A 57,671-nucleotide genomic window follows, 5' to 3' on the forward strand; every position below is an offset into this window, starting at 1 on the left:
CGGCTGCAGCTGGCGCATGTACAGCGCCTGCAGGCGCTGCGGTTCGGCGGCGCTGCCCGCCGCGCCGAGGCGCCGGCTCAGCTCGCCGGTCAGCCACAGGTGCAGCGCCACCACCGTCAGCACGAGCAGCAGCAAAGTGAGCGCGCGCCGCAGGCGGCGAGGCCGCGGCGCCGGGAAGGGCCTCAGCGTCGGCCCAGCCATGCCTCGCGCAGGGCGAGCGCCTCGGGCGCGGCCTGGGCCGCGGGTCCGAGCATCACGGGCCCCTGGACCGACTCGGCATCGGGCAGCCGGGCGCGCAGTCGCAGCAGGCGCTGGTCGCGCGCGACCAGCAGTTCCAGCGGGCCACCGGGAGCGGCCAGCAAGGGCAGGTCCTCGAGCTTGCGCAGGCGCCAGTCGTTCACGGCCAGCAGCTCGTCGCCGGCCGCCAGCCCGGCCTGCTCGGCTGCGCCGCCGCGCACCACCGCCTTGACCTGCACGACGCCGCCGGCGCCGTCGGCCGACCTCAGGCCCAGGCGCTGGGCCAGCGGCGCGGGCTGGTCCTTCCAGGCAATGGCCGCTGCTTGCAGCAGGGCGGGCAGCGGCAGGTCGGCGGTGCCGTGCACCCAACGCGCCAGCTCGTCCTCATAAGACCGACCCGACACCTGCTCCAGCGCCGCCGAGATGTCGGCCTCGCTGACCGGCCCGCCGGAGGATCGCCGCCACAGCTCCAGCATCACTTCGTCGAGCGAGCCGCGGCCCTCGCTGCGCAGTTGCAGGTCCAGCGCCAGCGCGACCAGCGACCCTTTGGTGTAGTAGCTGACGGTGGAATTGACGCTGTTCTCGTCCTGCCGGTAGTAGCGGATCCAGGCGTCGTAGCTGGCCTGCGCGACGCTCTGCAGCTGCCGCCCGGGGGTGGCCAGCACGCCGCCTATCGTCTTGCCCAGCAGCTTCATGTAGCGCGCCTCGTCGATCAGTCCCGTGCGCACCAGGAACAGGTCGTCGTAATAGGACGTGAAACCCTCGAAGAACCACAGCAGGCGTGTGTAGTTCTCCTGCGTGTAGTCGTAGCGGGCGAACTCGACCGGGCGCAGTCGCTTGACGTTCCAGGTGTGGAAGTACTCGTGGCTGATCAGGCCCAGCAGCGTGACGTAGCCGTCGCTCTGGCCGCTGTCGCCCTCGCGCGGCAGGTCGCGCCGAGAGCAGATCAGTGCGGTGCTCGCACGGTGCTCGAGCCCGCCGTAGTTGTCCTCCGCCGCGTTGAGCAGGAACACGTAACGCTTGAAGGGCGGGCGCTTGCGGCCATGCCAGAAGGCGATCTGGGCCTCGCAGATGCGCCGCGTGTCCTTGAGCAGGCGCTCGCCGTCGAAGCCCGGCAGTGCGCCGGCGACGACCAGCTCGTGCACCACGCCGCCGGCCCGGAATTCGGCGCGCCAGAAGTCGCCCAGCTCGACCGGCTGGTCGACCAGCTCGTCGTAGTCGGCCGCCTCGTAGGCCCCCTGCCCACGGGCGTCGACCTGCACGGCCGGCAGTGCCGTCGCCACCTTCCAGCCGCGCGGCAGGCCGCGAATTTCGAGGCGCTGCGGTTCCTGCTCGCGCCCCTCGACACGCAGGAAGACGCCGGTCCCGTTGAAGAAGCCGCGGGTCGCATCGAGAAAGGCGGCCCGCACCGAGGTGTCGAAGGCATACACCTCATAGCTCAGCTCCAAGGCCGCCCGGCCCTGGCAGCGCAGCAGCCAGCTGGCCTTGTCGAGCTGCTCGACGTTCAGCGCCCGGCTGCCCTGGCGCGCCGACAGCCGCTGCAGATGGCGCTGGAACTCGCGCACCAGGTAGCTGCCGGGGATCCAGACCGGCAGCGACACGCGCTGCTCCGCCGCAGGCTCGGTGATGCGCACGCTGACGCGAAACAGGTGAGCGTGCAGGTCCAGGGGTTCGATGCGGTAGGAAATCATCGGCAAGACTCGTTCAGGGCCGCCCGGCTCAAGTGCCGGCGGCCGCGAGGAAACAACTCAGGCTGCCCACCGCGGTGAGGCGGAAACGCAGCACCAGCCAGGCGCCGGCGCCCTGGCGCGGGTAGACGCGCCGGTCGACCGCATAACAGACCACCAGCATCGCGCCCAGCACCACCAGCCCGGCATAGGGTGGCATCACGACACCGACCCAGGCCACCAGCGAGGGCATCACACCCCAGGCATACAGGCGGGGCGAAGGCACGCTCTGGCGCATCGCCAGGCCCCAGTGGATGCCGCCCAGGAAAGACAGCACCAGGGCCGCGTAGCCGGCCAGCGGGTAGGCGACGTGGTGCAGCACCTCGGGATGCACCAGCCACACCAGGGCCGCGCCCAGCACGAAGGGGATCAGGCCCGCATAGCCCAGTTTCAGGGCGATGGGGTTCGGGCCCGCCGGGCTCGGGGCCCGGCTCGCAGCACCAGTCAACTTGTTTCTCCGAGACAAACAGGAAGCGCCGATTGTCGCCGCAGCAAGGTCGGGCTGCCAGGCGCGGGCCCGGGCGATTCTTCTCTCTGGAGCAACAGTTCATTTCCAGGCGACTGATTTATCGAACAGCGGGAAAACCCGAAGATTGAGCCATCGGAGACGCGCAACACCACAGCGAGACGCCAGCTCCGAACTCATTCACATATCTTGAAGAAGGAACTGTCATGAACAAGCTGATCGCCGCCGCCCTGCTGTCCACCTCCGCCCTGCTGTCCTTCGGCGCCCAGGCCCAGGAAGCCGTCCAAGACCCGGCGCCCAATGGCAAGTCGCAGCTGACCCGTGCCGAAGTGATCGCCGAACTGCGCCGCGCCCAGGCCAACGGCGAGTACGCCCTGCTGAACCAGCCGGTCTTCGACCCGGTCGCCTACCAGGAGCTGGTCGCGAAAAACCAGGCCGCCACCCGCCTGGCCGCCCAACCCGCTCCCGCGCAGGTGCGCTGAGACACCCTGGCCCTTGGCCCCTTGGAGCGCCGGGAACGTCGGCCCCAAACGACAACGCCGCGCTGTTCCAGCGCGGCGTTTTGTCGCGTCGGCCACCGCTCGGGCGACCGCCGGCCCCGTTCAGCGGGGCACGGCGCCGGCCACCTGGGCCAGGTGCTGTTCGATCTGTTGGGTATTCAGCGCGCCCGGGATGCGGGTGCCGTCCTCGAACACCAGGGCCGGCGTCCCGGTGATGCGGTGCTTGCGGCCCAGCTCGGTGTTGCGCGCCACCGGCGTCGAGCAGCCGGCCGGCGCGGCGGCCGGTGCGATACCGCGGATCATCCAGTCCTGCCAGGCCTTGGTGCGGTCCTTGGCACACCAGATCGCGTTGGACTTGGTGGTCGAATCCGGCGCCAGGATAGGGAAGAGGAAGGTGTAGACCGTCACGTCCTTGACGTCGAGGAGGTCGCGTTCGAAACGCTTGCAGTAGCCGCAGTTGGGATCGGCGAAGACCGCGATCTTGCGCTTGCCGGTGCCGCTTTTCCAGACGATCGCGTCCTTCAGCGGCAGGCTGGCGAAGTCGATCGCCGTGAGCTTGCCGATGCGCTCCTGGGTCAGGTTCTTGCGAACCCGGGTGTCGATGATGTCGCCCTGGATCAGGTAGTTGCCCTCGGCATCGGTATAGACCACGTCGGTGCCGATGCGCACCTCGTAGATCCCCTCGATCGGGGTCTTCGAGATCTCGTCGATCTTCGGCACGTTGGGCAGGCGCTCGGCGAGGTTCTTGCGGATGGTCGCTTCCTGCGCGAAGCTGCTCGCCGCGGCCAGGGACAAAAAGGCGGTGGCGACCGCTCGGCGCATCGTCATGGACATCGGGATGTGTTCCTCAGGAATCGAGTGCGCGGCCGGTCAGCCAGCGCTTCAAGGGGGAAAGCTGGTTCACTAGACTCAGCCCGCGGTTGCGAAGTTCCCGCAACGGCGCGGCATCGGCCGCGAAGAGGTGCAGAAGCCCGTCGGTGACCCGGCCCATGGCCCAGGTCGGTACGGTACGCGCCCGCTCATATCGGCGCAGCAGCTTGTCGTCGCCGGGGGAGCGCCACGACTCGCGCTCGCGCATCACCCGCGTCAACACCTCGACATCGGCCAGCCCCAGGTTGAGGCCCTGGCCCGCCAGGGGATGCACCACGTGGGCCGCGTCGCCGAGCAGCACCCAGCCCGGGCCGCTCCAGCGGCTCGCCTGGGCCAGCGACAGCGGCCAGCTGGCGCGCGCCGACTGCAGCTGCAGCACGCCGGCACCGCCCTGCGTGCCGGTGGCTTCCTCCAGGGCTGTGTTGAAGGCGACATCGTCGAGCGCCATCAGCTCGGCCGCACGCGATTCCGGCAGCGACCACACCAGGCCGTAGCTGCGGCCGGCCTCGGGCAGGTCGAAGGGCAGCAGCGCCAGCACATCGGGCGAGCGGAACCACTGGCGCGCGATGCCGCGGTGCGGCCGGTCGGCCACCAGGCGGGCGGCGATCGCGGTCTGGCCGTAGCCGTGGCGCTGCCATTCGACACCGCGTGCCTCGCGCTCGGCCGAGGCCTTGCCTTCGCAGATCGCGACCAGCGCGGCCCGCGCGACCGTCTCGGTCTCGGTGACATGGGCCTGGAAACGCACCGCCTGCGACAGCGAGGCTTCGAGCGCCGCGGCGTCGACGATCCAGGCCAGCTCGCCGACCCCCTGTTCCCAGGCGCTGAACTCCAGCGCAGCAGCCGGGCCGGCGTCGCCTTCGACACGCATCTCGTAGACCGGCGTCGCGGCTCGCGCCGGCAGGCCGCTCCAGACCTTGAGATCGCGCAGCAGGTTCACCGACTTGGCGCTCAGCGCATAAGCCCGCACGTCTTCCGCCGGGGCTGCGGGCGCGCGAGCCAGCGCCACCTGCAGCCCGAGCCGGGCCAGGCTCAGCGCCAGGGTCTTGGCGACGATGCCGCTGCCCTGTATCGAAACGTCAAAGGCCTTCATGCCGAGGCATTGTAGGCGGGCGGTCGCTGCCGCGGGATGCGCAGCCTGGCCGGGCCCGCCTGCCTCTCGGCACAATAGGAACGATGCAAGCGACACGGACACTCTCGATCAAACCCTGGATGAAACGGCTGGCACTGGCCTTCGGCGTCCTGCTGCTCGTGCTGGCGGCGGCGGCCGCCTGGCTGGTCGCCAGTTTCGACGCGAACCGCTACCGGGGCCTCCTGGTCGAGTGGATGCGCGATCACAAGCAGCGCACGCTCGTGATCGACGGCCCGGTCGGTCTGAGCGTCTTCCCCCGGCTGGAGGTGACGCTGCGCGAGGTGACACTCAGCGAACACCAGCGTTCCGACGAGTTCCTGCACCTGGAGGAAGCGGCGCTCGCCGTCCGCGTGATGCCCCTGCTGCGCAAGCAGCTGGTGGTGGACCGTCTCAGCGCCCGCGGTGTGCGGCTCAACTACACCCGCGACGCGCAGGGCCGCCGCAACATCGACGACCTGCTGAAGCCCGCGGACGACAAGGCGCCGCAGGACCCGCCGGACGCTGGCCCGCCGCCGCAGTTCGACGTCCAGGCGGTCGAGCTGAGCGACGTGCGGGTGCGCCTGGCCGACGTGCCGGCCCGGCTGCGCGGCGAGGTCGAGCTGGGCTCGCTCTCGCTGGGCCGGCTGGCCGACCGCACCGAGTCGCCGCTCAAGCTGGAGGCGCGGCTGGCGCTGCAGGAACCGGCGCTCGAAGGCCAGCTGCAGGCGGAGAGCCTGCTCAAGCTGGACCTCGCCAGCGGCTCGGTGGACCTGCGCGAAGCCCGGCTCGGTTTCCAGGGCCACGCCTTCGGCCTGCGCGAACTCGACACCCGCCTGAGCGGCAGCCTGGCCTACCAGGGCGGCCACGGCGCGCTGCGCGCCGAGGGCCTGACGCTCGAGGCCCGCGCGATGCTGGGCGCGCTCAAGCTCGAGCCTTCGACACTCAGTGTGGGGCGTTTCGCCTACGAACCACAGGCCCGCTCGCTGAGCATCGAGCAGCTCGCGCTGCAGGCTCGCGCGGTGCGCGACAAGCAGCCCATCGCCGCGGCCCTGCAATGGCCGCAGCTGCAGGTGCAAGGCCAGGCGCTGCAGGGCAGCGCCCTCACCGGAGAACTCTCGCTCGGCGGCGCCCAGCCCTGGAAGGCGAACTTCCGTTCGGCGGCCCCCAGCGGCAACTTTGACCGGGTGCGGTTGCCCGGCTTCGAGGCGGTGCTCAGCAGCAGCGGCACGCGCCAGGTCTCGGGCACGGTGCGGGCCGACCTCGCGATCGAGCCGGCCAAGGCCGCTCTCACGCTGGACGCGCTGAAGGTGCAGGCGCGCCTGCAGGACCCGGCGCTCAAGCCGCTGGCGGTCGACCTGGAGGGCCGCGCCGCCGGCTCGACGCAGGCGGCATCGTGGCAGCTCGGCGGCGCCCTCAACGACAACCGCTTCAACACCGAGGGCCAGGCCCTGTTCGCCGGCACCGTGACCACGCTCAAGGCGCGCGGCGAATTCAACTCGCTGGACCTCAACACCCTGCTGGCCGAGCCGCCACCGGCGCCGGCCGGCCGCGGCAGCACCTCCGGCCCGGCCTCCCATCCGGTTCCGACCGACACGCCGGTCGACCTGTCGCCGCTGCGCCGGCTGCAAGGCAGCCTCTCGCTCAAGGCCGGCCGGCTCGCCTGGCGGCCCTACCAGCTTCACGATGCGCGCGTCGAGGCCACGCTCGACGGCGGCATGCTGAGGGTCTCCACCCTCGCCGGCCGCATCTGGGGCGGCAGCATCGACGCCAGTGCCTTTGCCGATGCACGGGCCCAGCGCGTGCTGCTCAAGGGCAGCGGCGAGAACATCGACATCCAGGCCGCGCTGCGCGACGTGGCGCAAAAGGACCTGCTGGAGGGCAAGGGCCGCATCAGCCTCGACCTCGAGGCCACCGGCAAGAGCGTCAACGAGATGAAGTCGCGCCTGGCGGGGCAGGCGGCGCTGCAGCTGCGCGACGGCGCGCTCAAGGGCATCAACCTGGCCCGCACACTGCGCGAGGCCAAGGCCGCGCTGGCGATGCGCCAGGACCGCATGCAGCAGGCGCGCGAGACCGAGAAGACCGACTTCTCGGAGCTGAACGCGAGTTTCCGCATTGCCGACGGCGTGGCCCGCAACGAGGACCTTGACCTCAAAAGCCCCTTCCTACGCTTGGGCGGCGAAGGCGATATCGACATCGGCCGCAGCCGCATCGACTATCTGGCCCGGGCCAGTATCGCCAACACCAGCAAGGGCCAGGGCGGCGACGAGCTGGCCGCGCTGCGCGGGCTGACGGTGCCGGTGCACCTCAGCGGGGCGCTGGAAAGCCCCGGCTGGCAAGTGCAATGGTCCGCCGTGGCAGCCCAGGCGGCCGAAACCGCGGTAAAAGACAGGCTGGAAGAGAAGCTGAAGGACAAGCTCGGCATCAAGACCCCCGCCTCCGCCACCGCTCCCGGCGCCGCGGCCTCCGCGCCCGGCCCATCCCGTGAAACGCGGGAGGCCGCCCGGGAGAAGCTGAAAGAACAACTTCTCAAGGGAATACTCAAGTGAGCGATCCGACCTTTGTCGTCACGGGGCTGTACGTCTACCCGATCAAGTCCTGCGCGGGCGTCTCGCTGCCCGAGTCCCTGATCATCGAAACCGGGCTGGAGTTCGACCGCGCCTGGATGGTGGTCGATGAGGAAGGCAGCTTCGTCACCCAGCGTGAGTTGCCGCGCATGGCGCTGATCCGCCCCACCCTGCGGCATACCGACATGGTGCTGCGCGCGCCCGGCATGCTGGCGTTGCACGTGGCCTACGACAGCGTCGAGGAAGCGGTGCGCGTGCGGCTGTGGAACGAGGTGGTGCGCGCCTACGACATGGGCGACCTGGCCGCCCAGTGGTTCAGCGACTTCCTGGGCCGCCGGCTGCGCCTGGTGCGTTTCGATCCGGAGTTCAAGCGCCTGTCCGACCCCAAGTGGACCGACGGCCGCGAGGCCGAGAACCAGTTCAGCGACGGCTATCCCTACATGGTGGTGTCGCAGTCCTCGCTCGACGCACTCAACGACCGGCTGCTGATCCGCGGCCGTCGGCCGGTGGCAGTGGAGCGTTTCCGTCCCAACATCGTGATCGCCGGTGACCTCGACCCGCATGCCGAGGACTACTTCGACGAACTCCAGATCGAAACCGGCCAGGGCCTGGTGCGGCTGCAGCTGGTCAAGCCCTGCACGCGCTGCACCATCCCCAATGTCGACCCGCTGACCGGCGAGACCGGCCACGAACCCGGCGACACCCTGGCCACCTACCGCAGCGACGCCCGCCTGGACGGCGCCGTCACCTTCGGCATGAACGCCATCATGCTGCAGGGGCTGGAGCACCTGCTGACGGTGGGCGGCAAAGGTCGCGCCAGCCTCAACTTCTGAGACGGGCCGGCATTCGCCGCGCCGCTCACGGCCGCGTGAGCCGGCCCGCGAAGCCCGGGCCGGCGCTGCGGCCAAGGCTGGCGTGCGGCCGGGGGCAGGCCGCCGCCCCGTAAAATCGCTCCTTTCCCTCCTACCCCGGAACGCCCGCCATGAGCCTCAAATGCGGCATCGTCGGCCTGCCCAACGTCGGCAAGTCCACGCTTTTCAACGCCCTGACCAAAGCCGGCATCGCCGCCGAGAACTACCCGTTCTGCACCATCGAGCCCAATGTGGGTGTGGTGGAGCTGCCCGACCCGCGGCTGCAGGCACTGGCCGAGATCGTCAAGCCCGAGCGGGTGGTGCCGGCCATCGTCGAATTCGTCGACATCGCCGGCCTGGTGGCGGGCGCCTCCAAGGGCGAGGGCCTGGGCAACCAGTTCCTGGCCCACATCCGCGAGACCGACGCCATCGTCAACGTGGTGCGCTGCTTCGACGACCCCAATGTGATCCACGTGGCCGGCAAGGTCGACCCGATTTCCGACATCGAGGTGATCCAGACCGAGCTCTGCCTGGCCGACCTGGCGACTGTCGAGAAAAGCCTGCAGCGCTACACCAAGGTCGCGCGCGCCGGCGGCGACAAGGAAGCTCAGCGGCTGGTCGACGTGCTCAAGCAGTGCGAGGCCTCGCTCAACGAAGGCAAGCCGGTGCGCAGCATCCCCTTCAGCAAGGAGGAGCAGGCGGTGCTCAAGCCGCTGTGCCTGATCACCGCCAAGCCGGCGATGTTCGTCGGCAACGTCGATGAAAACGGCTTCGAGAACAACCCCTTCCTCGATCGGCTGCGCGAGTATGCGGCGGCCCAGAACGCCCCGGTGGTCGCCATCTGCGCGAAGACCGAGGCCGAGCTGGCCGACATGGAGGAAGACGACCGCCTGATGTTCCTGCAGGAGATGGGCCAGGACGAGCCGGGCCTGAACCGCCTGATCCGCGCCGCCTTCAAGCTCCTGGGCCTGCAGACCTACTTCACTGCGGGCGTCAAGGAAGTGCGAGCCTGGACCGTGCCCATCGGCGCCACCGCGCCGCAGGCCGCAGGCGTGATCCACACCGACTTCGAACGCGGTTTCATCCGCTCGCAGACCATCGCCTACGACGACTTCATTGCCTACAAGGGCGAACAGGGCGCGAAGGACGCGGGCAAGATGCGCGCGGAAGGCAAGGAGTACATCGTCAAGGACGGCGACGTGCTGCACTTCCTGTTCAACGTCTGAGCCGGAAAGGCGCTTGCCGCGCTTGAGAAGCCGACGCCGTTGCGTCCGCGAGTCCAGCCCTCGAATGCGAGGGCTTTTTTTATGGCTGACGCAAGACGCCGGGACCCGTGCGCCTTCGGTGCGTGAGGAAGAAGCTCCGCCTCCTTCGCTACGCGCGCTCACCGCGCCGTGAACACAGACCGTTTCAGTTTTCTTCCTGCTCGAGCCTAAACCGCCGCGCCAAACGCCGGATATCCAGGGCAGCGGCGGACGCTTCTGTGCCGCCAACCAATCCGTGGCGGTCGGCGCGCAGCGCCTGCTGCTCGCGACAACAAAAAACAGCTGCCGGGCCGCGCCCTGTCTCTCTCGCGCGAACGCGGTGCTCAAGGGAAGAAAAACATGACGGCAATCGTGGCAGGCCAGGGCCTGGGTTGGATCAACTCCTCCTTGGGCCTCCTGGGCGCGGGCGGGCAACTGGGGCTCGCCGGGCAGGGCCGCTCCGGCGAGCGGGTGTACGTCAATGCCAGTACCGGCAACCTGGTGGTCCAGCAGCAGGATGAATGGCTGGTCGGCACGGGACCGGACGCGGCGCTGCTGCGCACCTACAACAGCCAGGGCGGCAGCGACGCCGACAACGGCGACAACTGGCGACTCGGCCTGAGCCGTCGGATCACCGGCTACAACGCCACCGACAACACGGTGCGCCGCATCGCCGAGGACGGCAGCGAGGCGCTCTACCACTGGGACGCGACGCGCAATGCCTATGTGAGCAAGCAAGGCGCGGGAGCCTTCGACACACTGAGCTGGAACGGCACCGCCTGGACCTTCACCGACGGCGATACGCAGGTGCGGGAAGTTTACGAAGTGACGAACACGGCCAGCCGCGAGGCGCGGCTGAAGAGCGTGACCGACCTCGACGGCAAGAGCCTGACGGTCGGCTACAACAGCGCAGGCCTGGTGAACGCCGTGAAGACGGCCAACGGCGAGACGGTGTTTATCGACTACGACAGCGCCGCGGGCAAGACCAGCAACATCACGCAACTTCGCACCGTCAAAGGCGACGGCACCCACACCCGGGTGCGGTATGCCTACGACAGCGCGAACCGGTTGAGCACGGTCACGGTGGACCTGAGTCCGACCGACAACGAGATCGTCGACGGCAAGACCTACGTCACCATCTACACCTATGTCGATGCCACCTCCCGGCGGCTCGACACACTCACGCAGAGCGACGGCAGCAAGCTCGATTTCGACTACGACGACAGCGGGAGACTGAAAACCGTCAAGGAACACACCGGGGGACAGGTGCTCAGCACCAGCTTCGACTATTCCGCGCCGGGCACGACCCGCATCACCGACGCGCTGGGCCAGCGCACGGAGCTGGTCTACGACAAGCTGACGGGCCGCCTGCAAAGCCTCAGGTCGCCCGCGGTGGGCGTTGTGCATCAGTCGCCCGGCTATCGGTACAACGCGGACGGCAAGCCCACCCAGGCGATCGACGGGCAGGGCAAGGTCACCACGTATGGCTACGACAGCAACGGCAACCGCAACTACGAGCGCGATGCAGCCGGCAACGTCATCGAGCGTGTGTACGGCAGCCGCAACGAGCTGCTGACGGAGACCCGCTACCGAGCGCCCGACCCGGACGGTGACGGCCCTCAGTTGCCCCAGCAGCCCGCCCGCACCCGATATGTCTACGATGCGCAACTGCGTCTGCGTTTCGTGGTCGATCCCGACGGCCGGGTCAGCGAACACCGCTACAACGGCAACGGTCAGCGCAGCAGCACCTTGCAGCACGGCGGCGGCCTCTACAGTGCCGCGCCGAGCGACCTGGCGGCGCTGGAGGCCTGGGCCGCCGGCGTCGGCAAGGCCGGCAGCCAGCGCACCGACTACAGCTATGACTTCCGAGGACAGCTCGCCAGCACGGTGACCTACAGCCAGCTCGACGCCGCAGGCGTCGGCCTGCTCAACGGCGAGCAGAGCGTGACCCGCTATGTTTACGATCCGGCCGGCCTGCTGCTGCAGTCCATCGAGGCGCGCGGGGACGAGCTGGCCCACCGCGACACCGCCTGGGCGCTGGCTCAGCGCAAGCAGCTCGGGCTGGTCGACAGCAACCAGAACGGGCTGCTGGCGAGCGCGCTGACGGCGCAGCAGAAGAAGGACCTGCAGCAGCGCCATGTCACCACCTACCAGTACGACGGACTGAACCGCCTGGTGCGACAGACCGACGCCCAGGGCCAGGTCACACTGACGGTCTACAACGACCAGCTTCGGCAAACCCGTGTCACGCTGGCCAACGGGCTGGTGCAGCTGAGCGTGTTCGACGAGGCAGGACGCCTGCTCAAGCAGGAGCAGCAGGACTCGACACTGGCGATGCCCGCCTTGGGCGCGACCACTTATCAGTACGACAAGCTCGGCCGTCTGGTGAAGTCGATCGACGCCACCGGTGCGAGCCGTTATACGCTGTACGACGCGGCCAGCCGCAAGGTCGGCGAGGTCGATGCGGAAGGCGCGCTGACGGAGTACCTCTACGACCGCAACAACCGCGTCACCGGCGTCAAGCGTTACGCCAACCCGGTGTCTCCAGCGATGCTGGAGGCCTTGAAGGCCGACCCCACCGGCGTGTCGCTGCCGCCCGAGCGGCTCGAGCCCGGCATGAGCGGCTGGTTTCCAGGCAGCGACGGACCGGCGACCGGCCTGGCCTTCGGCGAGAACTTCCGGCCCGAATGGACGCTGGCAGGCGAGAAGACCTTGTGGATGAGCCAGACCGGCACCGCCGCGGTCTCGGCCCTGATCAGCTCGCCGCGCTTGAGCGTGAGTGCCGGCAAGCGCTACGAGGTGTCGGCCTATACGGGTGCGCACCGCGCCTCGGTCTCGCTGGAAGTGGTTTTCTACAACACTGGGGGCCAGCGCATCGGCTCGGCCGCGGTACCCACTGGCGGCACCGCCGTCAACAACGCCGAGAAAAGCGGCGGCACCCAGCTGTCGGGCTACAAGCGGCTGTGGGGTTTCGTCACAGCGCCGGTCGACGCCTCAAGCGCCGAGGTCGTGGTGCGCAAGGCCCCCACGCTGGCGGGGCAGGCCGATTCCTACGTGTTCCTCGCCCGGCCCCACTTCAACGAAGTGCCGGCCGCCAGAACGACGGCCAGCCAGCTCAACCTGCGTCCGCCGGCGTCCAGTGGCGACCGCATGAGCTTCAACCTCTATGACCGGTCCGGCCGGCTCGCGCGCACGTTGGAAGCGGACGGCACCGGCGCCGCGACGGTGGACTACCGCTACGACGGCGCCGGCCGGCTCATCGAAACCGCCGCGCGCGCCGGCCGGGTGGCCTCGGACGTGTTCGCCCACGTCGTGGTGGAAGCCAATGGCGGCATGCTGGACCTGGAACTGGAGAACCACGGCTCGACGACCGTCGAGGGCCACATCGACGATCGCGTGACCCGCCACTTTTACAGCGATGCCGGTCTGCTGCTGGGCACGCTGGACGGCGACGGCTACCTGACGGAGCACAGCTACGACGCCGCCGGCCGGCTGGCCCGCACACGCCGCTACGCCGCGGCCAGCGCCATCGACCTGCGGGCCAGCGGCACCCTCGAAGAACTGCGCCCGGCGGCCAACCATGCCAACGACACGCTGACCGCCTATTTCTACGACGCCAAGGGCCAGCTCGTCAGCCGCTTCGACGCGCAGAGCTACGCCAAGACGGCGGCGGTGCACCAGGGCTATCTGGTCACCTACCGCTACGACGGGGACGGCCGCAAGACCGGCGAGACCCGCTACGCCCGGCTCGCCGCCTATGGCGTGAACCACCCCGCGGCCGCTCCGACGGTGGCCGACCATGCCCAGGACCAGCTCACCGCCTACGAATACGACCCACTCGGCCGACTGGTAAGGGAAGACCGACGCGATCGGGCCGAGCCCGCAGCCCTGGTCACGGAACTGAAGTACGACGAGCTGGGCCGGCTGCGCCAGACCACCCGGGGTCTCGGGCTGGCCGATGCGCGCGTCACCGGCAAGCGCTACGACAAGCAAGGCCGACTTACCGCCGAACTCGGCGGCGAAGGCCACAAGGCCCTGGCCGCGCTGGGCGCCGCCACCGACGCGCAGATCGAGGCGGTGTGGCAGAAATGGGCGACCTTCCACAGCTACGACAAGGCGGGCCGCCGAGTCGCCACGGTGACCCCGAACGCCGCCGGCACAGGGGACAAGACCCTCTACTACTACGACGGCGAGAGCCGCCTCACGCACAGCATCAACGCGCTCGGCGAAATGACGCAGTACAGCTACGACGCCTTCGGCCAGCAGGTGCGCGAAACCCGCTTCAGCGCGCGGGTCGACCCGGCAGCGGCAGGCCCCGGCGGCCTCCGGTCGACCATCCCGGCCGCCGTCGCCGGCCTGACCGGAGGCCAGGACACGGCACGACGGGTGTACGACCGACGCGGCCGGCTGACCGAGTGGTACGACGGCAGCCAGCGCCGCCTCGGGAGCCAGAGCTACAACATGTTCGGAGAGGTCGCGTCCCGCACCGACCACCTGCGCGACGGCAGCGCCCCCCAATCGCTTCAAAGCCGCTACCGCTACAACCGGCGGGGCCTGCTGGAGCTGCAGTCGCAGGACGAGTACGGCCCGGCGCGCCGGGAGATGCGCACGCTTTACGACGCCTTCGGCCGCGTCGTCCAGACCACCGACGCGCGCAACGGCGTCGTGAAGCAGCACTACGACCGGCTGGGGCGCCAGGTCGGCCGCACCGACGCGCTCGGCGTGCTGCGCGGTACCACCTACGACGCGTTCTCGCGCGTGCTGACGAGTACCGACGCGTTGCAGCGCACCAGCACCTACACCTACGACCCTGCGACCCGTCGCATGACCTTGCAGACGCCGGAGGGCATCAAGCAGGTCACCGAGAGCAACGCCTTCGGCGAGCGGGTGAGCGTCAGCGATGGGCGCACACGCACCGAGTACACCTACGACCGCGACGGCCGCCTGACCTCCACACGGATCGAGGAGCAGGCCACCGGCACGCTGGTGACGCGTACCCTCACCGCCTACGACGCCGCCGGCCGGGTTTTCGAGACCGGCGACGGCAGGGGCACGGTCACGCGCACGGTCTACGACGCCGCCGGGCGGGTGCTGACGCGGACCGTGGATCCCAACACCCTCAAGCTCACCACCATCTACCGCTACGACGCCAAGGGCCAGGCGGTCTGGATGCGCGACGCCAACGGCGTCTGGACGCAGACCGAATACGATGCCGACGGCCGCGTCAGGGCCGTGGTGGTCGACCCGAAGTACGGGCCCGACTGGGTTAGCGGCACGGCGCCGGACAATCCGGCCGGCCTGGCGCTGCGCACCGAATACGCGCACGACCTCGGCGGCCGGGTGCTGCGCGTCACCGAAGGCGCCGGCTCGGCACAGCCCCAGGTGACGGAGTACCGGTACGACGTTTTCGGGCGCCGCACCGAAGAAGTGGCGGCGCCGGGCAGCCTGGACCTGCGCACCGTCTACACCTATGACGAGAACGGCAACGTCACGGCCAAGACCGACGCGCGCGGCTTCGTGACGCGTTATGCCTACGATGCCGAGAACCGCCTGACCTGGACCGTGGACGCCAGCGGCGCGGTGCGCCGCAGCGAGTACCACGCCGAGGGCCGCCTCAGCCGCAGCACCGCCTACGCCGTGCGCGTAGGTGCGGCCCAGCTCGCGGCGCTGAGCCTGACGGCCGGCGAGGCCGAGGTGGGCGCGGCGCTGGCCGCCACCCACGCTGGCTATGCCAGCCACGCCCAGAACCAGGTCGAGGTGCGTGTCTACGACCGCGACGGCCGCCTGACGCACAGCGTCGATGCCCTCGGCTTCGTGACCCGCCGCGAATACGACGGCAGCAACAACGTGGTGAAGCAGACCCGCTACGCCAAGGCCGTGCAGGGACTGTTCGCGCCGGTCGTCAATCCGGCCGGCGTGCCGGCCGAGCTGGTCAGCTACGCGGCGCCACTGGCCATCGCCGGCGGCGACCCGGTGCCGGCCGGTGCCTACGTGGTGCAGGACGGCAAGGACCAGGTCGCGCAGAGCTTCTACGACGCCGCCAACCGCCTGGTCTTCAGCGTCGATGCGGAAGGCGGCGTCACGCAGCACCGCTACGACGGCAACGGCAATGTGCTGGAGACCCGGCGCCACGCGAACGCGATGACGGGCACGGCCGTGGTCAACGGCCTGCTCACGGTGATCGTGGCCGCGGACGACGCCCGGGACCAGGTCCAGCGCAGCATCTACGACCGCGGCAACCGGCAGCTGTTCGCGATCGACGGCGAATACGCGGTCACGCAGTACGAATACGACGGGATGGGCCGGGTCAAGTCGGCGACGCGGTACGCGAACCGGTTGCAGGGGGTCTTCGATGGCCAGTCGCCCGAGGTGCTGGACGCCGGAGGCACGCCCAAGGCCACCAGCAAGAGCTGGGTGTTCCGCTCGGCAGCAGGCGCGGTCGAGCGCGATGCACGCAGCGTGAACGGGTACGACAGAGCCGGCCGGCTGGTCGAAGTGCGCAACGGCGAAGACGGCGTCACCTCGCGCGACTACGATGCGGTGGGCCGCCTCACCGATCAAAAGGAAGGTGTCGGCACCAGCGCCCAGCGCCACACCCACTATGGCTACGACGCCGGCGGGCGGCTGGAGAGCGAAACCCGCATGGACGGCAGCGACCAAGGGGTTGTGACCCGCTATGTGCTCGACAAAATGGGCAACCGCGAGCGCATCGTCGGGCCGCTGGGGATCGAGCTGACCGAGACCGACACCCTCTGGGCCCAAAACACGCGCAAGAGCCTGGGCTATGCCGAACTGCGCAAGGACCTGGACGCCGGCAAGACTGCCGCGCTGCTGGCCCGGTACACGACCGTCCAGAGCTTCGATGAGCAAGGCCGCCTCACCCGCGTGACCGACGCTCAGGGCGGCGTCACCAACACCCAATACGACGCCTTCGGCAATGCGGTCAAAATCCTTGATCCGAACGGCAACGCCGGTTACTTCTACTTCGACCGGCGCAACCAGGAGGTCTTGCACGTGGACCCCGACGGCGGGGTCCTGGAGAAAACCTACACCGCCTTCGGCACGGTGGATTCGAGCACACGCTACTTCCACCGCGTGGCCGTGGCTGGCGACAACACCCTGTACGTCCTGAGCGAGACGAAGCGGCCGGACATCGTGTCGGCGGCGCCCAACGCCGGCGTGTACGTGCTGCGGCACCCCGAGCTGGACCAGATCACCCGCATCGACCACGACAAGCTCAACCGCCAGACCAGCATCACCGACGCGGCGACCTATCTCGAGAAGATCGAGTACGACCGCCTGGGCAACAAGTGGCGCTATACCAACAAGGTCGGCGGCGTCTTCACCTACACGCACTACCGTGATGGCCGGGTCAAGACCGAGACCTCGGCGGAGAAGACGGTCAAGCTCGGCACCAACGGCCAGCCAGTGTTAGGCGGCGACGCCAAGCCAGTGATGGTGGATGTCGTGACGACCCACGACTACGACACGCGCGGCAACCTGCGGCACAAGATCGAGGCCACCGGCTTGTACGAAGAGCGCATCACCGAGTTCCGCTACGACCGGCTGGACCGCCAGACCCAGCAGATCGGCCAGTCGGTGCTGGCCTACGATGCAGCCTCGCGCCAGGAGGTGACACTCACGCCGACACTGAGCACCCAGTACGACGTGCACGGCAACGTGGTGGAGACGCTGGACGCCCGAGGCGGGCGCACGCTGTACTACTACGACAACCTGGGGCGGCAGACCGCGCGGGTGGACGCCGCCGGGGTGCTGACGACCTACACCTACGACAAGGCCGGCAACAAGCTGTCGCAGAAGATCCATGCAAGGGCCGTGCAGCTGTCCGGCGGCGCGACGCTCAGCGCCGCCGCGCCCCCCCAGGTACTGACGGCGGTGCCGCCGACGGGGACCGCCGCCGTGTACGTATTGACCGACTCGACCAACGACCGCCCGGTCCTCTACAGCTACGACCGGGTTGGCCGGCAGACCAGCACGCGCATTCCCAACATCGCCTACGGGCAGTACGCACCGCCCACCGAGACCCCCATCAAAAAGCCGGGGGAATACAAGTCCTACACCGGCGACCTGCTCACCCAGACCGTCTACGACACCGCGGGCAAGGTGGTCAAGCAGGTGGACGCCAACCACAACGTCACCCGGCTCTACTACGACCGGGCCGGCCGCAAGGTGGCCCAGCTCGACGCCGCGCATTACCTGGTGAAGTGGGACTACGACGGCCAGGGCAACATCAGCAAGGAGACGCGCTACGCGACGGCGCTCGCCGGCCTGACGGTCAATGACAGCACCACGCTGGAACAACTGACCAACACCGCCTACTTGAAGACCAGCGCCGACGACCGCATCACGATTCACACGTATGACAAGTTGAACCGACTGCTCAGCGAAACCCGCAAGGGAGTCGAGACCGCCACCATCGGCGCCAACGGCAAGCCCGTCCCGGCCAAGCTTGATGCGGTCACCAACTATGCCTACGACGGCCTGAGCAACATCACCCGCAAGACCGATGCGACGACCGCGGTGACGAATTGGACCTTCGACAAGCTGGGGCGGCAGATCAAGGAGGAAAAGCCGCAGTTCACCGACTTCGAGGGCGCGTCGGTGCGGCCCACCACAGAGCGCGAGTACGACGCGCTGGGCAATGTGCGGCGTGAGATCCGTCACGGCAAAAATGCCGCGACGGAGACCGACGACCGCGTCACGGCCTACGACTACGACAAGAACGGCTGGATGATCCGCCAGACCGATGCAGCCGACGCGGTCACCGAGTTCCGCCACGACGCGGCGGGCAACGTGACGCGCAAGATCCTGAAAGACCGCGTCAATGCCGACGGCCTGAAGGTCAACGACATCACCTACTACGTCTACGACACGCGGAATCGGGAGATCAAGAACACCGACGAGGCGAGCGGGACCTACCGGGAGACCCGCTACAACAGCTTCGGCGAGGTGACGGGCCGGCGCACCAATGGCGGCGGGGCCAAAGGCGCCTGGCACGAGATCGCCGAGTTCGACCGCGCCGGGCGGGCCTGGAAGACCAGTGCCGGCGACGGCATCGTGAAGCTGCACGGTCACGACCGGGCGGGCAATCTGGTGATGACCCTGACGGGCAAGACGGACCTGACGAACACCAGCCTGAAGGACGCCACGGCGCTGACCGATACCGAGCGGACCTACTTCCTGTACGACGCGCGCAGCAAGCTCAGTTCAACCTATCAGGCGGCGATGGGCGGCAAGCGCGAGACGGTCAGCATCGACGTTAACAAGGCGGGACAGTCGATTTTTGTCGGCGACAAATCGGCGATTCAAATCGGCCCCGACAAGGTGCTGAGCGGTGGCATGCCCAATACGGGTACGCCGGTGACCGGTTCGAACGTCCGGATCACCTCGGGGAACGTGTCCATTGATCAGTACACACGTTTCAATGGCCTGCACAAGCCGTCCGGTCCTCGTTGGTACACCGCGAGCGTAGTCATCCATCCTTGGGATACAAGTTCGTTTGGCCCCGGCGACGTGGTCGTCGAAGCCTCCGGTTGGTTCATCGACTCCGTGGGCGCCAGGGTGCCTGTGCAGTTGCGGGAAGCCGGAGATCCGTACTCCCCCCCTCAGAATCCTCAGCCCATCGGAGCAACCATCATTCCGGCGGGCGGCTCCGGGACGGTCAATGCCTATCTCGGGAAGTATCCGCCCCCGCCCAACGAACAGAACATCGACTTCATCACCTACAAGATCTACAAGAAGATAGACACCGGCAGGATCTTTCTGGGGGAAACAACCATCCAGACGGAAACCTGGAAGACCTCCGACTTTCAGCCTGATCCGGGATGGAGTAACTCTGCAGAGGTCAAACTCCCGCGGCAGTTGAAGTTCGTCGGGCAGCCCGCGGACGCCTACAAGCTGCTGGTCTTCACGCGTGCGCAACCTGACGGTTCCTGGTCGGGACCGAAGAAGGTGTTCAGGGGACCCGACGAAGCCTTCACGATGGATTCTGCGTTGGCATTGGCGAACGCGTTCGATTTCATCTACGTCGCGCTAACCCATGACGACGTGGTCGTGAACCGGCAGAGGGGCTCGGTGAACCGTGCCACCGATGGACAGGACCCGTCAGCGGTACAGGACAGCGGGGCGCTGGGTGGCAACAACGGTCCAGGGATCGCCTTGGCGACGGGAGACGGTTACCTGCACTTGCTGGATCAAGGCGCGACCTCGGCCAGCCTGCATGTGCGCTATCGAGAGAAGGGAAGCAATGGGGCGTGGATCACGCTGGAAGGCCACAGGCGACTGCATCAGCCCTATAAGGAGGGCGACTTGCCGGTGGCAGGCTGGTTTGCGTTCAAGTGGGACGGTTTCGCCGCCGGCAAGGACTACGAACTGGATGTGACGTCCCTCGACGCGGGGGACGTGACACTCAAGCGTTCACGGCTGTCATTTGGCCGTGACGCGCAGGGCAAGGTTTGGGTCGACCCCGTTCCGACCCCCTATGACCAGTTGCGCGACATCATCCGGTTCACCGAGCGTCCCGACACGCGGCTGGTCAAGGTCCGCTATCGCACGCACGGCACGGACACGTACTCTGCGGCCATCGAAATCAAGGCGACGGACCACACCGGCCGGTGGCCCTGGGACACGGGGTTTCTGGTGCCCAACCGCAACAACAGCTACAGCTACGATCTCATCATCGAGGCTTTCAGCGACGACCAAGGCAAGCTGCTGAACAACCGAACCACGGCCACCGTATCTCTGGGCAGCTACGAAACGGTGGTGTCGGCACAGGGCGAGGACATTCCGCCGACGCTACGCCTGACGCTGCCGTCGGACCAGCAGTCCGCGGTTCGGATCGTGATGGGCTACCGGGAAAAGAATACCGACAGCACGTATGTCGCGCTGCCTACCGAAGCCGTTGCCGGTGAGTTCCACGCCATCCTGTCCGGCATTCCACGACCCGCCAGTGGCAAGAAGGACTACGAGTACTTCTACGATACGTTCGATATCAACGGCCAGCAGCTCGGCAGGACCTATGGAAAGTTTGAACTGGAAGCCACCGCGCAAAGCACGGCTCGCCTGGACTGGGTCATCGTGGGACCAGACAACGACCCATTGCACCAGATCCAGCGGCACTTTGGCTACAACGCCTTCGGCGAGGCCAGTTGGGAGAAGGACGGCCGCGGCAACGTGACCGACTTCAGCTACAACACCATGGGCCGTCTGACGGTCCAGCAGGCGCCGAAGACCTGGGTCGTATACGACAACGGCTACCGCGAGGAGAAGCGCCCGACCACCCGCAACTACTACGACCGGGCCGGCCGGCTGGTCGCCGTGACCGACGCCAACGAGAACACGCAGTCGCAGACCTGGCTGGCCGGCGGGGAGGGCCAACAGCTGACAGCCGAGCGGCATGCCTACGGCAGCAAGCGCAACGGCTACGACGTGTTCGGCGAACGGCGTTACGCCCTCAACGAGTTGGCCGTCGACGTCAACGACTACACGGGCCGCACCGACTACATCTACGACAAGATGGGCCGCCTCGTCGAGATGCGCAACCCCGAGCGCAAGGCCGGCTCGTATGGCAACGCGGGCGCCACGGCGGTACGGGCGATCGAGACCTACCGCTACGACGCGGCCGGCCAGCGTATCGCTCACACGAACGCATTGGACAAGACCGAGAAGACCTACTACGACAGCCTGGGCCGGGTGACCAAAACAGTCAGCTTCGCCAGTGTGCAAATCCGCTACGACTACCAGTACGTCAGCACCATCGTCGGCAACGCCGGTGTGAAGGTCGGCGGCTGGCAGAAGACGACGACCAACGGGATCAACCGGACCAGCATCGAGCACACCGACCTGTTCGGCCGGCTGACGTGGAAGCAGGACCTGGGCGGGCACACCTTCAGCTACAGCTACAACGGCATGGGGTCGGTGACCCGCCAGACCGGCAGCTCCCGTCAGGACATCGTCTTCAGCTACTACGTCAACGGCTACATCGAAAGCATCTGGGACAAGAGCACCGGGGCCGTCACCCGCTACGAGTACGACAAGGCGGGCAATCGCACGCTGGAGCGGTACTTCTACCTGCGCAACCCGGCCGACATCAACGGGCCGGTGCTGCAGAACTACCAGGGTGCCAAGATCGAGTACGACGCGTTGAACCGCATCGTCAAGATCGACGATCCGCAAGCGACAATCCTCTACGACTATGACGCGGTGGGCAACCGCCGGCACGTCAACAGCTATTACCACGATGGCAATCACGGCGACCGGCAGGTACAGGACTACTGGTACACCTACGACGCGCTGAACCGCTTCAGGATCTCGATGGGGAAACTGGGGGGCAAGGTGGCCACCTCGGCGACCGACACCGCCGGCTATATCGAATTGGGCAGCGAGGGTGTGGCGGTTGACTACAACGCCGCGAGCCAGCGCACGGTGGTCAGGAATGCCGTCAACTCCAGTTGGGAGGAGTACTTTTATACGGCCGACGGCTATTTGGCCGCCACCTGGATCACCGAGAACGACAGGCCGCAGCGCCCGGGCTCCAGCCGCGACGTGGACCTGGGCGGGCGTGTCCTGACCTACAAGGCGTGGAATCCGGACAACACGGAATACACCCAAAGCACCGAGTACAGCGACGACCACCGGGTCAAGTCTCAGACAGACAACAAGGGCAAGACGGAGTACTACTACTACAGCGACAACACCGACACCACCGACAGCAACAGCAACATCGACAATGCCAGTGCGGTCTCCCGTGCCACCGCAGATGGTGCAGGCGAGTTGGCCAGGACCTTCCATACCAATTTCGAGGACAAGAGCACCACCAATACCTACTATGCGTACGAGTACTGGGACGAGGCCAAGCAGTTCGCGATCACGAACCAGGCCTACCACCCGAAACTCAAGTCGAAGAACAGCGCCTGGGGCAAGGGTTACTCGCAGATCGAGTACGACGTCAACGGCAACGTCAAGGCGGCGATTGACGTCGAGGGTGACCGCCGCTTCAGGTATGTGACCGACGCACAGGGCCTGATTCTGCGTCGCGACGAGGTGGTGAAGAGCGGCTGGAACAACCGCATGCACCGCTACTACTACGTCAACGGCGTGCGGGTGGGCGATGTCGGCAACGACGGCCCGAGCCGGGTCAACTATGTGCAGGCGCTGGCCGAGCGTGGCCAGACCAAGCCCGACTACAAACACTGGAAGCCCATCCTCAGCGCCGACTTCGACCAGAACTACGAGCCGATCGGCGCCAACTACCCGAAGACGACGCCGTTCAGCTACACGGTGAGGAAGGGCGACACGCTGCAGACCGTCGCTGCGGCGGTGTGGGGCGACCGGGCGATGTGGTACCTGATCGCCGACGCCAACGGCCTGAACGGCACCGAGACGCTGGTGGAGGGTCAAAGGCTGACCATCCCGCCCAAGGTCGCCAACATCCACAACAACAGCGGCACCTTCCGGGTCTACGACCCGGCCGAGGCGATGGGAGACGTGAGGCCCACGCTTCCGCCCGCGCCGCCGCCGCCGGCTGGGAAGAATTGCGGCGTCCTTGGGATGATCGTGATGGTCGTCGTGGCCATCGTGGCGACGGTTTACACCGCCGGCGCAGCTGCTGGGTGGCTGGGGGCGGCTTCCACGACGACGGCAGGGACGACCGGCATGGCTGCGGTGGGCGGCGCAGCGCTGGGCGGTGGCGGCGGGCTGGTCATGGGCACGGCCGGGTTTGCGCTGGGCAGCGCGGGTGCCACCGCGGTGGCCTCGGCAGCCATCGGCGGTGCGGTCGGCGCTGTCGCCAGCCAGGCGGTGGGGATGGCGATCGGCGCGGTCGACAGCTTCTCGTGGACGAATGTCGCGATGGGGGCGATCGGCGCGGGCGTTGGGGCCGGATTGGGTGCGGCGTTCGGACCTGCCACATCGATACAGGCAGCTGCCGGCCTGGGTGCGGCGGGCAATGCGATCACGCAGGGCGTGGCCGTGGCGACGGGCCTGCAGCAGAAGTTCGAGTGGCGCAGCGTCGCCGCCTCGGCGATCGGTTCCGGCGTGGGCTACGGCGTCGGCAAATTCATGGAGAGCCTGCCGGTGGGCGTGGCGCAGAACGACGTGGCCGGTCGCTTGTTCCGCGGCACCGTGAGTGGGCTGGCAAGCGGCGGAGTGCAGGCCCTGGTGCAGGGATATCGGCCGAACTGGGCGCTCGTTGCGGCGCAGAGTTTTGGCAATGCGTTGGGAAGTAGCCTTGCCGACGCAGCCTCTGCGCCGAAAACTCAGGGCGTGGGGCCGTGGTCCGACATCAACTACCGCAATGGCTCGGATATCCAGAGCGACCAAGCCTACGAGGCGCGGCGCGCTCAGGAGTGGATTGATACCAGCGATGCCATTCAGAACCGCCGGATGTACGAGGCCACCGCTGCCGCGGCACAAGAGAACTTCCGTGCTACCGAGCGAGCGTATCGCCAGGCAACCGACACTGGTGCAGTCATCAGGGCTGGGGACACGCTGGAGAGACTGATCGGCGGGGACAAGGAACTAATGGGCCGCTACATGCGCGGCATGGGTGTGCAGAACGCAAACATGCTTCGCGTTGGTCAGTCTATGCGTGCTGATTGGGCGATGAGCGCCGACGAAGCGCGGGGCGAGGCCAACAGGTTCTATGCCGCTGATGCCAAGGCCAAGGCGGCAGCCGCTCAGGCGGCCTCGTTGATTGGTGCCGATGGCATGCGCATCGGCCCGACTGTGGAGCGTGCTCGGGCGTTGGGTATCTATTCGGGAGATGCCCAGGCGGTGGCTTTGAGTCGCGACTACGAGGCGGCGCTGTCGCGCTTGCCTGGGCAATCGGTGTCATCTTGGGATGGGGTATCGCGCCTCCCGCCTGCGCAGGCCTATCTGGCGAAGGCTCGCGGTGGGCTCGATGCGGTGCGCGGCGACAACTGGCACTTCCAGGTGGCGCAAGGACTACCAGATGCTGCCGCTATAGCAGCAGGTGACTTGGCAGCAGCGAAGGTTGTTGGCTTGCTCAGCCGCGCTGCGACCCCGGTCCAAAGCTTCTTGCTGGGTGAGCGCTCGGTGGTGATGTCCGAGCTGCAGGCCGAGATGCGTGCTGGACTGCTTGCTGATTTGCGACCGGTTACGCCTCTTGAAGGGCTATCACCCACGCCGTTGGGTTGGCCAGGCCGAGGTGGCGCAGGGCCGGTTCCGGGCACGATTGGCATCACCGACTCAACATCGGTAAAGGCTCTGCAGAACTATTACCCGAAGGGAGGCGGGGTTGAGTTTGTATACGATCCGACCACAAGCCGATTTGCAACTGGTAGGCCAGAGGTAAGCTTGTTCGATGGCTCGCCACATGAGCAATTGGCCCAGTCCATTGGTTCAGCGAGGAACAGTTCTGAGGTCGTGGGCGGAACCTTCGAGCGAGGCCCCAGGGGGGAGTTCTTCACGACCGAGAACAGTGGTCATTACGGGCAGAACTGGAACAACGATGTTCGCGCCCAGTTCCAACGGTGGCTTAGCGAACGAGTGCAGCGGCCGGTGGTTCATGAGTCGTGGAGAAGGTGATGGAACTAAAAATGTTGGACCCGGCTGTTGAGGAAGGCTCTTATTGCTGGCTCATCTCCCTTGGAGGCAGCGTTATCGGTGTTCATGTCGATAACGGATGGTGCGTGCGCATCAACGATGGCAGCATCCTTGTGCTTGATGTGGAAAGCAAGTTCGTCCCCTTAGGGCCGTTGTTGGAGATGCAGCCAAGTGAGTTCTCTGCGTTCGTGCAAAAGGCCGCAGCCACAAACCCACGCTTCGCTCATCAGATAAGCGGCTTCCCTCGGGAGACGCTGTTGAAGCACATCTTCCACACCTCCTATTCGAGCTATTGGCCGGAACGGGCTCTGGCCTGGCTCGAAACGGAGCAAGCGTTATGGCCAAGGTTCCAGGGCGAGCTGCTGACGTTCTCGAAGAACAAAGTAATGTCGCAGCGCGCTCGGCAACATGCACAGAAGATGCTGCGGGCCACGAGTAGCTGAGCATTGCTGCGTGCAGCCGGGTTGAACGCGTTTAGTATTTTTCCGACACTCGACGCGAGTCGAGGGCCGCTCAGCCGCTTGCGCGCAAGCGGCTGAGCGGTCGACGGGTCTTCTGGCAGATTGGGGATGCGACCCCACCAATCTGACCCAGGAGAACACCGTGACCGCCCAGACCCACAGTATCAAGCGGAAGCTGTCGCTTCTGCAGTTGGCCGACGAACTTGGCAACGTGGCCAAGGCTTGCAAAATCATGGGCTTCCATCGCGACACCTTCTACGAAGTCCGTCGTGCCTTCCAGACCGGCGGCGTCGCCGCCCTCGTCGAGAGCCGCCGCGGTGCTCGTGGCCCGCATCCGAACCGGGTGGCGCCGGAGATCGAGACCAAGGTTCTCGACTACTGCCTCAAGCGCCCCACACACGGGGCTCAGCGCGTGTCCAACGAGCTGCGCCTGGCCCGCGTGGAGGTCTCACCCTCGGGCGTGCGCGGCGTGTGGCTGCGCAATGACCTGGAGACCCGGTACAAGCGCCTGATGCGTCTGGAGCGCGAGAGCCGCGACAACACGACCTTCGTGCTCACCGATGATCAGGTGAGGCTGCTGGAGCGTCACAGCCCCGACTTCCGTTGCCGCCATGTGCACTCCAGCGCTCCCGGCGATTTGCTGAACCAGGACACCTTCTACTGGGGCACGCTCAAGGGCGTGGGAGGACTGGGGGTCATTGAGGACTGGGGGTCTTAAATCTTAAGAGCCACACCCTGCTATGCATCCGAGATGCGGGACTTCAGATTTAAGGCCCTCATGCGTGACCCCTCATGCGCTGATGACCCTCATGCGCTTGACCCTGGCGCCGAAACATAAGGCCTGGCTCCTACCTTGACCCTGGCTCCTACTGACATCGTCAAGGACGGCGACGTGCTGCACTTCCTATTCAACGTCTGAGCGGCGTCGGCGCGTCGAGCAGAGGGATCCTCATCGGACCGCGTCGTCGCGCGCGGCCCTGGCGACAGCCGCCCGGCGCGATGTTGCGGCTCAGGCTGCCGGTTCCTGCGTCCAGTCGTCCAAGCTCAAGCCACCGGGAACCCGCGCGAAGGCACGATCCCTCGTGATCAGAACGGCCGTGTCGGCCACTTGCGCAGCGGCCAAGGACAGCGCCTTCGCGTGCGCGGCGATCATCATGTCCATCGGAGCCAGGGGGACTCCGGCCGCCTCGCACGAAGCGCGGAGCCTGCCGTAGACCTCGGCGACTTCCTCGGTCCACGGAACGACCCGTACACGCGCCAGGAACTCGCGGACCCGCGTCGTGAGTCCTTGAGGATGCCCTCGCTTCGCCACTCCGTACAGAAGCTCGGCCTGCGTAACGACCGACACGGCCACGCACTGCATCGGCACGTCGACCAAGCGGCTCCTCACACTCGGGATGTCGCCCTTGATGACGTGGCTCGCCATGTTCGTGTCGAGCAGATAGGTTGTCATTCTTGGGCGCCCTCAAACGGGTCTCGCGTCTGCGTGCCTTGCTGCCTGTCAGCCTCCGACAAAAAATCCGCCGGGACGTCCGTCGTGGAGTCCAGGGCGAAAAAGCCTTCCCAAGAGTCCGGGCGCCTCGACAGGACGACGTCCCCCGTCGCAGCGTCCCGGCGGATGTAGACCTCCTTCTCGGTGAAACGGAATTCGAGTGGCAGGCGAACCGCCTGACTCCGGCCCGTGGTGAAAATCTTTGCGGTCTTCGACATGCTGAGCACCCCCTTGATATCTATCATAGTAGATATCGAAGGCGCATACCCGACTCTGTGCCGCCTTGCACCGTGACCAGCGTCGTCGGGCAGCAGCTATACATTCGGCGGCTGCGAAAATCCCTTCCATGATCGAACCTTCTCCCGTCGCCCGCCCCTCCGTCCCGAAGACAGAGCTCTCCCCCGCTGGCCCCCGACTCTCCCGCCTCGTCGCCGGCGCCTGGCGCATGGACGCCTGGGGCTGGACGCCCCAGCAGCGCCTGCGCTGGATCGAACAGAACCTCGAACTCGGCGTCAGCAGCTTCGACCATGCCGACATCTACGGCGGCTACACGGTCGAAGGCCTGTTCGGCGAGGCGCTGGCGCTCGCGCCGGCCTTGCGCGAGCAACTCCAGCTCGTCAGCAAGTGCGGCATCCAGCTGGTCGCCCCGGCGCGGCCGGCGCACCGCATCAAGGCCTATGACACCCGCCGCGCCCACATCGTCGCCTCGGCCGAGCGATCGCTGCGCGAGCTGCGCACCGACCGGCTCGATGTGCTGCTGATCCACCGCCCCGACCCGCTGATGGACGCCGACGAGGTCGCACGCGCCTTCGACGATCTGCGCCAGGCCGGCAAGGTGCTGCACTTCGGCGTCTCCAACTTCACGCCGGCGCAGTTCGCGCTGCTGGCCAGCCGCACGACGCTGGTGACCAACCAGGTCGAGTGCTCGCCGCTGCAGCTCGCCGCACTGCACGACGGCACCCTGGACCAGGCCCAGCAGCTGCGCTGCAAGCCCATGATCTGGTCGCCGCTGGCCGGCGGCCGGCTCTTCACGGCGGGTGACGAGCGCTGCCGCCGCGTGCGCGAAGGCCTCGAGTCCATCGCCACCCGGCTCGGCTGCAGCCCGGCCACCCTCGCCTACGCGTGGCTGCTGCGCCATCCCTCGCAGCCGCTGCCCATCGTCGGATCCAGCCGCATCGAGGCGCTGCGCGAAGCCGTGGCCGCGCTCGACCTCGTGCTCGACCCAGCGAGCTGGCACGAGATCTGGAGCGCCAGCGCTGGCCAGGAGGTGCCGTGACCTTCCACGAACGTGTCGTGCCGCTGGAGCCCGCGCTGCTGCAGCGCTGCCTGGCGGTCTACCCGCGGCTGGCCTTCGTCGACCTGGAAACCACCGGCAGCATGCCGGGCAGCGACGGCATCACCGAGGTCGCCATCATCCAGGTCGACGCCGAGGGCGTGCGCGAATGGAGCAGCCTGGTCAACCCGGGCCGCCCCATCCCGCCCTTCATCCAGCAGCTCACCGGCATCGACGATGCCATGGTGGCCGGCGCGCCGAGCTTCGCCAGCCTGGCAGCGGAGGTCCTCGCCCGCCTGGAGGGGCGCGTCTTTTTCGCGCACAACGCCCGCTTCGACCACGGTTTCCTGGCGCACGCGCTGGAGGCCGCGGGCCTGGCCTGGCACCCGCCGCAGGTGAGCTGCACCGTGAAGCTGTCGCGCAAGCTCTATCCCGAGCAGGAGCGCCACAACCTGGACACCCTGATCACGCGCCACCGGCTGCAGGTGAGCGAGCGCCACCGTGCGCTCGGCGACACCCGGCTGATCTGGCAGTTCTGGCAAATCGCCTGCCGCGACTTCCCCGCCACCCGGCTGGCCGCGGCACTCGGCCCGCCGCCTTCGCGCCCGGGCCTGCCGGCCCATCTGGACACCGAGTTGCCGGAGGGCCACGGCGTCTACATCTTCCACGGCGTCGACGGGCGGCCGCTGCTGGTCGGGCGCGCCACCCGGCTGCGCCAGCAGGTGCAGTCCCTGTTCCGCACCGACCAGGGACTGACGGCCGGCACCCGGCTTTCGGAGCAAGTCGGCCACATCGAAACGGTCGCCGCCCCGGGCACCCTGGGCGCACAGCTGAAGGAGGTCGCGCTGGTCCGCTCGCTGCAGCCGCGCCATCACCAGCTGCCGCGCCACCGCGACCTGCCGGCGCCGCGAGCCTGGCCCTACCCCGGCGCCATCGGTTTGCGCGAAGGCGAAGCCGTTCACGTGCTCGACGCCTGGTGCCACCTCGGCACCGCCACCCACGAGCGCGAGATCTGGCCGCTGCTGGAGCAGACGCCGGTGTTCGACCATGACATCTATCTGGTCCTGCTGAAGCGCCTGGCCAGCGTACCGGTGCGCTCGGTGATGCTGCTGAACTCGCAGCTCGACTTCGGCGTGCCGGCAGCCTGAAGCGGTGCCGTCGCGGCCGGGTGCTAGCATCGCGGCCCCGGCCCTTCTTCCGCCTGCCCGGCAGGCCTGCCATCGATGCAACACCGCTGGTTCTCGCTGCTGGGGGGCGCCCGTGCGCCTCAGGTGCGGCTCTACTGCCTGCCCTATGCCGGGGCAGGCCATACCATCTTCCGTCCCTGGGGCGCCCTGGTCTCGGACGCGCTGGAGCTGGCCCTAGTGAAGTTGCCAGGCCGCGGCGAACGGTATCGCGAACCACGGCCGGCAACACTGGCCGGCCTTGCCGACAGCATTGCCGACGCCATCGCCGCCGAGGCGCCCCACCGCTTCGCGCTGTTCGGTCACAGCATGGGGGCTCTGATGGCCTTCGAGGTGGCGCGCCGCCTGAGCCATGACCTGGGTCGTCCTCCCGAGGCCCTGTTCGTCTCCGGCCGGCGTGCGCCGGGCAGCCCTGCTTCGCTGGCGCCGCTGCTGCAGCTCGACGACGCGGGCTTCCTGCGGCACGTGCACGCGATGGGCGGCTTCCCCGACGAGCTGCTGGCGAACCAGGACGCCGTCGACTACTTCCTGCCGATCCTGCGCGCCGACTTCGCCTGGTGCGAACAGCACCGAGATCGACCGCGGCCGCCGCTGCCCTGCCCCATCGTCGTCTATGGCGGACGCGACGACAGCACCGCGCCGCCGGCGCTGCTGCAGGGCTGGGCCGGCCAGAGCAGCGCCGGCTGCCGCATCGAGCTCTACGACGGCGGCCACTTTTTCCTCTTCCCGCAGCAGGACGGTCTGCTCCGCAGCATTCAGCAGAGCCTCGGCCTCGCCGTCTGAGCGCGGGGCCGCCCCTGGCAAATCTGCCGGTCGGTGGAGGTGCGCTTCTTGCCCCGTGGGCAGCGCGCCGGCCCGCCTGCCTGAAGCGAGCCGGTGTCCATGCGGCGCTGGTGCCTGGCGGTTTCGACATGCAGCGCCTTCTGATCCGCAGTGAACAGGAGGAGACCCATGCGCGCTTTCGCACGCCCGATTGCCCTGACCCTGGGCTGCGCCGTCCTCGGCGCCGCCTCAGCCCCGGCCGCGCCCGCCAGCGCAGGCTCCGGCCCTGACCAGCCCGCGGTCGTCCCGCGCGCCGCACCAGCACCTGCCCTGCGGGTGCTGGTGCGGCGCAGCGCCGACGGCATCCCGCACCTCAAGGCCGGCGACCATGCCAGCCTGGGTTATGGCTTCGGTTATGTGCAGGCCGAAGACAACCTGTGCACGCTGGCCGAACTGTTCGTCAGCCTGCGCGGCGAGCGCTCGCTGCATTTCGGCGCCGAGGCCAGGCCCGCCTCCGACTCCACCTTCGGGCAACTGCCCAACCTCGAGCTCGACTTCTTCTTCCGTCACGTCGCCGACGAAACCAGCGTGAGCCACTACCGGGACCAGCATCCCGAACCGCTGCGCCGCTTGGTGCGCGGCTGGACGGCCGGCTACAACCGCCTGGTGCGCGAGATCGCCACGGGGCACCGGGTCGGCAGGCCCGGCCCCTCGTCGCTCGCGCACCGGCTCTGCCGGGGCCGTCCCTGGGTGCGGGAGATTCACGAAATGGATGTCTGGCGCCGGGTCTACACGCTCGGCCTAGCCGGCGGCTACAGCGTCTTCGCGCGCGAGATCGCCTCGGCCCAGCCGCCTGCCACCGGCGCAGCGCTGCAGCCCGGTGGCCCCGCATCCACGGCAGCCGTCGCGCCACGGGCTCTCAAGGTCGGCGGGGCCGCGGGCACCGGCAGCAACGCGATCGGCTTCGGCGGCGAGGCGACCGGGTCCGCCCACGGCCTGCTGCTGGGCAACCCGCACTGGTACTGGCGCGGCCCCGACCGCTTCTACCAGGCCCACCTGAGCCTGCCCGGCACCTTGGACACGGCCGGCATCACGATCCTCGGCATGCCGGTGATCCTGATCGGCTACAACCCGCACATCGCCTGGAGCCACACGACCTCCACCGCCTCGCGTTTCGGCCTCTACGAGTTGAAGCTCTCGCCCGGCTCGCCCACCGCCTACCGCTACGAGGGCCAGGTGCTGCCGATGACACCGGTGACCCTCAGCGTGCGCACTGGGGCGGGGAGCGTCACGCGCACGCTGTGGCGCAGCCACTTCGGCCCGCTCGTGGACCTGAGCGGCTTCTCGCCGCAGATGGCCTGGAGCCACGAAAAGGCCTTCGCGATCCGCGACATCAACGCCAGCAACTACCGTCTGCTCAACACCTTCCTGCGCTTCGGCGGCGCAGGCTCGCTCGACGACTTCATCCGCATCCAGAAGGAAGAAGCCGGCGTGCCCTGGACCAACACGGTCGCCGCGGGCCGCGGTGATGCGCGCGTCTGGTATGCCGACATCGGTGCGGTCCCCAACGTGCCGGACCGCCTGGCGGCCGCCTGCACCACCCCGCTCGGCCAGACCTTTGCCCAGGTGGCGCCCGGCGTGCCCTTCCTCGACGGCTCGCGGCGCGCCTGCGAATGGGGCAGCGATCCCGATTCGGTGCAGCCCGGCAGCCTGGGTCCCTCGCAGCTGCCCGGCCTGCTCAGACGTGACTACGTCGCCAACATGAACGACAGCCACTGGCTCAGCAACCCGGCCGAGCCGCTCACCGGCTACGCTCGCATCGTCGGTCCCGAGCGCGGCCCGCAGTCCCTGCGGACCCAGCTCGGCCATGCGATGGCCCAGGCGCGCCTGGCCGGCAACGACGGGCATGGCGGGCCGCGCACGGACGCCGCCGCGGTGCAGCGCATGGCGCTCGACAGCCGTTCGCTCAGCGCCGAGCGTTTCAAGCGCGAGGCGCTGGAGCTCGCCTGCAGCTCGCCCGAGGTGGCGCTGACCCTCGACCCGCTGACCGGCGAACGTTTCGACCCACCGCGCCGCATCTCGGTACAGCCGGCCTGCAAGCAGCTGGCGCGCTGGGACAACAGCGGCCGGCGCAGCGCGCGCGGGGCGCACCTGTGGGACGAGTGGTGGAAGCGCCTGCTCCTGATCCCGCCCGAGGAGCTGTTCGTCACCGTGTTCGACCCCGAGCAACCGCTGCAGACCCCGCGGGGGCTGCGCCCCGACCCTCGCGTGATCCAGGCGCTGGCGGCCGGCGTGCTGCGTGTGCAACAAAGCGGCTATGCCCTCGACGCGCGGCGCGACCAGGTGATGTATGTGCCGCGTGCCGAGCTGAAGATCCCCTTCTATGGGGGCTGCCAGCAGCACGGCTACTTCACCATCGCCTGCCCGTCCCAGCGCATCGAACAGGGCGGCTACGCGATCGACGGCGAGCGCATCGGCAACACCTACCTGCAGGTGGTGGCCTTCAGCGACGCAGGCGTGCAGCCCTACACCTTGCTGACGCACTCGCAGTCGGACGACCCGGCCTCGCCCCACCACATCGACGCCACCTTGCGTTACAGCGTCGGGCGCTGGTTGCGTGTGCCGCACACCGAGGCCGAGCTCGCCGCCACGCCGCTGCTCGCCTCGTACTGGCTGACCGGGCCGGCCGAGTAAGCCTTTCCCTCATCTGCCCGGCACGCACGTTGCCGGGCAGGCAGCGCCGCTGTCCGTCCCCACCTTCATCCAACAGGAGCCCCATGACCCTGCCCCCCGCCCCCGTTCCTTACAGCGACTCTCTCGAGACCCGGCAGCCCGACGAGGAAGCACTGATCGAGCGCATCGTCGCCTCGATGGGCCGCGTCAACCGCATCGTCTTCGACCGCCACCGCCATGCCACACGCGACGCGCATGCCAAGAGCCACGGCATCCTCAAGGGCGAGCTGCAGGTCTACGACGGCCTGCCCGAGCCGCTGCGCCAGGGTGTGTTCGCCGAGCCGCGCCGCTACCCCGCGGTGGTGCGCCTGTCCACCGCACCCGGCGACCTGCTGAGCGACCGTGTGCCCTCGCCGCGCGGCATGGCGATCAAGCTGCTCGACGTGAACGGCGCGCGCCTGCTGGGGCCGCAGCAGCCCGAGGCCCGCACGCAGGACTTCCTGCTGGTCAACCACCCGGTGATTCCCTTCGGCCACGTGCAGGCCTACTGGGAGATGCAGCAGATCGCCGAGCGAAACGTCGACGCCCCCCAGGTGGCCCGCCGCACGCTGTCCGCGCTGGCCCGCGGCGCGAGCAAGGTGGCGGACCTGCTGGGTGTCGAGAACCCGACGCTGGACACCCTGGCGATGCCCAACCACCACCTCCTCGGCGAGACCTTCTACAGCATGGCCGCGCTGCGCCACGGCGACTACGTCGCGAAGCTGAGCGCCGCGCCGCTGTCCGTCAACCTGCGGGCCCTGACCGGCCAGCCCCTGCCTGCCGAGGGCGACTCGGCGCTGCGCGACGCGGTGGTGGCGTTTTTCGCGCGCGAGGGCGCCGAGTACGAGCTGCGCGTGCAGCTCTGCACCGACCTGCAGCGCATGCCCATCGAGGACGCCTCCGTCGAGTGGCCCGAGAGCCTGTCGCCCTGGCTGCCCGTCGCCAAGCTGGTGCTGCCGGCCCAGGACGCCTACAGCCCGGCGCGCCGGGTCTGCGGCGACGACCAGCTGTCCTTCAACCCCTGGCAGGGCATCGAAGCGCACCGGCCGCTGGGCTCCATCATGCGGGTGCGCATCAAGGCCTACGAGGCGTCCACGCGCTTCCGCCACGAGATGAACCGGCAGCCGCGCCTGGAGCCGGCCAGCCTCGATGAGATTCCCGACTGAGACCGCCCTGCCCACTACCTCTTGCCGGAGATCGCATGATGTGTCGTCCCGTCCCCCTGTCGCCACGGCCGCTGGCCGTGCTGTGCCTGCTGGCGCTGGCCGCCTGCGGCGAGACCGCTCAGTTGCCGGAGTCGGCGGGCATCGGCCCCAGCCCGCAGTTGCCCGAGCCCAAGCGGACCCTGATTCCGACCGTGCACATCGCCCCGGCCACCGGCTGGCCGGCAGGCGTCACACCGGTCCCCGCCGAGGGGCTCAGGGTGAGCCCCTTCGCCGACGGCCTGGACCACCCGCGCTGGATCCACGTGCTGCCCAATGGCGACGTGCTGGTGGCCGAGAGCAATGCGCCGCCGAAGCCCGAGGACCAGAAAGGCCTGCGCAACTGGGTGATGAACAAGGTGATGGCCAAGGCCGGTGCCGGCGTGCCGAGCGCCAACCGCATCACGCTGCTGCGTGACGCTGACGGCGACGGCGTGGCCGAAACCCGCTCGGCCTTCCTCGAAGGGCTCAACTCGCCCTTCGGCATGGCACTGGTCGGCAGCGACTTCTATGTCGCCAACACCGACGCCGTGATGCGCTTTCCCTACAAGGAGGGTGAGACCCGCCTCAGCGCCCCGGGCAGCAAGCTGGTGGACCTGCCGGCCGGCCCGCGCAACCACCACTGGACCAAAAACCTGATCGCCAGCCGCGACGGCGGCAAGCTCTACGTCACCACCGGCTCCAACAGCAACGTGGCCGAACACGGCATGCAGGAGGAGGAGGGCCGGGCCGCGATCTGGGAGGTCGACATCAAGACCGGCCGGCACCGACTGTTCGCCACCGGCCTGCGCAACCCCAACGGCCTGGCATGGCAGCCCGACACGGGGGCGCTGTGGACCGCCGTCAACGAACGCGACGAGATCGGCAGCGACCTGGTGCCCGACTACATGACCTCGGTGCGTGACGGCGGCTTCTACGGCTGGCCCTACAGTTACTATGGTCAGCACGTCGACCAGCGCGTCGAGCCGCAGCGGCCGGATCTGGTCGCCAAGGCGCTGGTACCCGACTACGCGCTGGGCGCCCACACCGCCTCCCTGGGCCTGGCCTGGTCGGGCGGCACCTCGCTGCCGGCGGCCTATGCCAGCGGCATGTTCGTCGGCCAGCACGGCTCCTGGAACCGCAAGCCGCGCAGCGGCTACAAGGTGGTGTTCGTGCCCTTCCAGGGCGGCAAGCCCTCGGGCCAGCCGCTGGACGTGCTGACCGGTTTCGTCAACGGCCAGGGCGAGGCTCAGGGCCGGCCGGTCGGGGTCGCGCTCGACAAACGCGGCGCCCTGCTGGTGGCCGACGATGTCGGCAACGTGATCTGGCGGGTCAGCACACAGTGACCCCCCTCGCGGCCGCCGTCCATCTCCAGCGGCCGCGCCCCCTCTTGAAACGTCATCCGACGTCCCTATAATCAGTGCTGTTAGCACTCAGGTGAAGCGAGTGCTAGTCATGTCAACGAGCGCTCACTTGGCGCTCGTTCCTCATCAGAAGTGCCTTCCTCAGAATCCTAAGGAGATGCAATGAAACTTCGTCCGTTGCACGATCGCGTGATCGTCAAGCGCCTGGAAAACGAAACCAAGACCGCTTCGGGCATCGTGATCCCCGACAACGCTGCCGAGAAGCCCGACCAGGGTGAAGTGCTGGCAGTGGGCCCGGGCAAGCGCAACGAGAAGGGCGACTTCGTGGCCCTGAACGTCAAGGTTGGCGATCGCGTGCTGTTCGGCAAGTACAGCGGCCAGACCGTCAAGGTCGACGGCGACGAGCTGCTCGTGATGCGTGAAGAGGACCTGTTCTCCGTCATCGAGAAGTAACGCTTCTCTGACACACGAACATCCCAACCATCCAGTTTCAAGCATTCGGAGAAATCAAACATGGCAGCTAAAGACGTCATCTTCGGCGGCGACGCCCGCGCCCGCATGGTCGAGGGTGTCAACATCCTGGCCAACGCAGTCAAGGTCACCCTGGGCCCCAAGGGCCGCAACGTGGTGCTGGAGCGCTCCTTCGGCGCCCCCACCGTGACCAAGGACGGCGTGTCGGTCGCCAAGGAGATCGAGCTCAAGGACAAGCTCCAGAACATGGGCGCCCAGATGGTCAAGGAAGTCGCTTCCAAGACCTCGGACAACGCCGGTGACGGCACCACCACCGCCACCGTGCTGGCCCAGGCCATTGTGCGCGAAGGCATGAAGTACGTGGCCGCCGGCATGAACCCGATGGACCTGAAGCGCGGCATCGACAAGGCGGTCACCGCCCTGGTCGAGCAGCTGAAGGCCGCATCCAAGCCCACCACCACCTCGAAGGAAATCGCGCAGGTCGGCTCCATCTCCGCCAACAGCGACGAGTCCATCGGCAAGATCATCGCTGACGCGATGGACAAGGTCGGCAAGGAAGGCGTCATCACCGTCGAAGACGGCAAGTCGCTGGACAACGAACTCGACGTCGTCGAGGGCATGCAGTTCGACCGCGGCTACCTGAGCCCCTACTTCATCAACAACCCCGAGAAGCAATCGGCGCTGTTGGACAACCCCTTCGTGCTGCTCTACGACAAGAAGATCAGCAACATCCGCGACCTGCTGCCCACGCTGGAGCAGGTGGCCAAGGCCGGCCGTCCGCTGCTGATCATCGCCGAGGAAGTCGAAGGCGAGGCGCTGGCGACCCTGGTGGTCAACACCATCCGCGGCATCCTGAAGGTCGTGGCCGTCAAGGCGCCGGGCTTCGGCGACCGTCGCAAGGCCATGCTGGAAGACATCGCCATCCTGACCGGCGGCAAGGTGATCTCCGAGGAAGTCGGCCTGACCCTCGAGAAGGTCGCCCTGGCTGACCTGGGCCAGGCCAAGCGCGTCGAAGTGGGCAAGGAAAACACCACCATCATCGACGGCGCCGGCGCTGCTAGCGACATCGAAGCCCGCGTCAAGCAGATCCGCGTGCAGATCGAGGAAGCCACCTCCGACTACGACCGCGAGAAGCTGCAAGAGCGCGTGGCCAAGCTGGCCGGCGGCGTGGCTGTGATCAAGGTCGGTGCCGCGACCGAAGTCGAGATGAAGGAGAAGAAGGCCCGTGTCGAAGACGCGCTGCACGCCACCCGTGCCGCCGTCGAAGAAGGCATCGTGGCCGGCGGCGGCGTGGCTCTGCTGCGCGCCCGCCAGGCGGCTGGCACCATCAAGGGCGACAACCCCGACCAGGAAGCCGGCATCAAGCTGATCCTGAAGGCCATCGAAGCCCCGCTGCGCGAGATCGTGGCGAACGCCGGCGACGAGCCGAGCGTGGTGGTGAACGCGGTCCTGGGCGGCAAGGGCAACTACGGCTTCAACGCCGCCAACGGCCAGTACGGCGACATGATCGAGATGGGCATCCTGGATCCGACCAAGGTGACCCGCACGGCGCTGCAGAACGCCGCCTCGGTGGCTTCGCTGATGCTGACCACCGAGTGCATGGTCGCCGAAGCCCCGAAGGACGAAGCCCCCGCTGGCGGCGGCATGCCGGGCGGCATGGGCGGCATGGGCATGGACATGTAATGTCCACCTGAGCTTCTCTGCTCACGAAAAGGCCGCTGCAAAGCGGCCTTTTTTCTTTTCCGGAAGGCGACGCCGCCGTATCACATGGCGCGGGCCGTCAGCACCGGCCAGCTAGGAATTCGGCCTAGGCATCGCTAGCCGATCGGCGGATGCAGCCGCGGCGCGGCCGGCCGAAAACCCATGCATGCCAAGCCCCCTTGCCCCTTCCCTGCCACCGGCCCCGAGCCGGCCCGCTCGCTCCGTGCGCGCCCGGCTGTGCCTGTTGCACGGGCCGCTCCTCGGCAGCGCCGGCGCCGCCGCCGTGCTGACTGTGAGTTCGGGCGGCTGGGTCGGCTGGGCCAGCGCGGCCGTGCTGCTCGTGCTGGGCCTGCTGGCCGGTGGCGAGACCGCGCGCGTGCGCAGCGTCGAGCAACAGGCGCTCGACGACTACCTGGCCGGACGCGAGCGTTTCGCCCAGGCGCTTGCGCCGGTCTGGAGCGGCCACATCGAATCCTCGCGCACGCAGATGGAAAGCGCCATCTCGGCGCTTGCCGAGCGTTTCGCCGGCATCGTCGACAAGCTCGACCAGACCGCCCGGACCACCAGCGCCACCACCGGCTCGATCGCCAGCGCCGACAGCGGCCTGGTCGCGGTCTTCGCACGCAGTGAAAAGCAGCTCGACGCCGTGATCGCCTCGATGCAGGCACTCATGGGCAGCAAGGCGGAACTGCTCAACCAGGTGCAGGGCCTGACCCGCTTCGTCGCCGAGCTGCAGCAGATGGCCGCCGACGTCGCCAGCATCGCCGGGCAGACCAACCTGCTGGCCATCAACGCCGCCATCGAAGCCGCCCATGCCGGCGAGAACGGCCGCGGCTTCTCGGTGCTGGCGCAGGAAGTGCGCAAGCTCTCGGCCTTGTCGGGCGACATGGGGCGCCGCATCGCCGAGAAGGTGGGGCTGGTCAACACCGCCATCGAGGCCACCCGTCAGCATGCCGAGGCCTCCTCCGCCGACGAGGACGCGGCCATCCGCGCCTCGCAGCAGCACATCGGCAGCGTGCTGGCCGAGCTGCGCGGCGTCACCGAGGCGCTGGCCGCGACCACCGGCCTGCTGGAGCAGGACAGCCAGGGCATCAAGAACGACATCGGCGAAGCGCTGGTGCAGTTGCAGTTCCAGGACCGCGTGAGCCAGGTGATGAATCACGTCAAGACGAACATCGAACGCCTGCCCGGGGTGCTGGCCGAGCACGGCCGCGCCTGTGCAAGCGCTGCGGGACTGGCTCCGCTCGACGCGGCACCGCTGCTGGCCGAGCTGCAGGCCACCTACGCGATGGCCGAGGAACACGCGCTGCACCACAGCGCGGGCAAGGCGAGCGCCGCCCCGGCGGCCGCTGAAGAGATCACCTTTTTCTGAAAGACACCATGGCAAAGACCATCATGATCGTGGACGACTCTGCCTCGCTGAGGCTGGTCGTGGGCATCGCGCTCAAGGGCGCGGGCTACGAGGTCATCGAAGGCAGCGACGGCCGCGACGCGCTGGACAAGCTCAAGGGCCAGAAGGTGCACCTCATCGTCAGCGACCTCAACATGCCGAATATGGACGGCCTGAGCTTCGTGAAGGCGGTCAAGTCGCTGCCCAGCTACAAGTTCACGCCCGTCGTGATGCTGACCACCGAGAGCGGCGACGACAAGAAGCGCGCCGGCCAGGAAGCCGGCCTGAAGGCCTGGGTGGTCAAGCCCTTCAAGCCCGAGCAGCTGCTCGCGGTGGTGCAGAAGCTGGTGCTGCCATGAGCACGGCATCCACGGCGCGCCCGGACGGTGTGCTGCGCATCGAAGGCGAGATGACCATCTACCGCGCCGCCGAACTCGGCCCCCTGCTGCTGGCCGCGCTGACGCCGGCCGGCGCCCTGGCGCTCGACCTGGCCGAAGTCACTGAATTCGACAGCGCCGGCCTGCAACTGCTGCTGGCCGCGCGCCGCTCGGCCCGAGAGCTGGGCGGCGAACTCCGATTGAGCGCCACCAGCCCAGCCATCGACGAGGTCCTGGGCCTGCTGTCGCTTGGCGAGGAGGTCGGCCTCACGACGCCCCACTCCCCCCAGGAGCAAGCCGCATGAACCTCGACCAGGTCCTGCATGCCTTCATCGCGGAAAGCCGCGAACTGCTGGCTGAGATGGAGAGCGCGCTGCTCGGCATCCAGGCCACCGAGGGCGAGGCGCGCAGCGAAGCGATCAACGCGATCTTCCGGGCCGCGCACACCATCAAAGGGTCGGCGGGCCTGTTCGGGCTCGACCGCATCGTCGCCTTCACCCATGTCGTCGAGAGCGTGCTCGACGAGGTGCGTGCCGGCCGCTACACGGTCGATGACCCCATGGTGGCGCTGATGCTCGCCTGCGGCGACCACATGCGGACCTTGATCGACGCCGCCGAGATCCAGCGCGGCGACCCGGACGCCGGCGTGGCAGCCCAGGGCGAGCCGCTGCTGCAACGGCTCGCGATCTACCTGCCGGGTGCCGACGCGACGCCGGGCCAGTCGGCCCTGCCGGACGCGGTCCCGGCGCCGGCCGGCCGGCGCTGGCAGCTGTCGGTGCGCTTCGGCACCGAGGTGCTGCGCAACGGCATGGACCCGCTGGCCTTCATCCGCTACCTGGGCACGCTGGGCACGCTGGTCCGCGTGCGCCTGCTCGCCGACCGCCTGCCCGGCCTGCAGACGCTCGACCCCGAGGCCTGCCACCTGGCCTTCGAGATCGAACTCGACAGCGAAGCCTCGCAGGAAGCCATCGAAGCTGTCTTCGAGTTCGTCCGAGACGACTGTGAACTCCACGTGCAGGCTGTGTCCGACAACCCGGCCACGCCGACGCCCTCGCCTGCTTCGCAGATTGCGTCGCTGCCTCCTGCCCCTGACCCGGCGGCGTCTCTCGAGGCCCCGGCGAGCGCCGCGGCGCCGACCGCCCGACCGACCCGCGAGGCGCGAACCGGCGAACGCGCCTCGGTGCGCGTCGACGCCGACAAGCTCGACCGCCTGATCGACCTGGTCGGCGAACTGGTCACCGCCTCGGCCGGCGCCCACCTGGTCGCCCGCAAGGTGCGCGTGCCCGAGCTGCTGGAAAGCCACGAGGCCCTGGCGGCGCTGGTCGAGCAGGTGCGCGATACCGCACTGCAGCTGCGCATGGTCAAGATCGGCACCACCTTCAGCCGCTTCCAGCGTGTCGTGCACGACGTCTCGCGCGAGATCGGCAAGGACATCGGCCTGGTCGTCGACGGTGAGGACACCGAGCTCGACAAGACGGTGGTTGAGCGCATCGCCGACCCGCTCACCCACCTGGTGCGCAATGCCATCGACCACGGCATCGAGCCGGCCGAGCAGCGCCTTGCACGCGGCAAGCCGGCGCGCGGCACGGTGGGCCTGAACGCCTACCACGACTCGGGCAGCGTGGTCATCGAGGTGAGCGACGACGGCGGCGGGCTCAACCGCGACCGCATCCTCGCCAAGGGGCTGGAGCGCGGCCTGGTCGAGCCCGGCAAGCACCTGTCCGACGCCGAGATCTTCAACCTCATCTTCGAGCCGGGCTTCTCGACCGCCGCGCAGATCACCAACCTGTCGGGCCGCGGCGTCGGCATGGACGTGGTCAAGCGCAACATCGCGGCGCTGCGCGGCAGCGTGCAGATCCGCAGCACCGAAGGCCATGGCACCACCGTGACGGTGCGGCTGCCGCTGACCCTGGCCATCATCGACGGCTTCCAGGTGCGCGTGGGCCGCTCGGTCTTCGTGGTGCCGCTGGAGATGGTCGAGGAGTGCGTGGCCTTTGCCAACCAGTCCTCGCACGATTACACCGACCTGCGCGGCCAGGTGCTGCCAGTGGTGCGGTTGCGCGAGCTGTTCGGCGTGCAGGGCGCGCGCGGCACACGCGACAACCTGGTGGTCGTCACGCACGCCGGCCAGAAGGCCGGCCTCGTGGTCGACGCGCTGCTCGGCGAGGTGCAGACCGTCATCAAGCCGCTGAACAAGATGTTCGGCCGCGTGCCGGGCATCGGCGGCTCCAGCATCCTCGGCACCGGCGAGGTCGCGCTCATCCTGGACGTTCCCGGACTCCTCCAGCAGGCCCAGGCGGCCGCCCTCGGCGCGCGCAGCGCGGCCGTGACTGCCTGACCTCTATCCCTCTTTTTTCAAAGGACGAACCATGTTCGGCAACTTCCGCATCGGTACACGGCTGATCGCCGGCTTCCTGCTGGTCACCGCCATCAGTGCCGGGGTCGGTTTCATCGGCATCTCCAACTCCGGCAAGCTCAACGAGATGGCCGACCGCCTCTACGACACCGAGCTGCTGGGCCTGTCGTATGTCAAGGAGGCCAACATCAACCTCATCTATGTCGCACGGGCACGGGCCGAGTACATGCTCGCGTCCACCCAGGAGCAGCGTGAGCGGCAGCTCGCCGTCATGGAGAAGAGCAGCGCGACGATGAAGGACTACCTGGAGAAGGCCAAGCCGCTGTTCCAGAGCGAGGACGCGAAGCGCAACTTCGCTGCGCTCGCGAACACCACCGACGAGTACGAGCGCCTGCTGGGCGAGACCAAGGCCCTGGTGGCGGCCAGCAAGCTGCAGGAGCGCGACGCGGCCCTGAGCACGCTGCTCGGCCGGCTGGCCGAGGCCAACGGCCGGCTCGACACCCTGATGACGGCGCTGAGCGAATCGAAGGAAGCCAATGCCAAGCAGGCCTCCGACGAAACCACCCGCATGTACGAAAGCAGCCGCGCTGCCATGCTGGGCGCGATCGGCCTGGGCTTGCTGCTCGGCATCACGTTGGGCCTGCTGATCAGCCGCGGCGTGACCCGGCCGCTGCACCAGGCGGTCGAGGTCGCCAACCGGCTCGCTGACGGCGACCTCACGGTGCGGGTGGAGGCCACCACGAAGGACGAGACCGGGCAGTTGCTGCAGGCCATGCAGAACATGGTCGCCAAGCTGTCGCAGGTGGTGAGCGATGTCAATGGCGGCGCCGAGGCGCTGGCCGGTGCTTCCGAGGAGGTCAGCGCCACCGCGCAGTCGCTCTCGCAGGCCGCCAGCGAACAGGCCGCCGGCGTCGAGCAGACCAGCGCCTCCATCGAGCAGATGACCGCCTCGATCTCTCAGAACACCGAGAACGCCCGCGTCACCGACGGCATGGCCACCAAGGCCGCCGGCGAGGCCACCGAAGGCGGCGAGGCCGTCAAGGCCACCGTCAGCGCGATGAAGCAGATCGCCCAGAAGATCGGCATCATCGACGACATCGCCTACCAGACCAACCTGCTGGCCCTCAACGCCGCCATCGAGGCCGCCCGCGCCGGCGAGCATGGCAAGGGCTTCGCGGTGGTGGCCGCCGAGGTGCGCAAGCTGGCCGAACGCAGCCAGGTCGCCGCCCAGGAGATCGGCACCGTCGCCAGCGAGAGCGTGGAGCTGGCCGAGAAGGCCGGCACGCTGCTGGACCAGATCGTGCCCAACATCAAGAAGACCTCCGACCTGGTGCAGGAGATCACGGCCGCCAGCGAGGAGCAGTCCTCCGGCGTCGGTCAGATCAATGCCGCGGTCAGCCAGCTCAGCCAGACCACCCAGCAGAACGCCTCCAGCTCCGAGGAGCTCGCCGCCACCGCCGAGGAGATGAGCAGTCAGGCCGAGCAACTGCAGCAGACCATGGCCTTCTTCAAGCTCGCGGGCGCTGCCGGTCAGGCCGCTACGGCGACACGTCGCGCCGCCCCCGCCGCGGCGCGCAAGAGCGGCATCGTCGCCCGCACCGCAGGGCACGCGGCCCCGGCGCTGGCCCTGGCCGGCGACGGCCCCGACGAGTCGCATTTCGGCCGATTCTGAACAGGACCCCCAGGAGCACCCCATGAAGCAGCCCGACCGCCACGCTGCGGCGACCACCGAGCCGACCCAGTACCTCACCTTCATGCTCGCCGGCGAGGCCTATGCCATCGGCATCCTCGCGATCAAGGAAATCATCGAGTACGACAGCCTGACAACCGTGCCGATGATGCCCGAGTGCGTGCGCGGGGTGATCAACCTGCGCGGCGCTGTCGTCCCGGTGATGGACCTGCAGGCCCGCTTCGGCCGCAAGCCCTCGCCGGTGACCAAGCGCACCTGCATCGTCATCGTCGAGGTCGAGGCCACGGACGGCGAGCGCCAGGTGATCGGTGTGGTCGTCGACGCCGTCAACGAAGTGCTCGATATCGCCGCCTCCGACATCGAGCCGGCGCCGGCTTTCGGCACCCGCATTCGCAGCGATTTCATGCAGGGCATGGGCAAGGTGCACGGCCGTTTCGTGATCCTGCTCGACGTCAATCGCGTGCTCTCGCTCGACGAACTCGAAACCCTGGGCCGGCTCCCTGCCGACGTCGCAGAGCCCGCCTGACCCTGTCGTTTTAGGACTCCCGCCATGACCTGGTTCACCCGGCGCAAGCTGGCCCACAAGCTGCTGCTCACCTTCCTCGCCTGCTCGGCGCTGACCGCTGCGGTCGGCGTGTTCGCGCTGTTCCGCCTGCAGGACATGAGCGGCATGATGGCCGGCACCTATGCCAACAACGTGCTGCCGCTGCAGGACGCCGCCGAGGCGAGCGCCCGCCTGTCCGCCAACTCTCGCTCCTACGTGCGCCTGCCGATGCTGCGCAAGCCCGAGGAATTGGAATCGACGCTGAAGCGCGCACAGAGCTACCGGGACAGCTTCGATGCAGCGATGAAACGCTACCGGGCCACGGTGTTGAGCGAGAAGGAGCAGGCTCTGCTCAAGGAGCTCGACGCCCAACTTCCGAACTACCACCAGCTCCACGATGATGTGGACCGCCTGGTGCGGGCGGGCAAGTTCGACGAAGCCGCGGTGCTCGTCAACGGTCCGGCGCGCAAGGTCGCCGGCGATGCCGAAGGCGTGCTGCTCCAATTGACCGATGAGCTGAGCCGCCAGGCCAAGGCCACCAACGACGCCGCCACCGCCGACGTGGCCCAGGCCCGCCAGATCCTGCTGTCCGTCATCGTCGGCTCGGTGCTGCTGGCCATCGGCCTGGGCATCGCGGTGACCCGGATCGTGGTGCGACAGATCGGCGGCGAGCCCGACCATGCGGCCGCGCTGCTGCGCCGCGTCGCCGACGGCGACCTGGACGTCGAAGTGACCCTGCGTGCCGGCGACGACCGCAGCCTGCTGTTCGCGCTGCGCCAGATGGTGCAGCGCCTGCGCCAGGTCATCGAGGGCCAGCGCCAGGTGGTCGCGGCGGCCAATCGCGGCGACTTCAGCGCCCGCGTGAACCTCGACGGACTGCAAGGCTTCCAGCGCGACATGGGCCAGGGCCTCAACGATCTGGTCGGCACCACCGGCGGCAGCATCGCCGACGTGGTGCGCGTGATGGGCGCGATGTCCGGCGGCGACCTGACCCAGACCATCGAGCGCAACTACGAAGGCGCCTTCGGCGAGATGAAGCAGTACGTCAACGACACGGTGCACAAGCTCGCCCAGGTGGTGAGCGAGGTGAACAGCGGGGCCGAGGCGCTGGCCGGTGCTTCCGAGGAGGTCAGCGCCACCGCGCAGTCGCTCTCGCAGGCCGCCAGCGAACAGGCCGCCGGCGTCGAGCAGACCAGCGCCTCCATCGAGCAGATGACCGCCTCGATCTCTCAGAACACCGAGAACGCCCGCGTCACCGACGGCATGGCCACCAAGGCCGCCGGTGAAGCCACCGAAGGCGGCGAGGCCGTCAAGGCCACCGTCAGCGCGATGAAGCAGATCGCCCAGAAGATCGGCATCATCGACGACATCGCCTACCAGACCAACCTGCTGGCCCTCAACGCCGCCATCGAGGCCGCCCGCGCCGGCGAGCACGGCAAGGGCTTCGCGGTGGTGGCCGCCGAGGTGCGCAAGCTGGCCGAACGCAGCCAGGTCGCCGCCCAGGAGATCGGCACCGTCGCCAGCGAGAGCGTGGAGCTGGCCGAGAAGGCCGGCACGCTGCTGGACCAGATCGTGCCCAACATCAAGAAGACCTCCGACCTGGTGCAGGAGATCACCGCCGCCAGCGAGGAGCAGTCCTCCGGCGTCGGTCAGATCAATGCCGCGGTCAGCCAGCTCAGCCAGACCACCCAGCAGAACGCCTCCAGCTCCGAGGAGCTCGCCGCCACCGCCGAGGAGATGAGCAGTCAGGCCGAGCAACTGCAGCAGACCATGGCCTTCTTCAAGCTGGACAGCGGGGCGATGCGCAACGCGCCGGCCACGGCGCGCCCCAAGCCCGCCATGCCGGTGCGCAAGCCGGCGCCGGCGGCGGCCCGCCCGGCGCGTCCCGCCTCCTCGGTGGCGGCCGGCGGCGTCGACGAAACGCATTTCGCGAGCTTCTAACGGGAGGTCCGCCATGCAGGCCCTGAGCGACCAGGAGTTCAGCCGCTTCCAGCGTTTCATCTACGAAGAGGCCGGCATCACGATGTCGGCCTCGAAAAAGGCGCTGGTCTCGGGACGGCTGGCGAAGCGCCTGCAGGCGCGCCAGCTGGACAGCTTTGGCGACTACTTCCAGCTGCTGGCCAGCGGGCAGGCCGGTGAGGAGGTGCAGACCGCGATCGACCTGCTCACCACCAACGAGACCTATTTCTTCCGCGAGGCCAAGCACTTCGAGCTGCTGCGCAAGGCGGCGACCGACGCCGCCGCCCAGGGGCGCGCGCTGCGCGTCTGGAGCGCCGCCAGCTCCAGCGGCGAAGAGGCCTACAGCATCGCGATGGTGCTGTCCGACTGTCTCGGCAACCGCCCCTGGGAGGTGACGGGCTCGGACATCAGCACGCGCGTGCTGCAGCGCGCCCGCACCGGCCACTACCCGATGGAGCGCGCCCGCCACATCCCGCCGGCCTATCTCAAGCGCTACTGTCTGAAGGGATTCGGCCCCCAGGAGGGCAGCCTGCTCGTCTCGCGCGAGACGCGCAGCCGGGTGCAGTTCCTGCAGGTCAACCTCAACCAGGCCTTGCCGCAGCTGGGCAGCTTCGATGTGGTCTTCCTGCGCAACGTGATGATCTATTTCAACGGCGACACCAAACGCGAGGTGGCGACGCGGGTGCTGTCCACCCTGCGGCCGGGCGGCTATCTCTGCATCGGCCACTCCGAGAGCCTCTCGGGCCTGGTCGACGCGGTGGAGCAGGTCGCCCCCTCCATCTACAGGAAGCCATGAAGCGCATCCAGGTGATGGTGGTCGACGATTCGGCGGTGGTGCGCCAGGTGCTGAGCGGCCTGCTCAACGCCGCGCCGGACGTCGAGGTCAGCTGCGCGGTGGCTGATCCGGTGCTCGCCATCGAACGCTTGAAGCTCGGCTGGCCCGACGTGATCGTGCTGGACGTCGAGATGCCGCGCATGGACGGCATCAGCTTCCTGCGCCGCATCATGGAGGAGCGGCCGACGCCGGTGGTGATCTGCTCCACCCTCACCGAGAAAGGCGCCAAGACGACCCTGGACGCGCTGGCGGCGGGCGCGGTCGCCATCGTGACCAAGCCCCGGCTGGGGCTCAAGCAGTTCCTCAACGAGGCCGGCGACCAGCTCATCGCCACGGTACGCGCCGCGGCACGCGCCAACGTCCGGCGGCTTGTCGCCCGCGAGGGCGCGAGCCCGGCCAAGCTGAGCGCCGACGCGGTGCTGCCGGCCGCCGCCGCGAGCCGTCCGATGGCGCAGACCACCGAACGTTTCGTCGCGATCGGCACGTCGACCGGCGGTACCCAGGCGCTGGAGGAGGTGCTGACGGCGCTGCCGCGGGTCAGCCCCGGCCTGGTCATCGTGCAGCACATGCCCGAGAAATTCACGGCCGCCTTCGCGGCGCGGCTCGACACGCTGTGCGAGATCACGGTGAAGGAGGCCGAGCCCAACGACCGGGTGCTGCCCGGCCGGGCGCTGATCGCGCCCGGCGGCCGCCACCTGGTGCTGCGGCGCAGCGGCGCGCAGTACCTGGTCGACGTCATCGACGGCCCGCCGGTGAACCGCCACCGGCCCTCGGTGGACGTGCTGTTCCGCTCGGCCGCCAAGGCCGCGGGTGCGAACGCGCTGGGTGTGATCATGACCGGCATGGGCGACGATGGCGCCGCCGGCCTGCTCGAAATGCGCCAGGCGGGCGCGCGCACCCTGGCGCAGGACGAGCGCAGCTGCGTCGTCTATGGCATGCCCAAGGAAGCGGTGCGTCGCGGCGCGGTCGAGCGCAGCGTGCCGCTGGAGGCGGTGGCGCGCGAGATCCTGCAGTTCGCCTGAAGCACTGCGGGCGCGGCGCCTCAGCGCGCGCCGAAGTGCCCGCGCAGCGCGTCGGCCACCAGCGTCGGCTGCTCGTGCAGGATCCAGTGGCTGGCACCGGGCACACGCTTCAGGTCCAGCTGCGGCACCCAGGCCTCCAGTCCCTCCACCAGCGAAGGCAGCAGCGCGGTGTCGGCTTCGCCCCACAACACCAGCGTGGGCAGGCGCACCGTGATCTGCTCGGGCGGGAAGGACAGCCTGTTCACCGCGCTGTCCGCGCCGGTGGCCGGGCGCAGCGGCGAGGCGCGGTAATAGTTCAGCGACCCGGTCAGCCCGGCGCGCCAGACGGCGCGGTACTGGTCCTTGAGCGCCGGCGTCAGCCAGGGCGCACCGTCGCCCAGGTGATCGAAGAAGGGCCACAGCCGCGCATAGTCGTCCTCGGCAAGCAGCGCCTCGGCGTCCGGCTGGCAGAGAAAATTCATGTAGGCGCTGGCCTGCTGCTGCGCCGGATTGTTCTGCAGCTCGCGCAGGAAGGTGCCCGGGTGCGGCGAGTTGAGGATGGCCAGGCGCCCGATCAGCTGCGGCTGCTGCACCGCGAGGTTCCAGGCCACCGCGCCGCCCCAGTCGTGCGCGGCGAGGCCCGCGGCCGGCCCGCCCAGCGCCCCGATCAGCGCCGCCACATCCTGCACCAGGTGCTTGGCCCGGTAGGAGGCGACGTCCGACGGCGCCGACGAGACCTCATAGCCGCGCAGGTTCGGCGCGACGCAGCGCCAGGGCCCGGCCAGCGCCAGCATCACTTCGTCCCAGACGAAGGCGGCCTCGGGAAAACCGTGCAGGAACACCAGCAGTGGCGCTCCGCGCGGGCCGCAGGCCCGGCAGGACAGCCGGATGCCGTGTGGCAGTTCGACGGCGAAGGTCTCGATCGAGGCGGAAGGCATCACGGAGGTCATCGGCGCGCTCCTGTCGGACAGTGGCGCCGAGTATGGGCCCGCTTCGGCGGGCGCCGAGTCACGCAGGCGACGCGCCGGGCGGGGTGTCGGCAGGCTCGGGACCCGGCACGGCCGCGGTCTCGGAGCCCCCCGACGTCGCCGGATGGGCCCAGCCGTACAGCGTGGTCGCCAGATCGCCGAGGCCGCTTTTGTTCAGCGCCGAGAACAGCGTGATGCCGACGTCGCTCTCGTCGGTGACGAACTCGCCCAGCACCTCCTGCGCGTCGCGCAGGGCCTGCGCCTGTTCCTTGCGGTTGAGCTTGTCGGCCTTGGTCAACACCAGCAGCAGCTTGACCTGGCCGGTGCCCACGCGCGGGGCGACAAACTGCAGCAGCTGGTGGTCGAGGTCCTTGATGCCGTGGCGCGGATCGCACAGCAGCACCACGCCGCTCAGGCTGCGGCGCACCTCGAGGTAGTTGGCCATCACTTCCTGCCAGCGCAGCTTGGCCGAACGCTCGACCGCGGCGTAGCCGTAGCCCGGCAGGTCGGCGAACACCGCGTCGGCCGCGGCCTTGGGGCCCAGCTCGAAGAGGTTGATGTGCTGGGTGCGGCCCGGCGTCTTGGAGGCGAAGGCCAGCTGGCGCTGCTGGGTCAGCGTGTTGATCGCGGTGGACTTGCCGGCGTTGGAGCGGCCGACGAAGGCGATCTCGGGCAGCTCGTGCGCCGGCAGCTGGTCGAGCCGGCTGGCGGTGGTCAGGAAGCGCGCCGTGTGCGCCCAGCCCAGCGCGGCACGGGTGCCGGGATCCGGCGCCGCCGTAGCGGAGGACGGGGAGGAAATGGGCGCGGAAGCGGGCGCGCCGGAGCGTGGGGAGTCTGACATCGTGGAGCGCATTGTAAAATCCCGCGGTTTTGCACTCGGCCCACAAATCCCTCCCACGTCATGAAATCGATCGTTTCCCTGCTGCTCGCTGCCCTCGCAGTGGCTCCTGCCGTGGCGGCCGACGCCGCGGCCCCTGCCAAGCCTGACCTCGCCAAGGGCGAAGCCATCGCCACCCAGGTCTGCGCCGCTTGTCACGCCGTGGACGGGTCCCGGGGCAGCCCGGCCAACCCCATCCTGCAAGGCCAGCACCCCGAGTACCTGGTCAAGCAGCTGACGGAGTTCAAGGCCGGCAAGCGCAAGAACCCGGTCATGCAGGGTTTCGCTTCCGCACTGAGCGAGGCCGACATGAAAAACGTTGCCGCCTTCTATTCACAGAAGCAGGCCAAGCCGGGCTTCGCGAAAAACAAGGAGCTGGTCGAGCTGGGCGAGAAGATCTACCGCGGCGGCATCGCCGACAAGCAGGTGCCGGCTTGCGCGGCCTGCCACGGCCCCGGCGGCGGCGGCATGCCCTCCCAGTACCCGCGCCTGGGCGGCCAGCACGGCGACTACACCCTGGCCCAGCTGAACGCCTTCCGCGCCGGCGGCCGGGTCAACAACGCGCAGATGACGGCAATCGCCGCCAAGATGTCGGACCGCGAGATCCAGGCGGTGTCCGACTACATCGCCGGCCTGCGCTGACGCGCCCGGGGCCCCTCCACAGGCCCCACCGCCGGCATGCCGGCCGACGCTGTGACGCACGTACTAGGCGGGTCCCGGGAGGGATGCCCGCCTTTTTGTTTTTGCATGGCCAGCCGGCCACCTGCGGCTTTGCCCAACTTGCCGGCACCCGAAGCGCAGCCGCTCGATAATCCACACCATGTCTGTCACCACCACCGGTCTTGAAGTCCGATCCGGGTCCCGGCCGCTGCGCGAAGCGGTCGAACTGGTTTCCTCGATGCGCTTCGCCATCTCGCTGCTGACGGTAATCTGCATCGCCTCGGTGATCGGCACGGTGGTCAAGCAGCACGAGCCCTTGGTCAACTATGTGAACCAGTTCGGCCCCTTCTGGGCCGAAGTGTTCGGCGCGGTGCGGATGTACTCCATCTACAGCGCCTGGTGGTTCCTGGTGATCCTGGCCTTCCTCGTGATTTCCACCAGCCTGTGCATCGCGCGCAACACGCCCAAGATCCTGCACGACCTGAAGGTCTACAAGGAACACGTGCGCGAGCAGAGCCTGCTGGCCCACCACCACCATGTCAGCGGCGTCCTGGCCGAAACGCCGGACCAGGCGCTGGCCCGCCTGACCGCGCTGCTGCAGCGCAACCACTGGAAAGCGCGTGCTCAGGTGCGCGAGCACGGCGTGATGGTGGCCGCCAAGAAGGGCGGCGCCAACCGCCTGGGCTACCTGGCGGCGCACGGCGCCATCGTGCTGATCTGCCTGGGCGGGCTGTTCGACGGCGACCTGATCGTGCGGCTGCAGATGTGGGCCACCGGCAAGACGCCCTACAGCGGCAGCGGCTTCATCAGCCAGGTGCCCGAGCGCCACCGCCTGAGCCCCTCCAACCCGACCTTCCGCGGCAACATGCTGGTGCCCGAGGGTGGGCGGGCGGGCACGGCGACCCTGAGCCAGTCCGACGGCGTGCTGCTGCAGCCTCTGCCCTTCGAGATCGAGCTGAAGAAGTTCATCGTCGACTATTACGACACCGGCATGCCCAAGCTGTTTGCCAGCGAGATCGTGATCCACGACCTGGAGACCGGCGAGGCCATCCCCCACACGGTCAAGGTGAACCACCCGGCCTTTCACCGCGGCGTGGCGATTTACCAGTCGGGCTTCGAAGACGGCGGCTCGCATCTCAAGCTGACCGCCTATCCCCTGAACGGCGCGGGCAAGCGCTTCGAGATCAGCGGCCAGGTCGGCGGCTCGACCACGCTGCGCAGTGACACGCAGGAGAAGCTCGGGCTGGAGTTCACCGCTCTGCGCGTGATCAACGTCGAGAATCTCGGCGCCCCCCAGGGTGCGCCGGGCACCACCGACGTGCGCAAAGTCGACCTGACGCAGCGCCTGGAGAAGCACCTCGGCTCGGGCGCCAAGCCCCCCGGCGACAAGACCCTGCGCAACATCGGCCCGTCGGTCAGCTACAAGCTGCGTGACGCGAGCGGCCAGGCACGCGAATTCCACAACTACATGCTGCCGGTCGAGCTCGACGGGCAGCGCGTCTTCCTGGCCGGCGTGCGCGACACCCCGGCCGAGGCCTTCCGCTACCTGAGGATCCCCGCCGACGACAAGGACAGCCTGGACACCTGGATGCAGCTGCGTGCCGCACTGCAGGACCGGGCGCTGCGAGACCAGGCGGTGGGCCGCTATGTCGCCCAGGCGGTCTCGCCCGACAAGCCGGAGCTGGCCCGCCAGCTGACGCTGTCGGCGCAGCGCGGCCTCAACCTGTTCGCCGGTGTCGAGCCGGGCAAGCCGGGTGCGCCCCGCACCGGGGGCCTGCAGGCGATTGCCGACTTCATGGAAGCCAACGTGCCGGAGGCCGATCGGGCCCGCACCTCCGAAGTGCTGATCCGCATCCTCAACGGCGCGCTGTTCGAGTTGGCCCAGCTCGCCCGCGAACAAGCGGGGCTGCCCGCGATGCAGGCCGACGACAAGACCCAGGCTTTCATGACGATGTCGGTGCTGGCACTGTCGGACGCCGCCTTCTACCCGGCGCCCGTGCTGCTGGAGCTGAAGGACTTCCAGCACGTGCAGGCCAGTGTCTTCCAGCTGGCCCGCGCGCCGGGCAAGAAGCTGGTCTACCTGGGCTGTCTGCTGCTGGTGATCGGCGTGTTCGCGATGCTCTACGTCAGGGAACGCCGACTGTGGATCTGGCTCCAACCGGAGCAAGCCGGCACCCGACTCACCGCTGCCCTGTCGTCCACCCGCAAGTCGCTCGACACCGACCGCGAATTCGACTCCCTGAAGGCAGCCCTGCTGCCCGCCCCCCCGCCACCGGAGGCACGATGAACACCACCACCCTGAACCTCGACGAACCCGGCTATCTCTCGCGCCGCAGCTGGTTCGACTGGCTGTTCGCGGCGCTGATCGTGCTGGGCGCCGGCTTCGCCTTCCAGCGTTATGCCGGCGCGATGGACGGCTACGAGAAGGGCATCCTCATCGGCGTCGTGCCCTTCGCGATCTGGCTGGGCTGGTCCTGGCGCCCGCTGCGGGCCCTGATGCTGGGCAGCTCGGGCGTGGCGCTGCTGGCCATCGGCCTCTACAGCCGCACCGCGGACGCCTTCGGCGCCGACCTGGCGCAGGCCGAGCAGGTGTTCCTGCTCAAATATTTCCTCTCCAGCCAGAGCGCGATCCTGTGGATGAGCGTGCTGTTTTTCATGAGCACGCTGTTCTACTGGCTGGGCTATCTCGGTCGCAGCCCCGACAACACCGCGGAGCGCCTGGGCTCGCGCCTGGCCTGGGCGGCCGTCACCATGGCCCTGGTGGGCACGCTGGTGCGCTGGTTCGAGAGTCACCAGATCGGCCCCGACATCGGCCACATCCCGGTCAGCAACCTGTACGAGGTCTTCGTGCTGTTCTGCTGGCTGACCACCACCTTCTACCTCTACTACGAGGACCAGTACAAGACCCGCGCGCTGGGCGCCTTCGTGATGCTGGTGGTGAGCGCGGCGGTCGGCTTTCTCGTGTGGTACGTGTTCGAGCGCGGCGCCCAGGAGATCCAGCCGCTGCTGCCGGCGCTGCAGAGCTGGTGGATGAAGCTGCACGTGCCGGCCAACTTCATCGGCTACGGGACCTTCGCGCTGGCCGCGATGGTGGCCTTCGCCTACCTCGTCAAGCAGCAGGCGGGCGAGACCCGCTGGTACAAGCTCGCGCCGCTGTGGGCGCTGGGCGTGGTGCTGTGCTTCGAGCCGGTGGTGTTCCGCCGCAGCGCCGAGGGCAGCGGCATCTACTGGATGGTCTACTTCGGCATCGCCGCTCTGATCGTCGCCGGCATCCTGATGGGCCGTCGCCGCATCGCCGCCCGCCTGCCGGCGCTGGAGCTGCTCGACGACGTGATGTACAAGTCCATCGCGGTCGGTTTCGCCTTCTTCACCATCGCCACGATCCTGGGCGCCCTCTGGGCCGCCGAGGCCTGGGGCGGCTACTGGAGCTGGGACCCCAAGGAGACCTGGGCGCTGATCGTCTGGCTCAACTACGCCGCCTGGCTGCACATGCGGCTGATGAAGGGCCTGCGCGGTACCGTGGCGGCCTGGTGGGCCCTGGTGGGCCTGGCGGTCACGACCTTTGCCTTCCTGGGCGTGAACATGTTCCTCTCGGGCCTGCACTCCTACGGTGAGCTGTAAGCCAAGGCGCGGCTGGCGGCGTATAGTGGGTCGATCCACCGCCCGCGCCGCCTGTCATGCCTTTTGTCGCCCGCAACCTGCACGGTGTTGTTGTCAGCCTGCACCTGGAGCCGACACCGCAGACGCAGGAATTCCTGCCCGATGACCATCCCGACGTGGAAGCCTTCGTCGGCCGCAAGCCGCAGCCGGCCCACCCGGAGGGTGAGCGCTTCCAGGCCCTGGACGCCGACTTCGTCCGGGTGCTGGAAGACGTGATCGACCTGCTGATCGCGCGCAACGTCATCCGCATCACCGACCTGCCGCCCGAGGCGCAGCAGAAGCTGTTCTCGCGCAAGAGCTTCCGCGACAGCCGCAACCGCAACTCGCTGAAGCTGTTCGACCCGGCCGCGCTCGACGCCGTGACCCAGCTGCCGCCGCTCGGCGCGGGGAGCAGCACCGCGACTGCCGGCCTCGACGTCATCGACACCGATTTCCACGACGACCTGGGGCGCTGAGGCCCGCCATCCCCCAAGAACTGGGGAGGAACCAAACCCGGTCGCGCTCCGTCGAACCTGCACTTCTGAACGGAAAGCCGAGCATGCACGTCCAACGAGATCCGGGCTTCGACATCCCCGCCGCCAGCGAGATCACGCCGCGCGCGGTCTATGAGCAGCGCCGCGAACTGCTGCGCCTGCTGGCCGCCGGCGGCGCCGGCGCCGCGCTCGCCGGATGGGCCCAGCGCTCGGCGCACGCGCAGCCGGCTCCGGCCCGGCCGAACCGCCTCGCCGCCCTGCCGTCCACCCGCAGCGGCGTGGCCGGCGCGGTGACGATGGAAAAGCCGACTGCCTACGACGACATCACCACCTACAACAACTTCTACGAGTTCGGCACCGGCAAGGACGACCCCTCGCGCCTGGCCGGCAGCTTGAAGACGCGGCCCTGGACCGTCTCGGTCGAGGGCGAGGTCGGCAAGCCGCGTGTCTGGGGCATCGAGGAGTTGCTCAAGCTCGCGCCGATGGAGGAGCGCATCTACCGGCTGCGCTGCGTCGAGGGCTGGTCCATGGTGATCCCCTGGCAGGGCTGGTCGCTGGCCGAGCTGATCCGACGCGCCGAGCCCACCTCGCGCGCCAAGTTCGTCGAGTTCCACACCCTGGCGGACAAGGCCCAGATGCCGGGCGTCAACAGCCGCGTGCTGCTGTGGCCCTATGTCGAGGGGCTGCGCATCGACGAGGCCATGCACCCGCTGACCCTGCTGGCCTTCGGCCTCTACGGCGAGGTGCTGCCCAACCAGAACGGCGCCCCGGTGCGCCTCGTGGTGCCCTGGAAGTACGGCTTCAAGTCGGCCAAGTCGCTGGTCAAGATCCGCCTGGTCGAGAAGCAGCCGGCCACCGCCTGGAACGTCTCGGCGCCGCAGGAATACGGCTTCTATTCGAACGTGAACCCCAAGGTCGACCACCCGCGCTGGAGCCAGGCCAGCGAGCGCCGCATCGGCGAGGACGGCCTGTTCCAGCGCAAGCGCCCCACCGCGATGTTCAACGGCTACGAGGCCCAGGTGGGACCGCTCTACGCCGGCATGGACCTGAAGAAGTTCTACTGAGGCCCTTCATGCAAGCCTCTGCCGAGCGCCCCCGGCCGCCGGCGCGATCGGGACCGAGCCGCGTTGCCCGTGCCCTGCTCCATCCGGCCGCCAAGCCGGCGATCCTGCTGCTGTGCCTGCTGCCGCTGGCCCGCCTGTTCTACGGCGCCTACGCCGACACGCTGGGCGCCAACCCGGCCGAGGCGCTGATCCGCTCGCTGGGCGACTGGACGCTGCGTTGCCTGTGCCTGACCCTGGCGGTGACGCCGTTGCGGCAGTGGACCGGCTGGCAGGCGCTGGCGCGGTTGCGCCGGCTGCTCGGGCTCACCACCTTCGCCTACGGCGTGCTGCACCTGCTCGCCTACGCCTGGTTCGACATGGGCTTCTACGTCGAGGACATCGCCCGCGACATTGCCAAGCGGCCCTTCATCCTGGTCGGCTTCAGCGCGCTGCTGCTGATGCTGCCGCTCGCGGCCACCTCCTTCAACCGCGCCATCAAGGCGCTGGGAGCACGCCGCTGGCAGCTGCTGCACCGGGCGGTGTACGCGGTGGCGCCACTCGCGCTGCTGCACTTCTTCTGGATGCGCTCCGGCAAGAACGACCAGGCCGAAGTGGCGGTCTACGCGGCGGTGCTCGGCGTGCTGCTCGGCTGGCGCCTGCTGCGGCACGTGAGGGCCGGACAGGTGCGGTCACAGCGCGCCTGATGGCGCCGCCAGTTTTCCCTAGCGCGCCGACGACTCCGCCCGCTTCCAGACCTGCAGCTCCAGCTGCACGGTCTGCTTCTCGTGACCGAGCCAGACCTGCCCGTCCTGCACCGTGCACTGCAGCCGCATCGTGCGCTCGACCAGGCCGGCCAGCGCCTGGCTGAACTCCGGCTTGAGGTAGAGCACCTGCAGGTTGGCGAGCTTCTCCAGCTCCCTGCGGTTCTGTGACCACCAGGTCTCGGCGGTGCGGCCGAAACTCAGCAGTACCACCTCGCGGGAGCGGTGGCTGGCCTTGCGCAGCAGTTTTTCGTCCGGCTGGCCGACGTCGATCCAGAGCTCGATGTCGCCGGTGAGGTCGCGCCGCCAGAGGTCCGCCTCGTCATTGGTCGTCATGCCGTTGGCAAAGGCCAGCTGCGCGTCGGCGAACAGCGCGAAAGCCAGCACGCGCGCCATCATGCGCTCGTCGTTTTCGGAGGGGTGGCGGGCGATCGTGAGGGCGTGGTCCGCATAGTAGGAGCGGTCCATGTCGGCGATCTGGAGGTCGACTTTGAATATCGTGGATTTGAGAGCCATGGCCGGCAGTCTGGCACAGAGCGACGCGAGGCGAGTAGGATGGGCGTTGTTCAACACCTGCTCGCGCCCGTCGCGGGACCGAAAGGAAACGATTGGCCACCCCGAACTACTCCTACGAGAAGCGCCAGCGAGAACTGGCCAAGAAGCGCAAGAAGGAAGAGAAGCTCAAGCGCAAGTCCGAGCGCTCCGACACCCCGTCCGACGCCCCGTCCGACGCCCAGAACCCGGCCGAAGACACAGGCGGGGCCGGCAGCGGCACGCCGCCCGAGCAGCCCTGAGCGCCGCCCGTCAGCGGGCCGGCGGCGCGGCTCAGTCGCCGCCGCTTTGCTGCAGTGCCCACATGCGGGCATAGCGGCCGCCGGCGGCGAGCAGCTGGGCATGGGTGCCACGCTCGATGATGCGGCCGGCTTCGAGCACCAGAATCTCATGCGCGTCCACCACGGTGGACAGGCGGTGCGCGATCACCAGGGCCGTCTTGTTGCGGGCGGCCGACGCGAGTTCGGCCTGGATCGCGCGCTCGTTGGCCGAGTCCAGTGCCGAGGTGGCCTCGTCGAAGATCAGCACCGGCGGGTTCTTCAAAAGGGTGCGTGCGATCGCCACGCGCTGCTTCTCGCCTCCCGAGAGTTTCAGTCCCCGCTCCCCCACCATGGTGTCGTAGCCCAGCGGCGTCGACGCGATGAAGGCGTGGATGTGCGCGGCGCGGGCCGCCTCCTCGACCTCTTCGCGCGTCGCTCCCGGGCGGCCGTACGCGATGTTGTACTCGATGGTGTCGTTGAAGAGCACCGTGTCCTGCGGCACGATGCCGATG

The 57,671-nt window shown here is 68.4% G+C and carries 42 protein-coding genes (1 of these 42 running past the window's edge); 31 read left to right on the forward strand and 11 right to left on the reverse strand.

Features of this window, described 5'->3' with window-relative positions; genetic code table 11:
• The 3 genes from OOT46_RS04225 to OOT46_RS04235 form a co-directional block, all read right to left on the reverse strand.
• Positions 1-201: hypothetical protein (locus OOT46_RS04225; RefSeq protein ID WP_265402339.1), on the reverse strand; the 201-nt coding region annotated here is incomplete at its 3' end.
• Complete coding sequence (locus OOT46_RS04230; RefSeq protein ID WP_265402340.1) at positions 183-1,928, reverse strand: M61 family metallopeptidase; 1,746 nt, start codon at positions 1,926-1,928, stop codon at positions 183-185. The genes OOT46_RS04225 and OOT46_RS04230, both read right to left, overlap by 19 nt.
• A gap of 28 nt (positions 1,929-1,956) precedes the next feature.
• On the reverse strand, positions 1,957-2,412 hold the full coding sequence (locus OOT46_RS04235; protein ID WP_265402341.1) for a DUF3429 domain-containing protein: 456 nt from the start codon (positions 2,410-2,412) through the stop codon (positions 1,957-1,959).
• Positions 2,413-2,636: 224 nt separating this feature from the next.
• Between OOT46_RS04235 and OOT46_RS04240 the strand changes: the two genes are divergently transcribed.
• A complete protein-coding gene (locus OOT46_RS04240; protein ID WP_265402342.1) occupies positions 2,637-2,912 on the forward strand; it encodes a DUF4148 domain-containing protein in 276 nt (91 codons plus the stop codon).
• A 120-nt stretch (positions 2,913-3,032) separates the two neighbouring features.
• Here OOT46_RS04240 and OOT46_RS04245 read toward each other — a convergent pair whose 3' ends face one another.
• Entirely contained in the window at positions 3,033-3,764 is a 732-nt protein-coding gene (locus OOT46_RS04245; RefSeq protein WP_416136150.1) for a DsbC family protein, read from the reverse strand.
• A 13-nt stretch (positions 3,765-3,777) separates the two neighbouring features.
• Positions 3,778-4,890 carry an FAD-dependent monooxygenase gene (locus OOT46_RS04250; protein ID WP_265402343.1) on the reverse strand — a complete coding sequence of 371 codons (1,113 nt, stop codon included), beginning with the start codon at positions 4,888-4,890 and terminating at the stop codon, positions 3,778-3,780.
• Positions 4,891-4,973: 83 nt separating this feature from the next.
• Between OOT46_RS04250 and OOT46_RS04255 the strand changes: the two genes are divergently transcribed.
• From OOT46_RS04255 to OOT46_RS04280, 6 genes are all read left to right on the forward strand, one after another.
• Positions 4,974-7,454, forward strand: a complete 2,481-nt coding sequence (locus OOT46_RS04255; protein WP_265402344.1) for an AsmA family protein — start codon at positions 4,974-4,976, stop codon at positions 7,452-7,454.
• Positions 7,451-8,305 (forward strand): MOSC domain-containing protein, encoded by an 855-nt coding sequence (locus tag OOT46_RS04260; protein ID WP_265402345.1) that lies wholly within the window; start codon positions 7,451-7,453, stop codon positions 8,303-8,305. The genes OOT46_RS04255 and OOT46_RS04260 overlap by 4 nt, the downstream gene beginning before the upstream one ends.
• 149 nt (positions 8,306-8,454) lie before the next feature.
• Positions 8,455-9,549: a redox-regulated ATPase YchF gene (gene ychF / locus OOT46_RS04265; RefSeq protein ID WP_265402346.1), complete on the forward strand. Its 1,095-nt coding sequence runs from the start codon at positions 8,455-8,457 to the stop codon at positions 9,547-9,549.
• Positions 9,550-9,927: 378 nt separating this feature from the next.
• Complete coding sequence (locus OOT46_RS04270; RefSeq protein WP_265402347.1) at positions 9,928-25,134, forward strand: polymorphic toxin type 43 domain-containing protein; 15,207 nt, start codon at positions 9,928-9,930, stop codon at positions 25,132-25,134.
• On the forward strand, positions 25,134-25,595 hold the full coding sequence (locus OOT46_RS04275) for a hypothetical protein (RefSeq protein ID WP_265402348.1): 462 nt from the start codon (positions 25,134-25,136) through the stop codon (positions 25,593-25,595). Before OOT46_RS04270 ends, OOT46_RS04275 begins: the two co-directional genes overlap by 1 nt.
• 160 nt (positions 25,596-25,755) lie before the next feature.
• Positions 25,756-26,331: a helix-turn-helix domain-containing protein gene (locus OOT46_RS04280; protein ID WP_265402349.1), complete on the forward strand. Its 576-nt coding sequence runs from the start codon at positions 25,756-25,758 to the stop codon at positions 26,329-26,331.
• A gap of 291 nt (positions 26,332-26,622) precedes the next feature.
• Here the strand turns inward: OOT46_RS04280 and OOT46_RS04285 are convergent, their stop codons facing one another.
• A complete protein-coding gene (locus OOT46_RS04285; RefSeq protein WP_265402350.1) occupies positions 26,623-27,066 on the reverse strand; it encodes a type II toxin-antitoxin system VapC family toxin in 444 nt (147 codons plus the stop codon).
• The gene (locus OOT46_RS04290) at positions 27,063-27,323 is read right to left on the reverse strand and encodes an antitoxin (protein WP_265402351.1); all 261 of its coding nucleotides are present in this window, start codon (positions 27,321-27,323) and stop codon (positions 27,063-27,065) included. The genes OOT46_RS04285 and OOT46_RS04290 overlap by 4 nt, the downstream gene beginning before the upstream one ends.
• 128 nt (positions 27,324-27,451) lie before the next feature.
• Here OOT46_RS04290 and OOT46_RS04295 point away from each other — a divergent pair, with 128 nt between their 5' ends.
• The 17 genes from OOT46_RS04295 (at position 27,452) to OOT46_RS04375 (ending at position 47,926) form a co-directional block, all read left to right on the forward strand.
• Complete coding sequence (locus tag OOT46_RS04295) at positions 27,452-28,381, forward strand: aldo/keto reductase (RefSeq protein ID WP_265402352.1); 930 nt, start codon at positions 27,452-27,454, stop codon at positions 28,379-28,381.
• A complete protein-coding gene (locus tag OOT46_RS04300) occupies positions 28,378-29,526 on the forward strand; it encodes an exonuclease domain-containing protein (protein ID WP_265402353.1) in 1,149 nt (382 codons plus the stop codon). Before OOT46_RS04295 ends, OOT46_RS04300 begins: the two co-directional genes overlap by 4 nt.
• A 75-nt stretch (positions 29,527-29,601) precedes the next feature.
• Positions 29,602-30,345, forward strand: a complete 744-nt coding sequence (locus OOT46_RS04305; protein ID WP_265402354.1) for a thioesterase II family protein — start codon at positions 29,602-29,604, stop codon at positions 30,343-30,345.
• A 168-nt stretch (positions 30,346-30,513) separates the two neighbouring features.
• Positions 30,514-33,018 (forward strand): penicillin acylase family protein, encoded by a 2,505-nt coding sequence (locus OOT46_RS04310; protein WP_265402355.1) that lies wholly within the window; start codon positions 30,514-30,516, stop codon positions 33,016-33,018.
• A gap of 83 nt (positions 33,019-33,101) precedes the next feature.
• Positions 33,102-34,202 carry a catalase family protein gene (locus OOT46_RS04315; RefSeq protein ID WP_265402356.1) on the forward strand — a complete coding sequence of 367 codons (1,101 nt, stop codon included), beginning with the start codon at positions 33,102-33,104 and terminating at the stop codon, positions 34,200-34,202.
• Positions 34,203-34,237: 35 nt separating this feature from the next.
• Positions 34,238-35,563 carry a PQQ-dependent sugar dehydrogenase gene (locus tag OOT46_RS04320; protein ID WP_265402357.1) on the forward strand — a complete coding sequence of 442 codons (1,326 nt, stop codon included), beginning with the start codon at positions 34,238-34,240 and terminating at the stop codon, positions 35,561-35,563.
• Positions 35,564-35,743: 180 nt separating this feature from the next.
• Positions 35,744-36,034, forward strand: a complete 291-nt coding sequence (locus OOT46_RS04325) for a co-chaperone GroES (RefSeq protein WP_265402358.1) — start codon at positions 35,744-35,746, stop codon at positions 36,032-36,034.
• A gap of 60 nt (positions 36,035-36,094) precedes the next feature.
• Positions 36,095-37,735, forward strand: a complete 1,641-nt coding sequence (groL, locus tag OOT46_RS04330; protein ID WP_265402359.1) for a chaperonin GroEL — start codon at positions 36,095-36,097, stop codon at positions 37,733-37,735.
• Between the two features lie 184 nt (positions 37,736-37,919).
• Positions 37,920-39,125 (forward strand): methyl-accepting chemotaxis protein, encoded by a 1,206-nt coding sequence (locus OOT46_RS04335; RefSeq protein ID WP_265402360.1) that lies wholly within the window; start codon positions 37,920-37,922, stop codon positions 39,123-39,125.
• Between the two features lie 8 nt (positions 39,126-39,133).
• The gene (locus OOT46_RS04340) at positions 39,134-39,502 is read left to right on the forward strand and encodes a response regulator (RefSeq protein ID WP_265402361.1); all 369 of its coding nucleotides are present in this window, start codon (positions 39,134-39,136) and stop codon (positions 39,500-39,502) included.
• Entirely contained in the window at positions 39,499-39,825 is a 327-nt protein-coding gene (locus OOT46_RS04345) for an STAS domain-containing protein (protein WP_265402362.1), read from the forward strand. The genes OOT46_RS04340 and OOT46_RS04345 overlap by 4 nt, the downstream gene beginning before the upstream one ends.
• Positions 39,822-41,858: a chemotaxis protein CheA gene (locus OOT46_RS04350; RefSeq protein WP_265402363.1), complete on the forward strand. Its 2,037-nt coding sequence runs from the start codon at positions 39,822-39,824 to the stop codon at positions 41,856-41,858. Before OOT46_RS04345 ends, OOT46_RS04350 begins: the two co-directional genes overlap by 4 nt.
• 31 nt (positions 41,859-41,889) lie before the next feature.
• On the forward strand, positions 41,890-43,548 hold the full coding sequence (locus OOT46_RS04355; RefSeq protein ID WP_265402364.1) for a methyl-accepting chemotaxis protein: 1,659 nt from the start codon (positions 41,890-41,892) through the stop codon (positions 43,546-43,548).
• A gap of 22 nt (positions 43,549-43,570) precedes the next feature.
• On the forward strand, positions 43,571-44,092 hold the full coding sequence (locus OOT46_RS04360; protein WP_265402365.1) for a chemotaxis protein CheW: 522 nt from the start codon (positions 43,571-43,573) through the stop codon (positions 44,090-44,092).
• 24 nt (positions 44,093-44,116) lie between these two features.
• Positions 44,117-46,051, forward strand: coding sequence for a HAMP domain-containing methyl-accepting chemotaxis protein (locus tag OOT46_RS04365; RefSeq protein WP_265402366.1), 1,935 nt, complete (start codon positions 44,117-44,119; stop codon positions 46,049-46,051).
• Between the two features lie 13 nt (positions 46,052-46,064).
• Complete coding sequence (locus tag OOT46_RS04370) at positions 46,065-46,865, forward strand: CheR family methyltransferase (protein WP_265402367.1); 801 nt, start codon at positions 46,065-46,067, stop codon at positions 46,863-46,865.
• On the forward strand, positions 46,862-47,926 hold the full coding sequence (locus tag OOT46_RS04375) for a protein-glutamate methylesterase/protein-glutamine glutaminase (protein ID WP_265402368.1): 1,065 nt from the start codon (positions 46,862-46,864) through the stop codon (positions 47,924-47,926). Before OOT46_RS04370 ends, OOT46_RS04375 begins: the two co-directional genes overlap by 4 nt.
• 20 nt (positions 47,927-47,946) lie before the next feature.
• Here the strand turns inward: OOT46_RS04375 and OOT46_RS04380 are convergent, their stop codons facing one another.
• Both OOT46_RS04380 and yihA read right to left on the reverse strand, forming a co-directional pair.
• Entirely contained in the window at positions 47,947-48,855 is a 909-nt protein-coding gene (locus OOT46_RS04380; RefSeq protein WP_265402369.1) for an alpha/beta fold hydrolase, read from the reverse strand.
• Positions 48,856-48,913: 58 nt separating this feature from the next.
• On the reverse strand, positions 48,914-49,714 hold the full coding sequence (yihA, locus tag OOT46_RS04385) for a ribosome biogenesis GTP-binding protein YihA/YsxC (protein WP_265402370.1): 801 nt from the start codon (positions 49,712-49,714) through the stop codon (positions 48,914-48,916).
• 60 nt (positions 49,715-49,774) lie between these two features.
• Here yihA and OOT46_RS04390 point away from each other — a divergent pair, with 60 nt between their 5' ends.
• The 6 genes from OOT46_RS04390 (at position 49,775) to OOT46_RS04415 (ending at position 56,290) form a co-directional block, all read left to right on the forward strand.
• Positions 49,775-50,392, forward strand: a complete 618-nt coding sequence (locus tag OOT46_RS04390; protein ID WP_265402371.1) for a c-type cytochrome — start codon at positions 49,775-49,777, stop codon at positions 50,390-50,392.
• Between the two features lie 178 nt (positions 50,393-50,570).
• Positions 50,571-52,697: a cytochrome c biogenesis protein ResB gene (locus OOT46_RS04395; RefSeq protein WP_265402373.1), complete on the forward strand. Its 2,127-nt coding sequence runs from the start codon at positions 50,571-50,573 to the stop codon at positions 52,695-52,697.
• Positions 52,694-54,031, forward strand: a complete 1,338-nt coding sequence (ccsB, locus tag OOT46_RS04400) for a c-type cytochrome biogenesis protein CcsB (protein WP_265402375.1) — start codon at positions 52,694-52,696, stop codon at positions 54,029-54,031. Before OOT46_RS04395 ends, ccsB begins: the two co-directional genes overlap by 4 nt.
• Positions 54,032-54,087: 56 nt before the next feature.
• A complete protein-coding gene (locus tag OOT46_RS04405) occupies positions 54,088-54,525 on the forward strand; it encodes a hypothetical protein (RefSeq protein ID WP_265402376.1) in 438 nt (145 codons plus the stop codon).
• A gap of 83 nt (positions 54,526-54,608) precedes the next feature.
• Positions 54,609-55,607 (forward strand): protein-methionine-sulfoxide reductase catalytic subunit MsrP, encoded by a 999-nt coding sequence (gene msrP, locus OOT46_RS04410; protein ID WP_265402377.1) that lies wholly within the window; start codon positions 54,609-54,611, stop codon positions 55,605-55,607.
• Positions 55,608-55,615: 8 nt separating this feature from the next.
• A complete protein-coding gene (locus OOT46_RS04415; protein WP_265402378.1) occupies positions 55,616-56,290 on the forward strand; it encodes a sulfite oxidase heme-binding subunit YedZ in 675 nt (224 codons plus the stop codon).
• Positions 56,291-56,308: 18 nt separating this feature from the next.
• On the opposite strand, the gene OOT46_RS04420 is transcribed toward OOT46_RS04415, so the two are convergent.
• Positions 56,309-56,863: a YaeQ family protein gene (locus tag OOT46_RS04420; protein WP_265402379.1), complete on the reverse strand. Its 555-nt coding sequence runs from the start codon at positions 56,861-56,863 to the stop codon at positions 56,309-56,311.
• Positions 56,864-56,955: 92 nt separating this feature from the next.
• Here OOT46_RS04420 and OOT46_RS04425 point away from each other — a divergent pair, with 92 nt between their 5' ends.
• Positions 56,956-57,141 (forward strand): hypothetical protein, encoded by a 186-nt coding sequence (locus OOT46_RS04425; RefSeq protein WP_265402380.1) that lies wholly within the window; start codon positions 56,956-56,958, stop codon positions 57,139-57,141.
• Between the two features lie 31 nt (positions 57,142-57,172).
• Here the strand turns inward: OOT46_RS04425 and OOT46_RS04430 are convergent, their stop codons facing one another.
• Positions 57,173-57,671: the 3' end of an ABCB family ABC transporter ATP-binding protein/permease gene (locus OOT46_RS04430; protein WP_265402381.1), read on the reverse strand. The gene runs 1,319 nt beyond the window's last position; only the last 499 of its 1,818 coding nucleotides appear in the window; its start codon lies beyond the right edge, outside the window — the gene reads right to left on this strand; the stop codon is at positions 57,173-57,175.

The organism is Aquabacterium sp. A7-Y (assembly GCF_026153205.1).
GTDB lineage: Bacteria > Pseudomonadota > Gammaproteobacteria > Burkholderiales > Burkholderiaceae_C > Caldimonas.

Bases quoted from the DNA above. Each gene is read 5' to 3' on its own strand.
- OOT46_RS04335 (WP_265402360.1), top strand. From the start codon at position 37,920: ATGCCAAGCCCCCTTGCCCCTTCCCTGCCACCGGCCCCGAGCCGGCCC.
- OOT46_RS04355 (WP_265402364.1), top strand. From the start codon at position 41,890: ATGTTCGGCAACTTCCGCATCGGTACACGGCTGATCGCCGGCTTCCTG.
- OOT46_RS04395 (WP_265402373.1), top strand. From the start codon at position 50,571: ATGTCTGTCACCACCACCGGTCTTGAAGTCCGATCCGGGTCCCGGCCG.
- OOT46_RS04315 (WP_265402356.1), top strand. From the start codon at position 33,102: ATGACCCTGCCCCCCGCCCCCGTTCCTTACAGCGACTCTCTCGAGACC.
- OOT46_RS04310 (WP_265402355.1), top strand. From the start codon at position 30,514: ATGCGCGCTTTCGCACGCCCGATTGCCCTGACCCTGGGCTGCGCCGTC.
- OOT46_RS04295 (WP_265402352.1), top strand. From the start codon at position 27,452: ATGATCGAACCTTCTCCCGTCGCCCGCCCCTCCGTCCCGAAGACAGAG.
- groL (WP_265402359.1), top strand. From the start codon at position 36,095: ATGGCAGCTAAAGACGTCATCTTCGGCGGCGACGCCCGCGCCCGCATG.
- OOT46_RS04250 (WP_265402343.1), bottom strand. From the start codon at position 4,890: ATGAAGGCCTTTGACGTTTCGATACAGGGCAGCGGCATCGTCGCCAAG.
- ychF (WP_265402346.1), top strand. From the start codon at position 8,455: ATGAGCCTCAAATGCGGCATCGTCGGCCTGCCCAACGTCGGCAAGTCC.
- OOT46_RS04275 (WP_265402348.1), top strand. From the start codon at position 25,134: ATGGAACTAAAAATGTTGGACCCGGCTGTTGAGGAAGGCTCTTATTGC.
- OOT46_RS04320 (WP_265402357.1), top strand. From the start codon at position 34,238: ATGATGTGTCGTCCCGTCCCCCTGTCGCCACGGCCGCTGGCCGTGCTG.
- OOT46_RS04365 (WP_265402366.1), top strand. From the start codon at position 44,117: ATGACCTGGTTCACCCGGCGCAAGCTGGCCCACAAGCTGCTGCTCACC.
- OOT46_RS04305 (WP_265402354.1), top strand. From the start codon at position 29,602: ATGCAACACCGCTGGTTCTCGCTGCTGGGGGGCGCCCGTGCGCCTCAG.
- OOT46_RS04390 (WP_265402371.1), top strand. From the start codon at position 49,775: ATGAAATCGATCGTTTCCCTGCTGCTCGCTGCCCTCGCAGTGGCTCCT.
- OOT46_RS04345 (WP_265402362.1), top strand. From the start codon at position 39,499: ATGAGCACGGCATCCACGGCGCGCCCGGACGGTGTGCTGCGCATCGAA.
- OOT46_RS04325 (WP_265402358.1), top strand. From the start codon at position 35,744: ATGAAACTTCGTCCGTTGCACGATCGCGTGATCGTCAAGCGCCTGGAA.
- OOT46_RS04230 (WP_265402340.1), bottom strand. From the start codon at position 1,928: ATGATTTCCTACCGCATCGAACCCCTGGACCTGCACGCTCACCTGTTT.
- msrP (WP_265402377.1), top strand. From the start codon at position 54,609: ATGCACGTCCAACGAGATCCGGGCTTCGACATCCCCGCCGCCAGCGAG.
- OOT46_RS04380 (WP_265402369.1), bottom strand. From the start codon at position 48,855: ATGACCTCCGTGATGCCTTCCGCCTCGATCGAGACCTTCGCCGTCGAA.
- OOT46_RS04240 (WP_265402342.1), top strand. From the start codon at position 2,637: ATGAACAAGCTGATCGCCGCCGCCCTGCTGTCCACCTCCGCCCTGCTG.
- OOT46_RS04415 (WP_265402378.1), top strand. From the start codon at position 55,616: ATGCAAGCCTCTGCCGAGCGCCCCCGGCCGCCGGCGCGATCGGGACCG.
- OOT46_RS04370 (WP_265402367.1), top strand. From the start codon at position 46,065: ATGCAGGCCCTGAGCGACCAGGAGTTCAGCCGCTTCCAGCGTTTCATC.
- OOT46_RS04290 (WP_265402351.1), bottom strand. From the start codon at position 27,323: ATGTCGAAGACCGCAAAGATTTTCACCACGGGCCGGAGTCAGGCGGTT.
- OOT46_RS04375 (WP_265402368.1), top strand. From the start codon at position 46,862: ATGAAGCGCATCCAGGTGATGGTGGTCGACGATTCGGCGGTGGTGCGC.
- OOT46_RS04255 (WP_265402344.1), top strand. From the start codon at position 4,974: ATGCAAGCGACACGGACACTCTCGATCAAACCCTGGATGAAACGGCTG.
- OOT46_RS04350 (WP_265402363.1), top strand. From the start codon at position 39,822: ATGAACCTCGACCAGGTCCTGCATGCCTTCATCGCGGAAAGCCGCGAA.
- OOT46_RS04245 (WP_416136150.1), bottom strand. From the start codon at position 3,764: ATGTCCATGACGATGCGCCGAGCGGTCGCCACCGCCTTTTTGTCCCTG.
- yihA (WP_265402370.1), bottom strand. From the start codon at position 49,714: ATGTCAGACTCCCCACGCTCCGGCGCGCCCGCTTCCGCGCCCATTTCC.
- OOT46_RS04270 (WP_265402347.1), top strand. From the start codon at position 9,928: ATGACGGCAATCGTGGCAGGCCAGGGCCTGGGTTGGATCAACTCCTCC.
- OOT46_RS04360 (WP_265402365.1), top strand. From the start codon at position 43,571: ATGAAGCAGCCCGACCGCCACGCTGCGGCGACCACCGAGCCGACCCAG.
- OOT46_RS04420 (WP_265402379.1), bottom strand. From the start codon at position 56,863: ATGGCTCTCAAATCCACGATATTCAAAGTCGACCTCCAGATCGCCGAC.
- OOT46_RS04285 (WP_265402350.1), bottom strand. From the start codon at position 27,066: ATGACAACCTATCTGCTCGACACGAACATGGCGAGCCACGTCATCAAG.
- OOT46_RS04340 (WP_265402361.1), top strand. From the start codon at position 39,134: ATGGCAAAGACCATCATGATCGTGGACGACTCTGCCTCGCTGAGGCTG.
- ccsB (WP_265402375.1), top strand. From the start codon at position 52,694: ATGAACACCACCACCCTGAACCTCGACGAACCCGGCTATCTCTCGCGC.
- OOT46_RS04405 (WP_265402376.1), top strand. From the start codon at position 54,088: ATGCCTTTTGTCGCCCGCAACCTGCACGGTGTTGTTGTCAGCCTGCAC.